Annotated in this window: 51 protein-coding genes and 1 pseudogene (2 of these 52 cut by a window edge); 19 read left to right on the top strand and 33 right to left on the bottom strand. The window is 58.6% G+C overall.

Features of this window, described 5'->3' with window-relative positions; translation table 11 throughout:
* On the top strand, positions 1-701 hold the 3' portion of the coding sequence (locus tag ACSQ87_RS06875; protein ID WP_223433030.1) for a LysR substrate-binding domain-containing protein. 196 nt of this gene lie to the left of the window's left edge; only the last 701 of its 897 coding nucleotides appear in the window; its start codon lies beyond the left edge, outside the window; the stop codon is at positions 699-701.
* On the opposite strand, the gene ispD is transcribed toward ACSQ87_RS06875, so the two are convergent.
* The 23 genes from ispD to rpsB form a co-directional block, all read right to left on the bottom strand.
* Positions 698-1,405, bottom strand: a complete 708-nt coding sequence (gene ispD, locus ACSQ87_RS06870; RefSeq protein WP_223433031.1) for a 2-C-methyl-D-erythritol 4-phosphate cytidylyltransferase — start codon at positions 1,403-1,405, stop codon at positions 698-700. The two genes, ACSQ87_RS06875 and ispD, sit on opposite strands and share 4 nt — an antisense overlap.
* Entirely contained in the window at positions 1,402-1,680 is a 279-nt protein-coding gene (gene ftsB, locus ACSQ87_RS06865; RefSeq protein WP_008028992.1) for a cell division protein FtsB, read from the bottom strand. Before ftsB ends, ispD begins: the two co-directional genes overlap by 4 nt.
* 172 nt (positions 1,681-1,852) lie before the next feature.
* On the bottom strand, positions 1,853-3,142 hold the full coding sequence (eno, locus tag ACSQ87_RS06860) for a phosphopyruvate hydratase (RefSeq protein ID WP_223433032.1): 1,290 nt from the start codon (positions 3,140-3,142) through the stop codon (positions 1,853-1,855).
* A 156-nt stretch (positions 3,143-3,298) separates the two neighbouring features.
* A complete protein-coding gene (gene kdsA, locus ACSQ87_RS06855; RefSeq protein WP_046054578.1) occupies positions 3,299-4,144 on the bottom strand; it encodes a 3-deoxy-8-phosphooctulonate synthase in 846 nt (281 codons plus the stop codon).
* 5 nt (positions 4,145-4,149) lie between these two features.
* Entirely contained in the window at positions 4,150-5,781 is a 1,632-nt protein-coding gene (locus ACSQ87_RS06850; RefSeq protein ID WP_150654832.1) for a CTP synthase, read from the bottom strand.
* 274 nt (positions 5,782-6,055) lie between these two features.
* Complete coding sequence (gene tilS, locus ACSQ87_RS06845; protein ID WP_436273570.1) at positions 6,056-7,384, bottom strand: tRNA lysidine(34) synthetase TilS; 1,329 nt, start codon at positions 7,382-7,384, stop codon at positions 6,056-6,058.
* Between the two features lie 131 nt (positions 7,385-7,515).
* Positions 7,516-8,463, bottom strand: coding sequence for an acetyl-CoA carboxylase carboxyltransferase subunit alpha (locus ACSQ87_RS06840; RefSeq protein ID WP_008154040.1), 948 nt, complete (start codon positions 8,461-8,463; stop codon positions 7,516-7,518).
* A gap of 152 nt (positions 8,464-8,615) precedes the next feature.
* A complete protein-coding gene (gene dnaE / locus ACSQ87_RS06835) occupies positions 8,616-12,137 on the bottom strand; it encodes a DNA polymerase III subunit alpha (protein ID WP_123365860.1) in 3,522 nt (1,173 codons plus the stop codon).
* 83 nt (positions 12,138-12,220) lie between these two features.
* A complete protein-coding gene (rnhB, locus tag ACSQ87_RS06830; RefSeq protein ID WP_046046295.1) occupies positions 12,221-12,847 on the bottom strand; it encodes a ribonuclease HII in 627 nt (208 codons plus the stop codon).
* Positions 12,848-12,858: 11 nt separating this feature from the next.
* Positions 12,859-13,989 (bottom strand): lipid-A-disaccharide synthase, encoded by a 1,131-nt coding sequence (gene lpxB, locus ACSQ87_RS06825; RefSeq protein ID WP_223433363.1) that lies wholly within the window; start codon positions 13,987-13,989, stop codon positions 12,859-12,861.
* Between the two features lie 2 nt (positions 13,990-13,991).
* A complete protein-coding gene (gene lpxA, locus ACSQ87_RS06820; RefSeq protein WP_223433362.1) occupies positions 13,992-14,768 on the bottom strand; it encodes an acyl-ACP--UDP-N-acetylglucosamine O-acyltransferase in 777 nt (258 codons plus the stop codon).
* Positions 14,765-15,205 carry a 3-hydroxyacyl-ACP dehydratase FabZ gene (fabZ, locus tag ACSQ87_RS06815; protein ID WP_007907157.1) on the bottom strand — a complete coding sequence of 147 codons (441 nt, stop codon included), beginning with the start codon at positions 15,203-15,205 and terminating at the stop codon, positions 14,765-14,767. The genes lpxA and fabZ overlap by 4 nt, the downstream gene beginning before the upstream one ends.
* Before the next feature lie 107 nt (positions 15,206-15,312).
* Entirely contained in the window at positions 15,313-16,368 is a 1,056-nt protein-coding gene (gene lpxD, locus ACSQ87_RS06810; RefSeq protein ID WP_223433361.1) for a UDP-3-O-(3-hydroxymyristoyl)glucosamine N-acyltransferase, read from the bottom strand.
* Positions 16,369-16,370: 2 nt separating this feature from the next.
* Positions 16,371-16,874, bottom strand: a complete 504-nt coding sequence (locus ACSQ87_RS06805; RefSeq protein ID WP_008028980.1) for an OmpH family outer membrane protein — start codon at positions 16,872-16,874, stop codon at positions 16,371-16,373.
* Positions 16,875-16,919: 45 nt separating this feature from the next.
* A complete protein-coding gene (bamA, locus tag ACSQ87_RS06800; protein WP_150654827.1) occupies positions 16,920-19,310 on the bottom strand; it encodes an outer membrane protein assembly factor BamA in 2,391 nt (796 codons plus the stop codon).
* Between the two features lie 74 nt (positions 19,311-19,384).
* The gene (gene rseP / locus ACSQ87_RS06795) at positions 19,385-20,737 is read right to left on the bottom strand and encodes a sigma E protease regulator RseP (protein WP_223433360.1); all 1,353 of its coding nucleotides are present in this window, start codon (positions 20,735-20,737) and stop codon (positions 19,385-19,387) included.
* 53 nt (positions 20,738-20,790) lie between these two features.
* On the bottom strand, positions 20,791-21,981 hold the full coding sequence (gene ispC, locus ACSQ87_RS06790) for a 1-deoxy-D-xylulose-5-phosphate reductoisomerase (protein WP_223433359.1): 1,191 nt from the start codon (positions 21,979-21,981) through the stop codon (positions 20,791-20,793).
* Complete coding sequence (locus tag ACSQ87_RS06785) at positions 21,978-22,784, bottom strand: phosphatidate cytidylyltransferase (protein WP_150654824.1); 807 nt, start codon at positions 22,782-22,784, stop codon at positions 21,978-21,980. The genes ispC and ACSQ87_RS06785 overlap by 4 nt, the downstream gene beginning before the upstream one ends.
* The gene (gene uppS, locus ACSQ87_RS06780; RefSeq protein WP_150654823.1) at positions 22,784-23,539 is read right to left on the bottom strand and encodes a polyprenyl diphosphate synthase; all 756 of its coding nucleotides are present in this window, start codon (positions 23,537-23,539) and stop codon (positions 22,784-22,786) included. The genes ACSQ87_RS06785 and uppS overlap by 1 nt, the downstream gene beginning before the upstream one ends.
* 13 nt (positions 23,540-23,552) lie before the next feature.
* On the bottom strand, positions 23,553-24,110 hold the full coding sequence (gene frr / locus ACSQ87_RS06775; RefSeq protein ID WP_008028968.1) for a ribosome recycling factor: 558 nt from the start codon (positions 24,108-24,110) through the stop codon (positions 23,553-23,555).
* Complete coding sequence (gene pyrH / locus ACSQ87_RS06770) at positions 24,107-24,850, bottom strand: UMP kinase (protein ID WP_003172271.1); 744 nt, start codon at positions 24,848-24,850, stop codon at positions 24,107-24,109. Before pyrH ends, frr begins: the two co-directional genes overlap by 4 nt.
* 209 nt (positions 24,851-25,059) lie before the next feature.
* Positions 25,060-25,923 carry a translation elongation factor Ts gene (gene tsf, locus ACSQ87_RS06765; RefSeq protein WP_033056302.1) on the bottom strand — a complete coding sequence of 288 codons (864 nt, stop codon included), beginning with the start codon at positions 25,921-25,923 and terminating at the stop codon, positions 25,060-25,062.
* A 192-nt stretch (positions 25,924-26,115) separates the two neighbouring features.
* Positions 26,116-26,853, bottom strand: coding sequence for a 30S ribosomal protein S2 (gene rpsB / locus ACSQ87_RS06760; RefSeq protein WP_003219330.1), 738 nt, complete (start codon positions 26,851-26,853; stop codon positions 26,116-26,118).
* Between the two features lie 374 nt (positions 26,854-27,227).
* On the opposite strand from rpsB, the gene map reads away from it, so the two are divergent.
* From map to ACSQ87_RS06720, 8 genes are all read left to right on the top strand, one after another.
* Positions 27,228-28,010 (top strand): type I methionyl aminopeptidase, encoded by a 783-nt coding sequence (gene map / locus ACSQ87_RS06755; protein WP_201185921.1) that lies wholly within the window; start codon positions 27,228-27,230, stop codon positions 28,008-28,010.
* A 45-nt stretch (positions 28,011-28,055) separates the two neighbouring features.
* Positions 28,056-30,758: a [protein-PII] uridylyltransferase gene (locus ACSQ87_RS06750; protein ID WP_223433358.1), complete on the top strand. Its 2,703-nt coding sequence runs from the start codon at positions 28,056-28,058 to the stop codon at positions 30,756-30,758.
* 43 nt (positions 30,759-30,801) lie between these two features.
* Positions 30,802-32,001 (top strand): succinyldiaminopimelate transaminase, encoded by a 1,200-nt coding sequence (dapC, locus tag ACSQ87_RS06745; RefSeq protein WP_223433357.1) that lies wholly within the window; start codon positions 30,802-30,804, stop codon positions 31,999-32,001.
* A gap of 161 nt (positions 32,002-32,162) precedes the next feature.
* Complete coding sequence (locus tag ACSQ87_RS06740; protein WP_223433356.1) at positions 32,163-32,897, top strand: M12 family metallopeptidase; 735 nt, start codon at positions 32,163-32,165, stop codon at positions 32,895-32,897.
* Between the two features lie 226 nt (positions 32,898-33,123).
* Positions 33,124-33,486: an ArsC family reductase gene (locus ACSQ87_RS06735; protein ID WP_223433355.1), complete on the top strand. Its 363-nt coding sequence runs from the start codon at positions 33,124-33,126 to the stop codon at positions 33,484-33,486.
* Between the two features lie 32 nt (positions 33,487-33,518).
* Positions 33,519-34,553 (top strand): 2,3,4,5-tetrahydropyridine-2,6-dicarboxylate N-succinyltransferase, encoded by a 1,035-nt coding sequence (gene dapD, locus ACSQ87_RS06730; RefSeq protein ID WP_123365799.1) that lies wholly within the window; start codon positions 33,519-33,521, stop codon positions 34,551-34,553.
* A 76-nt stretch (positions 34,554-34,629) separates the two neighbouring features.
* Positions 34,630-35,835, top strand: a complete 1,206-nt coding sequence (locus ACSQ87_RS06725; RefSeq protein ID WP_223433354.1) for an aminotransferase class V-fold PLP-dependent enzyme — start codon at positions 34,630-34,632, stop codon at positions 35,833-35,835.
* The gene (locus tag ACSQ87_RS06720; RefSeq protein WP_223433353.1) at positions 35,832-36,236 is read left to right on the top strand and encodes a SufE family protein; all 405 of its coding nucleotides are present in this window, start codon (positions 35,832-35,834) and stop codon (positions 36,234-36,236) included. The genes ACSQ87_RS06725 and ACSQ87_RS06720 overlap by 4 nt, the downstream gene beginning before the upstream one ends.
* A 144-nt stretch (positions 36,237-36,380) precedes the next feature.
* Here the strand turns inward: ACSQ87_RS06720 and tcdA are convergent, their stop codons facing one another.
* The gene (gene tcdA / locus ACSQ87_RS06715; protein WP_411741512.1) at positions 36,381-37,199 is read right to left on the bottom strand and encodes a tRNA cyclic N6-threonylcarbamoyladenosine(37) synthase TcdA; all 819 of its coding nucleotides are present in this window, start codon (positions 37,197-37,199) and stop codon (positions 36,381-36,383) included.
* 282 nt (positions 37,200-37,481) lie between these two features.
* Here tcdA and ACSQ87_RS06710 point away from each other — a divergent pair, with 282 nt between their 5' ends.
* The 4 genes from ACSQ87_RS06710 to ACSQ87_RS06695 all read left to right on the top strand — a co-directional run bounded on the left by ACSQ87_RS06710 (position 37,482) and on the right by ACSQ87_RS06695 (position 42,736).
* Positions 37,482-40,073, top strand: a complete 2,592-nt coding sequence (locus ACSQ87_RS06710; protein WP_223433351.1) for a glycosyltransferase — start codon at positions 37,482-37,484, stop codon at positions 40,071-40,073.
* Positions 40,074-40,313: 240 nt separating this feature from the next.
* Entirely contained in the window at positions 40,314-41,465 is a 1,152-nt protein-coding gene (gene dapE / locus ACSQ87_RS06705; RefSeq protein WP_008146697.1) for a succinyl-diaminopimelate desuccinylase, read from the top strand.
* Complete coding sequence (locus ACSQ87_RS06700) at positions 41,465-42,274, top strand: putative RNA methyltransferase (RefSeq protein WP_223433689.1); 810 nt, start codon at positions 41,465-41,467, stop codon at positions 42,272-42,274. Before dapE ends, ACSQ87_RS06700 begins: the two co-directional genes overlap by 1 nt.
* An 84-nt stretch (positions 42,275-42,358) precedes the next feature.
* Positions 42,359-42,736: a hypothetical protein gene (locus tag ACSQ87_RS06695; protein WP_223433690.1), complete on the top strand. Its 378-nt coding sequence runs from the start codon at positions 42,359-42,361 to the stop codon at positions 42,734-42,736.
* A 135-nt stretch (positions 42,737-42,871) separates the two neighbouring features.
* On the opposite strand, the gene ACSQ87_RS06690 is transcribed toward ACSQ87_RS06695, so the two are convergent.
* Positions 42,872-43,081 carry a cold-shock protein gene (locus tag ACSQ87_RS06690; protein ID WP_008146705.1) on the bottom strand — a complete coding sequence of 70 codons (210 nt, stop codon included), beginning with the start codon at positions 43,079-43,081 and terminating at the stop codon, positions 42,872-42,874.
* A gap of 165 nt (positions 43,082-43,246) precedes the next feature.
* On the opposite strand from ACSQ87_RS06690, the gene plsB reads away from it, so the two are divergent.
* The 4 genes from plsB (at position 43,247) to ACSQ87_RS06670 (ending at position 47,664) form a co-directional block, all read left to right on the top strand.
* The gene (gene plsB / locus ACSQ87_RS06685; RefSeq protein WP_223433573.1) at positions 43,247-45,730 is read left to right on the top strand and encodes a glycerol-3-phosphate 1-O-acyltransferase PlsB; all 2,484 of its coding nucleotides are present in this window, start codon (positions 43,247-43,249) and stop codon (positions 45,728-45,730) included.
* Positions 45,731-45,816: 86 nt separating this feature from the next.
* The gene (locus ACSQ87_RS06680) at positions 45,817-46,443 is read left to right on the top strand and encodes a hypothetical protein (protein WP_436273569.1); all 627 of its coding nucleotides are present in this window, start codon (positions 45,817-45,819) and stop codon (positions 46,441-46,443) included.
* A 105-nt stretch (positions 46,444-46,548) separates the two neighbouring features.
* Positions 46,549-46,947 carry a YbaY family lipoprotein gene (locus ACSQ87_RS06675; protein WP_223433571.1) on the top strand — a complete coding sequence of 133 codons (399 nt, stop codon included), beginning with the start codon at positions 46,549-46,551 and terminating at the stop codon, positions 46,945-46,947.
* Between the two features lie 27 nt (positions 46,948-46,974).
* On the top strand, positions 46,975-47,664 hold the full coding sequence (locus ACSQ87_RS06670; protein ID WP_223433570.1) for a DUF4197 domain-containing protein: 690 nt from the start codon (positions 46,975-46,977) through the stop codon (positions 47,662-47,664).
* Positions 47,665-47,927: 263 nt separating this feature from the next.
* Here the strand turns inward: ACSQ87_RS06670 and ACSQ87_RS06665 are convergent.
* The 3 genes and pseudogenes from ACSQ87_RS06665 to ACSQ87_RS06655 form a co-directional block, all read right to left on the bottom strand.
* Positions 47,928-48,767 (bottom strand): annotated as a pseudogene (locus tag ACSQ87_RS06665) (Fic family protein); the annotation flags it as partial.
* A gap of 96 nt (positions 48,768-48,863) precedes the next feature.
* A complete protein-coding gene (locus ACSQ87_RS06660; RefSeq protein ID WP_223433569.1) occupies positions 48,864-51,935 on the bottom strand; it encodes an efflux RND transporter permease subunit in 3,072 nt (1,023 codons plus the stop codon).
* A 6-nt stretch (positions 51,936-51,941) separates the two neighbouring features.
* Positions 51,942-53,042 carry an efflux RND transporter periplasmic adaptor subunit gene (locus ACSQ87_RS06655; protein ID WP_223433568.1) on the bottom strand — a complete coding sequence of 367 codons (1,101 nt, stop codon included), beginning with the start codon at positions 53,040-53,042 and terminating at the stop codon, positions 51,942-51,944.
* A gap of 93 nt (positions 53,043-53,135) precedes the next feature.
* Here ACSQ87_RS06655 and ACSQ87_RS06650 point away from each other — a divergent pair, with 93 nt between their 5' ends.
* Positions 53,136-53,780, top strand: coding sequence for a TetR/AcrR family transcriptional regulator (locus ACSQ87_RS06650; protein ID WP_223433567.1), 645 nt, complete (start codon positions 53,136-53,138; stop codon positions 53,778-53,780).
* Positions 53,781-53,825: 45 nt separating this feature from the next.
* Here ACSQ87_RS06650 and ACSQ87_RS06645 read toward each other — a convergent pair whose 3' ends face one another.
* The gene (locus tag ACSQ87_RS06645; RefSeq protein ID WP_033056325.1) at positions 53,826-54,608 is read right to left on the bottom strand and encodes a class I SAM-dependent methyltransferase; all 783 of its coding nucleotides are present in this window, start codon (positions 54,606-54,608) and stop codon (positions 53,826-53,828) included.
* A gap of 93 nt (positions 54,609-54,701) precedes the next feature.
* Between ACSQ87_RS06645 and ACSQ87_RS06640 the strand changes: the two genes are divergently transcribed.
* Positions 54,702-55,322, top strand: a complete 621-nt coding sequence (locus ACSQ87_RS06640) for an energy transducer TonB (RefSeq protein WP_223433566.1) — start codon at positions 54,702-54,704, stop codon at positions 55,320-55,322.
* A 33-nt stretch (positions 55,323-55,355) separates the two neighbouring features.
* Here ACSQ87_RS06640 and ACSQ87_RS06635 read toward each other — a convergent pair whose 3' ends face one another.
* The 4 genes from ACSQ87_RS06635 to tsaB form a co-directional block, all read right to left on the bottom strand.
* Positions 55,356-56,177 carry an isocitrate lyase/PEP mutase family protein gene (locus ACSQ87_RS06635; RefSeq protein ID WP_134101798.1) on the bottom strand — a complete coding sequence of 274 codons (822 nt, stop codon included), beginning with the start codon at positions 56,175-56,177 and terminating at the stop codon, positions 55,356-55,358.
* Between the two features lie 33 nt (positions 56,178-56,210).
* Positions 56,211-57,071, bottom strand: coding sequence for a DUF72 domain-containing protein (locus tag ACSQ87_RS06630; protein WP_223433565.1), 861 nt, complete (start codon positions 57,069-57,071; stop codon positions 56,211-56,213).
* Positions 57,071-57,376, bottom strand: coding sequence for a hypothetical protein (locus ACSQ87_RS06625; RefSeq protein ID WP_223433564.1), 306 nt, complete (start codon positions 57,374-57,376; stop codon positions 57,071-57,073). Before ACSQ87_RS06625 ends, ACSQ87_RS06630 begins: the two co-directional genes overlap by 1 nt.
* A gap of 276 nt (positions 57,377-57,652) precedes the next feature.
* On the bottom strand, positions 57,653-57,671 hold the 3' end of the coding sequence (gene tsaB / locus ACSQ87_RS06620) for a tRNA (adenosine(37)-N6)-threonylcarbamoyltransferase complex dimerization subunit type 1 TsaB (RefSeq protein ID WP_223433563.1). Its footprint extends 656 nt past the window's final position; only the last 19 of its 675 coding nucleotides appear in the window; its start codon lies off the right edge, out of view; it ends in the stop codon at positions 57,653-57,655.

Genomic DNA, 57,671 nt, shown 5'->3' with positions numbered 1-57,671 from the left:
CCTTTCTGCAACATTGCCAGCGCTTACAGGATGGTCGCGAGGAAGCACTGCGAGCGGTGGGTGACCTGACCAGCGAACCCAAAGGCATGCTGCGCATGACCTGCGCCGTGGCGTATGGCGAGCGCTTCATCGTGCCGCTGGTAACCCGTTTCATGGGTCTTTACCCACAACTTCGAATCGATATCGAACTGAGCAATCGTCAACTCGACCTCGTGCACGAAGGGCTGGATTTGGCGATCCGTCTCGGTCGCCTGCAGGACTCGCGGCTGGTAGCGACACGTCTGGCGCCACGACGCATGTACCTGTGCGCATCGCCGTCCTATCTGGAACGCTACGGCCGCCCACATAGCTTGTCGGAACTCAGCCGCCACAACTGCCTCATTGGTAGCTCGGACATCTGGCAACTGGAACAGAACGGGCGGGAATTTTCCCAGCGAGTGCAGGGAAACTGGCGCTGCAATAGTGGGCAAGCGGTGCTGGATGCGGCGTTACAAGGGGTTGGATTGTGCCAACTGCCGGATTACTACGTGCTGGAGCATCTGAAAAACGGTGAGTTGATTTCACTGCTGGAAGCCCACCAACCGCCGAACACTGCCGTATGGGCGCTTTATCCACAGCAGCGGCATTTATCGCCGAAGGTGCGCAAGCTGGTGGATTATTTGAAGGAAGGATTGGCGCAAAGGCCGGAGTACGCAACTTAGCGGCGGTTAGCCCAACGCTGGCGCAGCCATTCAAGGTCTTCGGGACGAGTGACCTTGAGATTATCCGCGCGTCCTTCAATCAGCCGTGGCGCCAGACCTGCCCATTCCATCGCAGAAGCTTCGTCTGTGATGACAGCATCGGCCACCAGACTGTCGGCCAACGCCCGATGCAATGCACCAAGGCGAAACATCTGCGGCGTATAGGCTTGCCAGATCACACTGCGATCCACGGTTTCGACCACGCGACCGTGTTTGTCGACCCGTTTGAGGGTATCGCGGGCCGGAACCGCCAGCAGTCCACCGACCGGGTCATCTGCGAGTTCACTCAGCAACTTGTCCAGATCATCACGGCTCAGATTTGGCCGCGCGGCATCGTGAACCAACACCCAATCCTCATCGTCAGCGCCTTGCGCATGTAAATGCAGCAACGCATTGAGTACCGACCCGGAACGCTCGGAGCCGCCTTCAACCCGCTGAATTCGCGGATCGCAAGCACACGCCAGGTTCGGCCAATAAGGATCATCAATAGCAAGACTGACCACCAATCCTTTCAGGGAAGGATGATCAAGGAAACAGCCGAGGCTGTGTTCAAGAATAGTGCGCCCGCCCAGTTGCAAGTATTGCTTGGGACGGTCCGCGGCCATACGGGCACCGACGCCCGCGGCAGGAATTACAGCCCAGAAGGCCGGTAACGAGGGGGTCATTGGGCCAACTGGTAAAGGGTTTCACCGTCCTTGACCATGCCCAACTCATGACGAGCCCGCTCTTCAACGGTCTCCATGCCCTTTTTCAATTCACTGACTTCAGCGTCCATCACTCGATTGCGCTCAAGCAGCCCCTCGTTCTCAGCGTGTTGATCTGCGATCTGCTGAGTCAGTTCGGCCACTTGCGCCAGACTGCCATTACCCACCCACAGGCGGTATTGCAGGCCAGCCAGCAGCAGGAGCAAGACGAGGAACAACCAATTGGGACTGCGCATCGAATATCAGGTATCCAGTGAAAAAAGACAGCCATGCCAAAACTTTGAAGCTTCTGATAGCACGAAGCCTGGAAGACCCAGGCTTGTGCTTATAAGGCATCAGATTAGTGGCAAATCCATCGCTGTAGCGATTTTTCCGACACAATCCGGTGTCTTTTTTACCCGTTAACGATTAACCGCGGAATTCGCTGCGACCGTTGTACTTGGCTTTGCCATTCAACTGCTCTTCGATACGCAGCAGTTGGTTGTACTTGGAAACACGGTCCGAACGGCACAGGGAGCCGGTCTTGATCTGGCCAGCCGCGGTGCCCACAGCCAGGTCGGCAATGGTCGAATCTTCGGTTTCGCCGGAGCGGTGCGAGATCACGGCGGTGTAACCAGCGGCCTTGGCCATCTGGATGGCTTCCAGGGTTTCGGTCAGGGTGCCGATCTGGTTGAACTTGATCAGGATCGAGTTGGCGATCTTTTTATCGATGCCTTCTTTCAGGATCTTGGTGTTGGTTACGAACAGGTCGTCGCCTACCAGCTGAGTCTTCTCGCCGATCTTGTCGGTGAGGATTTTCCAGCCAGCCCAGTCGGACTCGTCCAGACCGTCTTCGATCGAGATGATCGGATAACGCTCGGTCAGGCCTTTCAGGTAGTCAGCGAAACCTTCAGCGGTGAACACCTGGCCTTCGCCGGACAGGTTGTATTTACCGTCTTCGTAGAATTCGCTGGCTGCGCAGTCCAGTGCCAGGGTCACGTCGGTGCCCAGCTTGTAACCGGCGTTGGCCACGGCTTCGGAGATCACTTTCAAAGCGTCTTCGTTGGAGGCCAGGTTCGGTGCGAAACCACCCTCGTCACCAACAGCAGTACTCAGGCCACGGGCCTTCAGAACAGCTTTCAGGTGATGGAAAATCTCGGTGCCCATGCGCAGACCTTCCGAGAAAGACTTGGCGCCTACTGGCTGAACCATGAATTCCTGGATGTCGACGTTGTTATCGGCGTGCTCGCCACCGTTGATGATGTTCATCATCGGAACCGGCATCGAGTAAACACCCGGAGTGCCGTTCAGGTTGGCGATGTGCGCGTACAGCGGCAGGTCCTGGTCCTGTGCGGCCGCCTTGGCGGCTGCCAGGGAAACGGCGAGGATTGCGTTGGCGCCCAGGGAACCTTTGTTTTCGGTACCGTCGAGCTTGATCATCGCGTGATCCAGCGCTTTCTGGTCGCTTGGGTCTGCACCCAGCAACAGGTCGCGGATTGGACCGTTGATGTTGCCAACGGCTTTCAGAACGCCTTTGCCCAGGTAACGGCTCTTGTCGCCATCACGCAGCTCGAGCGCTTCACGCGAGCCAGTGGAAGCACCGGACGGCGCGCAAGCACTGCCGATGATGCCGTTATCGAGAAGCACATCCGCTTCCACGGTGGGGTTGCCACGGGAGTCGAGAACTTCACGACCTTTGATGTCGACGATTTTTGCCATTGTTGTAAACACTCCAAAGTTGACGAAAACGACGCAGCTGAAGGAAATCTTGTATCGCCGGCAAGTAATGTGCAGCGGGCAGACTTGCGGACGATAAGGCCCAGACCCGAGGGCCTGAGCATTAATTCGTGCGGTACTTTACCGGAGAAATGAGGATTACGCGGTTTCTACCGTCGGAAAACTCTTAACCAGTTCGTCCAAAGCTTTGAGCTGGGCCAGGAATGGCTCCAGTTTGTCCAGACGCAAGGCGCAAGGGCCGTCGCATTTGGCGTTGTCCGGGTCCGGGTGGGCCTCAAGGAACAGGCCGGCCAACGACTGGCTCATACCGGCTTTTGCCAAGTCGGTGACCTGAGCGCGACGACCACCGGCGGAATCAGAGCGACCGCCGGGCATTTGCAGCGCGTGGGTCACGTCGAAGAACACCGGGTATTCGAACTGCTTCATGATGCCGAAGCCGAGCATGTCGACGACCAAGTTGTTGTAGCCGAAGCTCGAACCGCGTTCGCAGAGGATCAACTGATCGTTACCCGCTTCCACGCATTTGCTCAGGATGTGTTTCATTTCCTGAGGTGCGAGGAACTGGGCTTTCTTGATGTTGATCACCGCACCGGTCTTGGCCATCGCGACCACAAGGTCGGTCTGGCGCGACAGGAAGGCCGGCAGCTGGATGATATCGCAGACTTCAGCGACGACCGCGGCCTGATCAGGCTCGTGGACGTCGGTGATGATCGGCACGCCGAACGCTTGCTTGATGTCCTGGAAAATCCGCATGCCCTCTTCCAGGCCAGGGCCACGGTAAGAGGTCACCGAGGAACGGTTGGCCTTGTCGAAGCTGGCCTTGAACACGTAAGGGATACCGAGTTTCTCGGTGACCTTTACGTACTCTTCGCAGACCTGCATCGCCATGTCGCGGCTTTCCAGCACGTTCATGCCACCGAAAAGCACCATTGGCTTGTCGTTGGCAATCTCGATATCGCCTACGCGGATGATCTTCTGGGCCATCGGATTTACGCCTTCTTCTGGTGTTGAACCAAAGCTGCTTTAACGAAACCGCTGAACAACGGGTGACCGTCGCGTGGTGTCGAGGTGAACTCAGGGTGGAACTGGCAAGCGACGAACCATGGATGATCCGGGGCTTCAACCACTTCAACCAGCGCACCATCACCGGAGCGACCGGAGATTTTCAGACCGGCTTCCATGATTTGCGGCAGCAGGTTGTTGTTCACTTCGTAGCGGTGACGGTGACGTTCGACGATCACGTCCTTGGCGTAGCAATCGTGCACCAGGGAACCCGGCTCCAGCAGGCAATCCTGAGCGCCAAGGCGCATGGTGCCGCCCAGATCGGACGTTTCGGTACGGGTTTCGACGGCGCCGGTGGCATCTTCCCACTCGGTGATCAGACCCACGACCGGGTGACCGCTGGCACGATCGAATTCGGTGGAGTTGGCGTCTTTCCAGCCCAGCACGTTACGAGCGAACTCGATCACGGCCACTTGCATGCCCAGGCAGATGCCCAGGTACGGAACCTTGTTTTCGCGAGCGTATTGAACGGCAGTGATCTTGCCTTCCACGCCACGCAGACCGAAGCCGCCTGGTACCAGAATCGCGTCGACACCCTCCAGCAGCGCAGTGCCCTGGTTTTCGATGTCTTCGGAGTCGATGTAGCGCAGGTTGACCTTGGTGCGGTTGCTGATGCCGGCGTGACTCATCGCTTCGATCAGCGACTTGTAGGCGTCCAGCAATTCCATGTACTTGCCGACCATGGCGATGGTGACTTCATGCTCAGGGTTGAGCTTGGCGTCGACCACGGCTTCCCACTCGGACAGATCGGCGCCGCCACATTGCAGGCCGAAACGCTCGACAACGAAATCATCCAGGCCCTGAGCGTGCAGAATGCCCGGGATCTTGTAGATGGTGTCGGCGTCTTCCAGCGCAATCACCGCACGTTCTTCAACGTTGGTGAACTGAGCAATCTTGCGACGCGAGGAGATGTCGATCGGGTGATCGGAGCGGCAGACCAGCACGTCAGGCTGCAGGCCGATGGAGCGCAGTTCCTTGACCGAGTGCTGAGTAGGCTTGGTTTTGGTTTCGCCGGCAGTGGCGATGTACGGCACCAGTGTCAGGTGCATCAGCATCGCCCGCTTGGCGCCGACTTCGAAACGCAATTGACGGATGGCTTCGAGGAACGGCTGGGACTCGATGTCACCCACGGTGCCACCGATCTCGACCATGGCCACGTCGGCATCGCCGGCGCCCTTGATGATCCGGCGCTTGATTTCGTCGGTGATGTGCGGGATCACCTGAATGGTTGCACCCAGGTAATCACCACGGCGCTCTTTGCGCAGGACGTGTTCGTAGACACGACCGGTGGTGAAGTTGTTGTTCTGGGTCATTGTCGTGCGGATGAACCGCTCGTAGTGACCCAGGTCCAGGTCGGTCTCGGCGCCGTCGTGGGTGACGAACACTTCACCGTGCTGGAACGGGCTCATGGTGCCCGGGTCAACGTTGATGTACGGGTCCAGCTTCAGCATGGTGACCTTAAGTCCCCGCGCCTCCAGGATGGCCGCCAATGAAGCCGATGCGATGCCTTTCCCCAATGAAGAAACAACACCGCCCGTGACGAATATGTAGCGCGTCATGAAAAACCCTAGAAGTCTGCGTTAAAGCGGTCCGAGCCGCCGGGGAAAGCGAAGGAAGGCCGAAGCCCCCGATCACCTGCATTAATCACAGTGCACCTTTCAAAAAAACCGCCGCGTTGGGACAGACCGGAAGATGAAACACCGGTACGTTGCTCGCTACACATTTTTTGGAATCGCCCAGCAAAGACTGCTTGGTAATCGGCAACTCCTGCAATTCAGGCGAATCCACAGAAGTTGTATCAAGAAGGGAGCGTAGTCTACCGGAAAGCCCCTTTCAGCTCAAACCTTGATCTTCGTGCGGCGGCTGCCAATGCAAATTCCAACGGTCCTTTGCGCTGCCGTCCAAGCCCCGCAGGTTGGCCACGGCCAGTAATTGCTCGCCTCGGTAGAGCAGCGGCAATCTGCCACGGACGAAACCCGGCAAGCCGCTTTCGTTGAGCAATCGCTTCAAATCGCGATGGCCGCGACCGGGTAGATTCATCACCTCACCTCCCTCACGATAGCGGATATGCAGCTGGCCATCGGGAATTTGGCCGGTGAGTGTGAGCACGCCGTTGTCCGGCAACACCAGCGATTGCGAGGGGTCTGGCCAGTTTCCGACGGTGGGCGGCGGGCGCAACCAACTACCGGACAACCACCAGATATGCCCACCCGCCCGATGCAGTTCGCCATCCGCCAGCCGCCAGATTGGGCAGGCATCGCCGCTGGCATCACGTAAATTCTCCCAACCCGACCAATGGTCACTGTCCGGCAGTCGCGTCAGCGGTTCGAGCCAATGACTTAACGCATTACGCTGACGAGCAGCGGACAGCATTTCCAATGCCCCCAGTTCCAGGGACGGCAATCCCAGCCAATCAAAATTATTGGCAGTGCTGGCGCCAGCCAGGTCGATTTGCGCAAGCTCATCGAGCAACCCCTGCGCTTCGCTCAGGTGCGCAGCGCTGCGAGCCATGGTCGTTACCGCTTGCGGCCAGCGCTTGGTCAATACCGGGAACACCTGATGGCGCAGGAAATTTCGCGAGAATTGCCGATCCTGGTTCGATGGGTCTTCGATCCAGCTCAGCCGATGCTCCGCCGCATAAGCTTCAAGTTCAGCCCGCGTGACATCGAGCAATGGCCGAAGCAGCTGCCCTTTACCGAGCGGGCGCTGGCGGGGCATCCCCGACAACCCCCTCACCCCTGCCCCACGCAACAGCCGAAACAACAACGTTTCCGCCTGATCGTCACGGTGCTGGGCGGTCATCAACACTTCATTGGCCTGAGTCGCCTCGATGAACGCGGCATATCGCGCCTCCCGGGCTGCACGCTCAAGGCTGGCGCCGGGCTGAACCTGCACGCGAACAACCTGCAGCGGCACACCCAGCGCATCACAGACCGACTGACAATGATCCGGCCACGCATCAGCCACAGCCTGAAGGCCGTGATGAACATGGATGGCGCTTAGCGCCGGCAGGGATTCGGTTTTTGCGAGGTGTACGAGAAGGTGCAGCAGAACGGTGGAGTCGAGACCACCGGAGAAAGCGATGCGCCAGGTTGCGGCGTTGCGCCATGGAGCAAGGTTGCGTAGAAGCCTGACAGGTAGATCAATCATGGTCTGACTCATATCGATCACTTCGCACAAAACAAATGTGGGAGCGGGCTTGCTCGCGAAGGCGGCTCAACATTCAACACATCAGTTGACTGTTATACCGCTTTCGCGAGCAAGCCCGCTCCCACATTGAAGCCGAGGTCAGATCAGAGACCGTAGCTCATCAGACGCTCGTAACGGCGAGCCAACAGCGCTTCGTTATCGAACTTCTTCAACATCGCCAGCTGCGAGCTCAGCTCGGCACGGATCGATGCAGCTGCAGCGGCCGGATTGCGGTGCGCGCCGCCCAAAGGTTCGCTGATCACTTTATCCACAATACCCAGGCCTTTCAGGCGCTCGGCAGTGATGCCCATGGCTTCGGCAGCGTCCGGCGCTTTCTCGGCGGTCTTCCACAGAATCGAAGCGCAACCTTCCGGCGAAATCACCGCGTAAGTCGAGTACTGCAGCATGTTCAGTTGATCGCAAACGCCGATCGCCAGCGCACCACCGGAACCACCTTCACCGATCACGGTGGCGATGATTGGGGTTTTCAGGCGAGCCATGACGCGCAGGTTCCAGGCAATCGCTTCGCTCTGGTTGCGCTCTTCAGCGTCGATGCCAGGGTAAGCGCCCGGCGTGTCGATAAAGGTCAGGATCGGCATTTTGAAACGTTCGGCCATTTCCATCAGGCGGCACGCCTTGCGGTAGCCTTCCGGACGAGGCATGCCGAAGTTGCGGCGAACTTTCTCGCGCACTTCACGGCCTTTCTGGTGACCGATGATCATCACCGGCTGGTCGTCCAGACGGGCAATGCCGCCGACGATCGCAGCGTCGTCGGAGAAGTGACGGTCGCCGTGCAGTTCGTCGAACTCGGTGAAGATGTGTTCGATGTAGTCCAGGGTATATGGACGTTTCGGGTGACGCGCCAGACGCGCGATCTGCCAGCTGGTCAGCTTGCCGAAGATGTCTTCGGTCAGCGTGCTGCTTTTGTCCTGCAGGCGGGAGATCTCATCGCCGATATTCAGCGAATTGTCATTACCGACCAAGCGCAACTCTTCGATCTTGGCTTGCAGGTCGGCGATCGGCTGTTCGAAATCTAGAAAATTCGGGTTCATAGGCGTCCGTCTTGGGTCGACCTCCAAGAGAGCTTGGGCCGGCCGGTTGTCTATTCGCGCCCTACCTTAAGGGAGAGGCGCGTTCAGGTCGAGATTAAAAATTCAGGTCGAGTCAGGCACGCATTTATATAGAGAGAAATGGCACCTGACCGTCAACGGTATTGGAGGAAGACGTTGTCTCGCCCGAACTGGTCACGCAGGGCTTGAATCAAGGCATCCGCCGGGTCGATCCGCCAGGTCTCGCCAAACTGCAGCAAGGCCTTCGCATCGGGACTGGTGTATTCCATGGTGATCGGGCACGCGCCACGGTGACGCTTGAACAACTCTCCGAGCCAGCGTAGCTGATCGCCTTTCAAATCCTGGGTCTGCAGCTTCAAACGCAGGCTTTCGGCCAGATTGGTGCGCGCATCTTCCATGCTCATCACCCGTTTGACCCGCAGCCGCAGGCCACCGGAGAAGTCGTCGTTGCTGACTTCGCCTTCAACCACCACCATCGCGTCAGTCTGCAACAGCGACTGCGCCGAATGGAATGCTTCGGCGAACAGCGAGGCCTCGATCCGTCCAGAGCGGTCGTCGAGGGTGATGAAACCCATCTTGTCGCCCTTTTTGTTCTTCATGACTCGCAGGGCGATGATCATGCCCGCGACGGTCTGGGTATCGCGGGCCGGTTTCAGGTCGATGATGCGCTGACGGGCAAAACGGCGGATCTCGCCTTCGTATTCGTCGATCGGGTGACCGGTCAGGTACAGGCCCAGGGTGTCTTTCTCCCCTTTCAGGCGTTCCTTGAGGGTCAGCTCCTTGGCTTTACGGTGATTGGCGTAGACATCGGCGTCTTCTTCTACGAACAGACCGCCAAACAGGTCGACATGACCGCTGTCGTGGGTGCGCGCGGTTTGTTCGGCCGCCTTGATCGCACCTTCCATGGCGTTCAGCAGGACCGCCCGGTTGCGGTCGATATTGGCCTGATAGGCTTTCTGCTCGTCATGGAAGTAAGGGCCCAGACGATCCAGCGCACCGCTGCGGATCAATCCATCCAGGGTGCGCTTGTTGATACGTTTGAGATCGACACGGGCGCAGAAATCGAACAGATCCTTGAACGGACCTTCCTGACGCGCCTCGGTGATGGCTTCCACCGGACCTTCGCCCACACCTTTGATCGCGCCGAGGCCGTAAATAATCCGGCCTTCGTCATTCACCGTGAACTTGAACTCCGAAGTATTCACATCCGGCGCGTCGAGACGCAGCTTCATGGTGCGAATTTCTTCGATCAAGGTCACGACCTTGTCGGTGTTGTGCATATCCGCCGACAGTACTGCGGCCATGAACGGCGCCGGGTAGTGCGTTTTCAGCCAGGCGGTCTGGTAAGACACCAGGCCATAAGCGGCGGAGTGGGATTTGTTGAAGCCGTAACCGGCAAATTTCTCTACCAGGTCGAAAATGTTACCGGCCAGGTCGGCGTCGATATTGTTGGTCTTGCAACCGTCAATGAAACCGCCGCGCTGCTTGGCCATTTCTTCGGGTTTTTTCTTACCCATGGCTCGACGCAGCATGTCCGCGCCGCCGAGGGTGTAACCGGCCATGACCTGGGCAATCTGCATCACCTGTTCCTGATACAGGATGATGCCGTAAGTCGGTGCCAGAACCGGCTTGAGGCCTTCGTACTGGTAGTCCGAGTGCGGGTACGCGAGTTCGGCGCGACCGTGCTTACGGTTGATAAAGTCGTCCACCATGCCCGATTGCAATGGACCCGGACGGAACAGGGCCACCAGTGCGATCAAATCTTCCAGGCAGTCGGGCTTGAGCTTTTTGATCAGCTCTTTCATGCCGCGCGACTCAAGCTGGAACACCGCGGTGGTTTCGGCTTTTTGCAGCAACTGGTAAGTCGGCTTGTCATCCAGCGGGATGAACGCGATGTCCAGCGGCGGCTCATCGACCTTGGCGCGATCGCGGTTGATGGTTTTCAGCGCCCAGTCGATGACCGTCAGGGTCCGCAGACCGAGGAAGTCGAACTTCACCAGGCCAGCGGCTTCAACGTCATCCTTGTCGAACTGGGTGACCAGACCATCACCGGCCTCATCGCAATAAATCGGCGAGAAGTCGGTCAGTTTGGTCGGGGCAATAACCACACCACCGGCGTGCTTGCCGACGTTACGCACAACGCCTTCAAGCTTGCGGGCCATTTCCCAGATTTCAGCGGCTTCTTCATCGACCTTGATGAAGTCACGGAGGATTTCTTCCTGTTCGTAGGCCTTTTCCAGGGTCATGCCGACTTCAAACGGAATCATCTTCGACAGACGATCCGCCAAACCGTAGGACTTGCCCTGCACTCGCGCCACGTCGCGGACCACAGCCTTGGCCGCCATGGAACCGAAAGTGATGATCTGGCTTACCGCGTTGCGGCCGTATTTCTCGGCCACGTAGTCGATCACGCGGTCGCGACCGTCCATGCAGAAGTCGACGTCGAAGTCGGGCATGGATACCCGTTCCGGGTTAAGGAAACGTTCGAACAGCAGGTCATATTCCAGCGGATCGAGGTCGGTGATTTTCTGCACATAGGCCACCAGCGATCCGGCACCCGATCCACGGCCTGGACCTACCGGCACGCCGTTGCTCTTGGCCCACTGGATAAAGTCCATAACGATCAGGAAGTAACCGGGGAAGCCCATCTGGATGATGATATCCAGCTCGAAATTCAGCCGGTCGACGTAGACCTGACGCTTGGTTTCGTAGTCTTCGGTGGTGTCCTTGGGCAGCAGAACGCTGAGGCGATCTTCCAGACCATCGAAGGAAACCTTGCGAAAATACTCGTCGATGGTCATGCCATCGGGGATCGGGAAGTTGGGCAGAAAGTGAGTGCCCAGCTTCACTTCGATGTTGCAGCGCTTGGCAATCTCGACGGTGTTTTCCAGCGCTTCGGGAATGTCGCTGAACAGCTCGGCCATTTCCTCGGCGCTTTTGAGGTATTGCTGATCGCTGTAATTCTTCGAACGCCGCGGATCGTCGAGGGCGCGGCCCTCACCGATGCAAACGCGGGTTTCGTGAGCGGCGAAGTCTTCCTGTTTGATGAAGCGCACGTCGTTGGTCGCGACCAGCGGCGCTCCGATTTTTTCAGCCAGGGCCACGGCGCCGTGCAACTGTTCTTCGTCGTTGGGGCGGTTGGTGCGCTGGATCTCCAGATAGAAACGATCCGGGAACACGGCCATCCATTCGCGCGCCAGGTTTTCCGCTTCGGCCGGGTTGCCACTGAGCATCGCCAGACCGATCTCGCCTTCTTTCGCCGCCGACAGCATGATCAAGCCTTCGCTGGCTTCGGCCACCCACTCACGCTCGATGATGACCGAGCCATTGCGCTGGCCGTCGATGAAGCCGCGGGAGATCAGTTCGGTGAGGTTGCGATAACCCACGGCGTTCATCGCCAACAGGCTGATCCGGCTCAGTGCGTTATCCGGATCCTTGTTCGACAGCCACAGGTCGGCGCCACAGATCGGCTTGATCCCGGCGCCCATGGCGGCTTTGTAGAATTTGACCAGGGAACACATGTTGTTCTGGTCGGTGACCGCTACGGCAGGCATGTTCATGCCGACCAGGGTCTTGACCAGCGGTTTGATCCGCACCAGACCGTCGACCAGGGAATACTCAGTGTGCAGGCGTAGATGAACGAATGAAGCCGGCATAGTGATCCTGTCTAGAAACTAGAAACGTGAAGACAACAAGGCCCGGATTGTACCGGGCCTTGGCAAAAACATCAGCCTGCCGACTAGTTCTCGATCAGGTTTTCCCGCGCCTCGTAAGCCAGGCGTACCGGGGCGAACGAGCGACGGTGAATCGGCGTTGGCCCCAAGCGGGCCAGCGCCTCCAGGTGAACGGGAGTCGGGTAGCCTTTGTGGCCACCGATGCCGTAACCCGGATAAATCAGTTCGAATGCCGCCATTTCACGGTCGCGGCTGACCTTGGCCAGAATCGATGCCGCGGCGATGGCTGGCACCTTGCCGTCGCCTTGCACCACCGCTTCGGCACGCATCGACAGCTTCGGGCAACGATTGCCATCGATCATCGCCAGTTTCGGCGTGATGTGCAGACCTTCGACGGCGCGCTGCATGGCCAACATGGTGGCGTGGAGAATGTTCAGCTCGTCGATTTCTTCGACTTCAGCCCGGGCGATGCACCAGCTCAGGGCCTTTTCGCAGATCTCGTCGTAGAGTTTTTCGCGGCGGGCTTCGGTGAGCTTCTTCGAGTCGTTCAGGCCCAGGATCGGACGGCTCGGATCAAGGATCACGGCAGCCGTTACCACTGCACCACAAAGCGGGCCGCGACCGACTTCGTCAACACCGGCTACCAACTCTTCGACTTCAGCGACCAAGGTGAAATCCAGCCCCATTTGCATGCTTGTTTTACTCATTGTACTTGGCCGATCAGGTTCAGTACCGCGTCCGCCGCCTGATTGGAGGCGTCCAGACGTAAGGTACGGTGAATTTCATCGAAGCCGCGGGTCTGTTCTTCACCGCCTTCGATCAGTGGCGACAGCGTCTGGGCCAAGGCTTCAACCGTCGCATCGTCCTGCAGCAACTCGGGCACCAACAGGCGCTGGGCCAGCAGGTTCGGCAAGGAGATGTAGGGACTTTTCACCATGCGCTTGAGAATCCAGAACGTCAGCGGTGCCAAGCGGTACGCGACCACCATCGGCCGTTTGTACAACAACGCTTCAAGCGTCGCGGTTCCGGAGGCGATCAGTACCGCGTCGCAGGCCGCCAGGGCCAGATGGGATTTGCCATCGAGCAATGTCAGCGGCAGATCTCGGCCCGCCAGCAGCTCTTCAAGTTGCTTGCGGCGCTCGGGGCCGGCGCAAGGCATGACGAACCGTACACCAGGGCGCAGGGCTCGCAGACGCTGGGCCGTATCAAGGAACAACGCGCCGAGACGGCCAACTTCGCCACCGCGACTGCCGGGCATCAGTGCGACCAATGGCCCTTCTGGCAAGCCGAGTTCAGCCCGCGCGGCGGCACGATCGGCCTCCAGCGGGATGGCGTCAGCCAGGGAATGCCCGACAAACCGCACCGGCACGCCCTTCTCTTCATAGAATTTCGCTTCGAACGGGAACAGCGTCAGCATCAGATCGCAGCCTTCGCGAATCTTCAGCACCCGTTTCTGCCGCCACGCCCAAACCGACGGGCTAACGTAATGCACGGTCTTGATCCCGGCCTGACGCAGCTTGAGCTCGATATTGAGGTTGAAGTCCGGAGCATCGATACCGATGAACACGTCCGGTTTTTCGGCGATCAGGTCGGCAACCAGCTTCTTGCGGCGGGCCAGCAACTCGCGCAAGCGGCCCAGCACTTCCACCAGGCCCATGACCGAAAGACGCTCCATCGGGAAATACGAGGTCAGGCCTTCGGCCTGCATCAGCGGACCGCCGACACCGATGAACTCGACTGCCGGGTGCTGAGCCTTGAGTGCGCGCATGAGACCCGCGCCAAGAATGTCGCCGGAAGCCTCACCCGCTACCAGCGCAATACGCAGATTAGCCATGATTAACGAGTGATGCCGCGGGTCGAAGACTGGATGGAATCACGAAACACCGCGACTTCCGGGAAATGATCCGACGGCTCGGCCAGTTCGGCGAGTGCCTGCTCGACCGTCAGCCCCTGGCGGTAAACCACCTTGTAGGCACGACGCAGGGCGTGGATCGCATCTTCGCTGAAACCGCGACGACGCATGCCTTCGAAGTTCATGCTGCGAGCTTCGGCCGGGTTGCCGAACACCGTAACGTACGCCGGGACGTCCTTGCCGATGGCGGTGCCCATACCGGAAAAGCTGTGGGCGCCAATGTGGCAATACTGGTGAACCAGGGTAAAACCGGACAGGATCGCCCAGTCTTCAACGTGCACATGGCCCGCCAACGCGGTGTTGTTGACCAGGATGCAGTGGTTGCCGATGACGCTGTCGTGACCGATGTGGGCATAGGCCATGATCAGATTGTGATCGCCCAGGGTTGTTTCAGAACGGTCCTGAACAGTCCCACGGTGAATCGTCACGCCTTCACGGATGACGTTGTGGTCACCGATGACCAGCCGGGTTTCTTCACCCTTGTATTTCAGATCGGGCGTGTCCTCGCCTACCGAAGAAAACTGGTAGATGCGATTGTGCTTTCCGATTCGGGTCGGGCCTTTGAGAATCACATGCGGCCCGATCACTGTCCCCTCGCCGATTTCCACACCTGCACCGATGATCGACCAAGGGCCGACCTCGACGCCGTCGGCCAGGATAGCCGTCGGATCGATGATTGCGCGAGGGTCAATCAAACTCATAGTTTGCGTTCCGCGCAGATGATTTCAGCAGAGCAGACTGGCTTGCCATCGACCGAAGCCTGGCACTCGAACTTCCAGATCTGACGCTTGCAGCTCAGGAACTTGGCTTCCAGGATCAGTTGATCGCCTGGCAACACCGGCTGGCGGAAGCGCAGCTTGTCGGAGCCAACAAAGTAATAAAGGGTGCCGTCGGCCGGTTTCACGTCGAGCATTTTGAAACCAAGGATCCCGGCAGCCTGAGCCATCGCTTCAATGATCAATACGCCCGGCATGATTGGATGCGCAGGGAAGTGACCATTGAAGAAGGGTTCGTTGATGCTGACATTCTTGTAGGCGCGAATGCGCTTGCCTTCCACATCCAGATCCACGACCCGGTCCACCAGCAGGAACGGGTAACGGTGAGGCAGGTATTCGCGAATCTCGTTGATGTCCATCATTTCGGGGGGAAGCCTATGTAAAGATTGGGAGGCGCGACTGACGCGCACCCCTCTAGCAAATCAAGGAGGCAGTCTAGCGGCTGTGCACACTTGATATGGAAATGGTATCAGCCATCTGATGAAGCATTACCGTCAGGGGTCACTTCCCCTACACGCTTTTCCAGCTGTCGCAGACGCCGCGCGATGTCATCGAGCTGACGGATGCGGGCCGCACTTTTGCGCCATTCGGCTGCCGGTTGCATGGCTGTACCGGAAGAATAGGAACCCTTTTCGGTAATCGAGTGGGTCACCATGGTCATCCCGGTGATGAAAACGTTGTCGCAAATTTCAATATGCCCCACCAGCCCTACGCCACCGGCGAGCATGCAATGCTTGCCGATTTTGGTGCTGCCGGAGATTCCCACACACGCGGCCATGGCGGTGTGATCACCGACCTGGACGTTGTGGGCGATCTGAATCTGGTTGTCGAGCTTCACACCGTTACCCAGAACGGTATCGGCCAGTGCACCGCGATCAATAGCGGTATTCACGCCAATCTCCACGTCGTCACCGACCAGCACACCACCGATCTGAGCGATCTTCTGCCAGACACCTTTCTCGTTGGCAAAACCGAAACCTTCGCCACCGAGCACGGCACCCGATTGAATCACCACCCGTTTACCGATGCGAACATCGTGGTACAGCGTGACTCGCGGAGCCAGCCAGCCGCCCTCGCCAATCTCGCAGCGGGCACCGATGAAGCAGTGCGCGCCAACGGTCACACCCGCAGCAATACGCGCGCAGCTTTCGATCACCGCAAAGGCGCCAATGCTCGCCGCCGGATCGACCACTGCATCCGCTGCCACAACCGCTGTCGGATGAATACCGGCAGCCGCCTTTGGCTTGGGATCGAACAGATGGGAAATCCGCGCGTAGGCCAGATAAGGATCAGGCACCACCAGCGCATTACCTGCAAAACCTTCAGCGTCAGCGGCCTTCAGCAACAGGGCTGCGGCCCGGCTGTCCGCCAGGTATTTACGGTATTGGGGGTTTGCGAGAAAGCTCAACTGAGCTGGGCCAGCCTCTTGCAAAGTGGCTAGCCCAGTAATTTCTTTCTCCGGGTCGCCACGCAGTGTGGCGCCGAGGAACTCGGCCAATTGGCCGAGCTTTATAGTCGCTGTCATGGTTACTTCAGCTGATTCATGCGCTCGATAACCTGGCGAGTGATGTCGTACTGAGGTTTGACATCAATCACTGCGCCACGCTCGAAGACCAGGTCAAAAGCACCTTTCTTGATGACTTCTTCCACAGCGCTGTCCAGTTTCGGCTTGAGCTGCTTCAGCATTTCACGGTCGGCAACGGCTTTGGCTTCGTTCAATTCCTTGGACTGGAACTGGAAGTCACGGGCCTTCTGCTTGAACTCGAGTTCCAGACGTTCACGCTCGCCTTGCTGCATCTTGTCGCCGCCGGCCATCAGACGGTCCTGGATACCTTTGGCACTGCTTTCCAGAGTCTTGAGCTTGGTCAGCTGTGGGCCGAACTTCTTCTCGGCATCCACGGCGTACTTCTTGGCCGCATCGGATTCCAGCAGCGCCATCTGATAGTTCAGAACGGCGATTTTCATGTCGGCAAAAGCCGGGCCTGCTACCAGTACGGTCGCCAGGAGAACCAATTGAGTCAACTTACGCACGATGCACTCCTACAAAATCCATTGTCGTTATCTTGGGTCAGACGCTTAGAACGTCTGGCCGAGGGAGAATTGGAACACTTGAGTCTCAGCGTCATTCGGTTTCTTGACCGGCATGGCCAACGCGAAGCTCAGAGGACCCAATGCGGTAACCCAGGTCACGCCTACACCGACGGAGCTGGCCAAGTTGCTCAGGCTGATGTCGTTACATTCTGTTTGAGCGGTTGAACCGACATTTGCGTTCGTCGTTTTATCGCACGTGGAGTCGAATACGTTACCTACGTCCCAGAATACCGAAGTGCGCAGGGAACGCTGATCCTTGACGAATGGCAGTGGGAACAGCACCTCGACACCACCCTGGATCAAAACGTTACCACCGAACGGCAGCGGATCCTGGTCCGGGTCGGCCAGCGTGCCGGTGTTACCCGTCACAGCCGCACCGCGACTTGGGGTACTGCGAGGACCGAGGGTACTGTCCTTGAAGCCACGAACCGAGTTGAAACCACCAGCATAGTAGTTTTCATAGAACGGCAAGCCATCGGTAGAACCATAACCATCGCCATAGCCCAGTTCGGTGTGCAGGCGCATGGTGTAGTTTTCAGACAATGGCTGGAACAACTGACCACGGTAATCAAGTTTGAAGAACGACAGGTCGCTGCCAGGCGTGGTGGTTTCCAGTGTCAGGCTTTGGGAATGACCACGGGTCGCCAATACGCCTTTGTTCAGTGTGGATTCGGACCAGCCGGCCGAGGCCTTGAAGTTCAGGTAGCTGTCGCCTTCCCTGTTAACGAAGTCGAAGATCTCGTCAACGGTGTATTGACCGGTCTTGATCTTGTCTTGTTGTGCAGTCAAGCCGAAGGTCAGACGCGAAGTCTCGCTGATCGGGTAACCGACGCTCACGCCTGCACCCAGGCTGTCTACGGCATAGCTGGCTACGTCGACGTCGAGGTCTTTGTAGTCAGTGGTGCGATAGAACGCGTTGTAACCCAGGCTAACGCCATCAGCAGTCCAGTACGGGTCGACGTAACCGAAGTTATAGCGGCTCTGGTATTCACTGCGCGTCAAGCCGATGCTGACCTTGTTACCTGTACCCAGGAAGTTGTTCTGGGTGATCGAACCACCGAGGATCAGACCGGCGCTCTGGGCGAAACCGACGCTGGCGGTAATCGAACCGGAAGCCTGCTCTTCAACGCTGTAGTTCACGTCCACCTGGTCGTCGACACCCGGCACGGCCGGCGTTTCGACGTTGACTTCCTTGAAGAAGCCCAGACGCTCAAGACGAGTCTTGGATTGGTCGATCAGGTAAGTCGAAGCCCAGCCGCCTTCCATTTGACGCATTTCACGGCGCAGCACTTCATCTTCGGACTTGGTGTTGCCACGGAAGTTGATGCGGTTCACGTAAGCACGCTTGCCCGGATCGACGGCGAACGTGATGTCGACGGTGTGGTCTTCATCATGAGGCTGAGGCACGCCATTGACGTTGGCGAAGGTGTAACCCTCGTTACCCAGACGACGGGTGATCAGTTCGGACGTGGTGGTCATCAGCTTGCGCGAGAACACCTGGCCTTTCTGGACCAGCAGCAGGGACTTGACCTGGTCTTCAGGGACTTTCAGGTCGCCGCTCAGCTTGACGTCACGGACGGTGTACTTCTCGCCTTCATTGACGTTGACGGTGATATAGACGTGCTTCTTGTCCGGGGTGATGGACACCTGGGTCGAAGCGATATCCATGTTGATATAGCCACGGTCCAGGTAGTAAGAGCGCAGACGCTCCAGGTCACCGGACAGTTTTTCACGAGCGTACTTGTCATCGTTCTTGAAGAACGACAGCCAGTTGGTGGTCTTGAGTTCAAACAGGTCGATCAGGTCTTCTTCAGGAAAGACGGTGTTACCCACCACGTTGATGTGCTGGATAGCAGCAACGGTGCCTTCGTTGATATTGACCTTCAACGCAACGCGGTTACGCGGCTGCGGCACCACTTCAGTGTCGACGGTAGCCGAGTAGCGACCCTGAGCGACGTATTGGCGCTGCAGCTCGTTACGCACACCTTCGAGGGTGGCACGCTGGAAGATCTCGCCTTCAGCCAGACCGGATTGTTTCAGGCCTTTCATCAGGTCTTCAGTGGAGATCGCCTTGTTACCCTCGATCTCGATACTGGCGACCGACGGGCGCTCGACTACAGTGATGACCAGGACGTTGCCATCGCGGCCCAGCTGGATATCTTGAAAGAAACCGGTTTTGAACAACGCACGAGTGGATTCCACCAGGCGACGATCATCCGCCTGTTCACCGACGTTCAACGGCAAAGCACCAAAGACGCTACCCGCGGAGACCCGCTGGAGGCCATTGACGCGAATATCAGAGATAGTGAAGGACTCGGCGTGAACTTCGGCGATCATCAATACGGTGAGAACCGCAGTTAGCAGCAGACGTTTCATGAAGTCCTTTCTTATTCCAACTGGCAATAAACAAACTGCCGCAAAATGCGGCAGATTCGCAATTCAGCGAAGCGTTACAGTCGACCCAGATCATTGACAAGAGCAAGCAACATCACCCCGATCACCAAACTGATACCGATCTGTATCCCCCAACCCTGCACCCGATCCGACAAGGGGCGACCACGCGCCCACTCGATCAGATAAAACAACAAATGCCCCCCATCCAGTACAGGAATGGGCAACAAATTCAGAACCCCCAAGCTAATACTCAGATAAGCAAGGAAATTCAGGAAATCAGCGACACCCGACTGGGCAGAAGCGCCCGCCACTTTAGCAATGGTTATCGGTCCACTCAAGTTTTTTACCGAGAGCTCACCGAACAACATTTTCTTGAGCGAATCGAGGGTCAGTACGCTCATGGTCCAGGTGCGTCGAGCCCCCTCCCCAATCGCTGCCACAGGACCATAACTCACTTCGCGAATCATCTCTGGCGGCCAATCAACCGCCTTCACTCCAGCCCCCAGATAACCACTGGGCGCCTTCTTCTCGCCGCGAGCGGCCAGCGTCACAGGGACGTCGATTTGAGCACCATCACGCTCGACGCGCAGCATGATTTTGGTATCAGGGTGCATACGGACCGTATCCACCACCTGCTGCCAGTCATCAAGCGACTTACCGTCCAGAGCCAACAGTCGGTCACCGGTCTTCAGGCCAGCAGCCTGTGCCGGGCCTTTCGGGTCAAGTTCGGCCAGGACCGGTGGCAGCGCCGGACGCCAAGGGCGTAAACCCAGCGAACGAATCGGATCCGGCTCATCGGCACCCTTGAGCCATTTATCCAGCATCAGTTCACGGGGCGAATCCACTGTGGAACCCTGATCACGGACCAGCAACTGCAGGGAACCGCTCTCCCCAAGACGACGGACCAACTGCAGGTTCACCGCGGCCCAGCCAGAAGTTGGCTCGCCATCGATGGCAATGATTTCCTGGCCTGCGCTCAAACCAGCCTTGGCGGCGATACTGCCGGATTCGACTGCACCAATGACCGGGCGCACTTGCTCGCTGCCGAGCATGGCGAGCACCCAGAAAAAAATCATCGCCAGTAAAAAGTTGGCAATCGGACCCGCCGATACGATAGCGATGCGCTGGCGGACGGATTTGCGATTGAAGGATTGATCAAGCTGATCGGCAGGCACTTCGCCTTCGCGCTCGTCGAGCATTTTTACGTAACCGCCCAGCGGGATCGCGGCGACGACGAACTCAGTGCCTTTCTTGTCGTGCCAGCGCAGCAACGGCATACCGAAGCCCACGGAGAAACGCAGCACTTTGACCCCACAGCGACGCGCGACCCAAAAATGGCCGAATTCGTGGAAGGTGACCAGCACACCCAAAGCCACCAGGGTGCCGACAATCATATAGAGCGCGCTCATCTACTTTCTCCGCAATCCTGTCCAGTGCCGCATGGGTCAACGTATTGCAGCACTTACCGCCCGTGACGACTCAACCATTGTTCGGCCAGTACTCGCGCTTTTGCGTCGGCCGTGAACACTGCCTCGAGATCATCAACCGCAACCACGGGCTCGAGATTCAATACTTCTTCGATGATACTCGCGATTTCCGGGTAGCGAACCCGCCCGTCGAGAAAGGCCGCGACCGCCACTTCATTCGCCGCATTCAGCATGGCCGGCGCGCTATTGCCGGATTCAGCCGCCTGACGCGCAAGGCGCAGACACGGGAATCGCTCTTCATCAGGCGCCTGGAAGTCCAGCCGCGCAATTGCAAACAGGTCCAGCGGCGCAACACCCGAGTCGATTCGCTCCGGCCAGGCCAGCGCGTTGGCGATCGGCGTGCGCATGTCAGGGTTACCTAACTGAGCCAATACCGAACCGTCGATGTAATCGACCAGCGAATGAATCACGCTTTGAGGATGAATCACCACTTCGACCTGAGACGGCTTGGCATCAAACAGCCAGCAGGCTTCGATCAACTCCAGCCCCTTGTTCATCATGCTGGCCGAATCCACCGAAATCTTGCGCCCCATGGACCAGTTCGGGTGGGCACACGCTTGCTCAGGGGAAACATGCACCAGTTCAGCCATAGGTGTCTGTCGGAACGGACCGCCAGAGGCTGTGAGTAAAATCCGACGCACCCCGACGGCACCCAGCCCACGCGCGAAATCCTGTGGCATGCACTGGAAAATCGCGTTGTGCTCGCTGTCGATCGGCAGCAACACCGAACCACTCTTGCGCACCGCCTGCATGAACAGCGCACCGGACATCACCAGTGCTTCTTTGTTGGCCAGGAGGATTTTCTTGCCGGCTTCTACCGCCGCCAGAGTCGGTCGCAAGCCCGCAGCGCCAACGATGGCCGCCATGACCGCATCGACCTCAGGATCGGAAGCAATCTGACACAGGCCCTTCTCCCCGACCAGCACGCGGGTCGACAGACCTGCGGCGCACAAGTCGTCCTGCAAACCTCGGGCGGCACCCGCCTCAGGCACCACGGCGAACCGCGGCGTATGACGAACACACAGTGCCAACAGCTCGCTCAGACGGGTGAAACCGCTCAAGGCGAAAACCTGATAACGCTCGGGATGGCGAGCGATGACGTCTAGCGTGCTCAGACCAATCGAACCGGTCGCCCCCAGGACGGTAATCTGCTGCGGGCGGCTCACGGTGCCGCCATCCATAGCAGCACGGCAAACACTGGAATCGCTGCAGTCAGACTGTCGATTCGGTCCAGCACGCCGCCGTGACCCGGCAGCAGATTACTGCTGTCCTTGATCCCGGACTGACGCTTGAACATGCTTTCGGTGAGATCACCTACCACCGAGATAAACACGATGATGGCTGCACCCATCAGACCTTTGAACAGTTGCGCCACCGTCCAGTCTCGAACCAGACTTACAATGACAGTAATGACCAGACTCACCGCGAGGCCGCCGTAGACACCCTCCCAGCTTTTGCCGGGACTGACCTGTGGCGCCAGCTTGCGCTTGCCAAAGGCCCGGCCAGAGAAATAAGCACCGATATCAGCGCCCCAGACCAGCACCATCACCGCCATGATCAGCCAGTTGCCCAAAGGCTCCTGCTTGATCTGAACCAGACCTTGCCAGGCAGGCAGCAGGATCAGCAGACCGATCACCAGCTTGCAGGCAACGCTGGACCAAAGTTCGCTGGAGCGCGGATAAGTCAGCACCAGATAGGTTGCAACGCCCCACCAAAGCACCGAAGCGCCCAACACCCAAGGCGCGAGCCCAGGCACGATATGCATGACAAACAGCATCAACGCGACCACAGCTGCATAGGCAATGCGGATCGGTTGCTCAGTGAAGCCCGCCAGGCGTGCCCACTCCCATGCACCGAGGGTCACGACCAGCCCGATGAACAGCGCAAAACCGGTGCCTTCGAGCAGGAAAAACCCGCACAGGGCAATCGGCAACAGGATCAGTGCGGTGATGATTCGTTGTTTAAGCATTAAAACCGGGCTCCAGCCTCGACCTGCTCGCTCGTTTTACCGAAGCGGCGCTGCCGAGAAGCAAAATCGGCCAGCGCGGTACGCATGGCATCGTGTTTGAAGTCCGGCCAGAACAGGTCGGAGAAGTACAACTCGGCGTAAGCCAGTTGCCACAGCAGGAAGTTGCTGATGCGGTGCTCGCCACCGGTACGGATGCACAAGTCCGGCAACGGCAAATCGCCGGTAGCCAGGCAGGTTTGCAACAGTTCCGGGGTAATGTCTTCCGGACGCAGGTGCCCGGCCTGAACTTCCCGAGCCAGACGCTGTGCGGCCTGCGCGATATCCCACTGTCCGCCATAGTTGGCAGCGATCTGCAGAATGAAGCGATTGGCGCCCGCTGTCATTGCCTCAGCTTCACGCATGGCAGCCTGAAGCTCTGGATGAAAGCGCGAACGGTCGCCAATGATGCGCAAACTGATGTTGTTTTCGTTCAGGCGCTTGGCCTCGCGACGCAATGCCTTGAAGAACAGATCCATCAAGGCGCTGACCTCGTCGGCCGGGCGCTGCCAGTTCTCACTGGAGAAGGCAAACAGGGTCAATACTTCGACCCCGGCCTCGGCGCACACCTCGATCACCGCACGAACCGCATCCACACCCGCTTTATGACCGGCGACACCCGGCATAAAGCGCTTTTTCGCCCAGCGATTATTACCATCCATGATGATCGCGACATGGCGCGGCACCGCGGACGGCGCAGTCTGCTTGGTCTTTTCCATGAAAACGCGACCCTTATACGGCCATCAGGTCTTTTTCTTTCTGCGCCAAATTCGCGTCGATTTCAGCCACGTACTTTTTGGTCAGATCATCAATTTCGCCAGTGGCGCGACGCTCTTCGTCTTCGCTGATTTCTTTTTCCTTGACCAGATCCTTGAGCTGGCTGTTCGCGTCACGACGGATGTTGCGCACCGCAACACGGGCATCTTCAGCGACATCACGAGCCTGCTTGGTGAAGCCCTTGCGGGTTTCTTCGGTCAGGGCCGGCATGGAGATCAGCAACAATTCGCCCAGGTTGGTCGGGTTGAGGTTCAGACCCGCGCTACCGATGGCTTTGTCCACGGCACCCAGCATGTTGCGCTCAAAGGCAACGACTTGCAGGGTACGGGCGTCTTTGACGGTGATGTTCGCCACCTGTTTGATCGGGGTGTCAGAACCGTAATACGGCACCATCACGCCTTCCAGAATGCTTGGGTGCGCCTGGCCAGTACGAATACGGCCGAAGTTGTGCATCAGCGACTCGACGGATTTCTGCATACGCTCTTTAGCGTCTTTCTTGATTTCGTTGATCATTGCTGGCCTTCCTCGATCAGGGTCCCTTCAGCGCCGCCATGCACGATATTCAGCAGGGCGCCGGGCTTGTTCATGTTAAATACGCGCAACGGCATCTTGTGGTCGCGGCACAGGCAAATGGCGGTCAGATCCATCACGCCCAGCTTGCGATCCAGTACTTCATCGTAAGTCAGATGATCGAACTTCTCGGCATGCGGGTCTTTGAATGGGTCAGCGGTGTAGACGCCATCGACCTTGGTCGCCTTGAGCACGACATCGGCATCGATTTCGATTGCACGCAAGCACGCTGCCGAATCCGTGGTGAAGAACGGATTGCCGGTACCGGCCGCGAAAATCACGACTTCCTTGGCGTTCAAGTGGCGCATGGCTTTGCGGCGATCATAGTGATCGGTCACGCCAACCATGGAAATGGCCGACATCACGATGGCCGAGATATTGGCACGTTCCAGCGCATCGCGCATGGCCAAGGCGTTCATCACAGTGGCCAGCATACCCATGTGGTCACCGGTGACCCTATCCATGCCGGCCGCGCTCAGCGCTGCACCGCGGAACAGGTTACCGCCGCCGATCACCAGACCGACCTGAACACCGATGCCGACCAGTTGGCCGACTTCCAGCGCCATGCGATCCAGAACTTTCGGATCGATCCCGAACTCTTCCGAGCCCATCAGGGCCTCGCCGCTAAGCTTGAGTAGAATGCGTTTATAGCGAGCCTGATAACCACTGCCCTGCTGAGCCATTGCGAATCTCTCCTGCGGCGTATTTTAAAAATTCTTTGCGAGCTGTTTACAGCTGGCGTTCACTCTAACTTGGCGCTGTTTCAGCACCATCGGAACATGGCTTTGTAAGCCAGTTCCAAAAGGAAACCAATTAAAAATTGGTGCCCCATCTGAAAAGAGGCTGCGCGCGTGAGCGGGCAGCCTCTTCAGGGCGACAGTTAAAAACCGTCTTATTGCTTGGCGGCAGCCAGCTGGGCAGCAACTTCTTCAGCGAAGTTGTCGACCGGCTTCTCGATGCCATCGCCTACTTTGAAGTAGGTGAAGGAAACGATTTCAGCACCGGCTTTCTTGGCCAGTTCGCCAACCTTGATTTCAGGGTTCTTGACGAACGCCTGCTCAACCAGGCTCGCTTCAGCCAGGAACTTGCTGATACGGCCTTTGACCATGTTTTCAACGATGTTTTCTGGCTTGCCAGCGATCTTGTCAGCGTTGAGGGTCAGGAACACGCCTTTCTCACGCTCGACCGCTTCAGCGGAAACTTCCGATGGCAGCAGGAATTCAGGGTTGGTCGCCGCTACGTGCATGGCGATGTCTTTGGCCAGCTCAACGCTGCCGCCTTTAAGGGCAACCACAACACCGATCTTGTTGCCGTGCAGGTAACCACCAACAACGTCACCTTCAACGCGCGCCAGACGACGGATGTTGACGTTTTCGCCAACCTTGCCGACCAGAACCAGGCGATCGGCTTCTTGAGCGGCGATCAGCGGAGCAACGTCAGTCAGTTTGTCAGCGAACGCTTTTTCAACGCTGGAAGCGACAAATGCCTTGAAGTCATCCTGCAAAGCCAGGAAGTCGGTCTGCGAGTTCACTTCCAGCAGAACGGCGGATTTACCGTCTTCCTTCAGAGCGATTGCGCCTTCAGCAGCCACGTTGCCAGCTTTCTTGGCAGCCTTGATGGCGCCCGAAGCACGCATGTCATCAATGGCTTTTTCGATGTCGCCGCCAGCCTTGGTCAAGGCCTTTTTGCAGTCCATCATGCCTTCGCCAGTACGCTCGCGCAGTTCTTTGACCAACGCTGCAGTAATCTCTGCCATTTCTAAATTCCTCTTGGATAGGTTTTCAACCATTCCACCCGATCGAACGGGCGATCAATTCTTCCCGAACCACCGCTGTGGGTCGCTGCACGCTACAGACAATGCAACTGCGCTACCGACAAACGGTTTTCGAGGTGGCAAAAAGGGGGCCAAGCCCCCTTTTTGCTTACTGAGTCAACGCCAAGGCGTCAATTACTCAGCTGCTGCTACCGGAGCTTCTTCAACGAACTGCTCGGTGCCGCCAGCAACGTGGTTGCGACCACGGATTACAGCGTCAGCCATCGAACCCATGTACAGCTGGATAGCGCGGATTGCGTCATCGTTGCCTGGGATGATGTAGTCAACGCCTTCCGGGCTGCTGTTGGTATCGACTACGCCGATAACCGGGATGCCCAGCTTGTTGGCTTCGGTGATCGCGATGCGCTCGTGATCAACGTCGATAACGAACAGAGCGTCTGGCAGACCGCCCATGTCCTTGATACCACCCAGGGAACGATCGAGCTTCTCAAGATCGCGAGTGCGCATCAGCGCTTCTTTCTTGGTCAGCTTGGCGAAAGTACCGTCTTCGGCTTGCACTTCAAGGTCACGCAGACGCTTGATGGAAGCACGGATGGTTTTGAAGTTGGTCAGCATGCCGCCCAACCAGCGGTGATCGACGTACGGCGAACCGCAACGTGCTGCTTCTTCAGCAACGATCTTGCCAGCGGAACGCTTGGTGCCGACGAACAGAATCTTGTTTTTGCCCTGGGCCAGACGCTCTACGAAAGTCAGAGCTTCGTTGAACATTGGCAGGGTTTTTTCAAGGTTGATGATGTGGATCTTGTTACGCGCGCCGAAAATGTATTTACCCATTTTCGGGTTCCAGTAACGGGTCTGGTGACCGAAGTGCACACCGGCCTTCAGCATATCGCGCATGTTGACTTGGGACATGATAGTTCCTTAAGTAAGTCGGGTTTGGCCTCCACGTATCCCAATGACCAACCAGCAGCATCAGCTGAAGGCACCCAGGTCATCGTGTCGACACGTGTGTGGATTTAGGCTTTTCAGGGGATCCCCGGAAAGCGGCGCATTTTATATCACAAGGCTGAAAAAAACGGAACCCGGATTGTTAAATCCTGGCGCGTGCGTTGGTTCCGTCCCTTGGAATCCTCCAAGAATGCGCCATTCTATAAGGAGAAGCGATGCACAGAGGCTCAGATTTGCGCTGCTCGTCTGTTAGAATCGCGTTTTTCAGGGCCGCGAAGATCGACCGCGCAACGCCCATTCCGTTTTAGAAGGCGCCATCGAGCGCAGAGAGAGCCTGTATGACCGTCACCCTCAAAACCCCAGAGGACATCGCAAAAATGCGCATCGCCGGCAAACTGGCCGCCGATGTGCTGGAAATGATTGCCGAACATGTCAAGCCGGGCATTACCACAGAAGAACTGGACCGCATCTGCCACGACTACATCGTCAACGAGCAGAAAGCTATCCCTGCCCCGCTCAACTACAAGGGCTTCCCGAAGTCGATCTGCACCTCGATCAATCACGTGGTCTGCCACGGCATTCCGAACGAGAAGGCCTTGAAGGATGGCGATACGCTGAACATCGACGTCACCGTCATCAAGGACGGCTACCACGGCGACACCAGCCGCATGTTCCACGTCGGCACCGTGCCGGTCTGGGCCGAGCGCTTGTCGCAAGTGACTCAGGAATGCATGTACAAGGCCATCGAAATCGTCAAACCCGGCTGCCGCCTGGGCGACATCGGTGAAGTGATCCAGAAGCACGCTGAAAAGAACGGTTTTTCCGTGGTTCGCGAGTTCTGCGGTCACGGCATCGGCAAGGTGTTCCATGAAGAGCCGCAGATCCTGCACTACGGCCGCGCCGGCACCGGCATGGAGCTGAAAGCCGGCATGACGTTCACCATCGAGCCGATGATCAACCAGGGCAAGGCCGACACCAAGGTATTGGGCGACGGCTGGACCGCGATCACCAAGGACCGCAAGCTGTCGGCCCAGTGGGAACACACCCTGCTGGTAACCGAAACCGGTTACGAGATCTTCACCCTGCGCGCCGACGACACCATTCCGCGCGTTTCGGCCTGATCCGGGCGCGCAGCTCCTCAGCCTTATAGACAGGAAAGCCAATCGATGCCGCAGGTGGATCCCGAACTCTTCGACCGTGGCCAGTTCCAGGCTGAACTGGCCCTGAAGGCAAGCCCGATCGCGGCCTTCAAGAAGGCGATTCGCCAGGCCCGCGAGGTACTCGACGAGCGCTTTCGCAGCGGCCGCGACATTCGCCGGTTGATCGAGGATCGTGCCTGGTTCGTCGATAACATCCTGCAAAAGGCCTGGGAGCAGTTCAGCTTGAGTTCCGAAGCCGACATCGCACTGGTCGCGGTCGGCGGCTACGGTCGCGGCGAGTTGCACCCTTATTCCGACATCGATTTGCTGATCCTGCTGGACAGCGCCGATCACGAAGTTTTCCGAGATTCCATCGAGCGTTTTCTGACGCTGTTGTGGGACATCGGCCTTGAAGTGGGCCAGAGCGTTCGCTCGGTGGACGAATGCGTCCAGGAGGCCCGCGCCGACCTGACGGTCGTCACCAACCTGATGGAAAGCCGCACCATCTGCGGCCCCGAGCGCTTGCGCCAGCGCATGCTGGATGTCACCAGCACCGCGCACATGTGGCCGAGCAAGGACTTCTTCCTGGCCAAACGCGCCGAGCAGAAGGCCCGTCACCACAAATACAACGACACCGAATACAACCTGGAACCCAACGTCAAAGGCTCTCCCGGCGGCCTACGGGATATTCAGACGATTCTGTGGGTGGCCCGTCGCGAGTACGGCACCCTGAACCTGCGGGCCCTGGCCGGCGAAGGTTTCCTGGTCGAGAGCGAAAACGCGCTGTTGGCCTCCTCCCAGGAATTCCTTTGGAAGGTTCGTTACGCCCTGCACATGCTCGCCGGCCGCTCCGAAGACCGCTTGCTGTTTGATCACCAGCGCACCATCGCCGGGCTGCTGGGCTTCAAAGGCGATGACGCCAAGCAAGCCATCGAAAACTTCATGCAGCAGTATTACCGCGTGGTCATGAGCATTGCCCAGCTCAGCGACCTGATCATCCAGCACTTCGAGGAAGTCATCCTCGCGCCGGAAGACCAAGCGCCGCCGCAGCCGATCAACTCGCGATTCCAGCTGCACGACGGTTACATCGAGGCGCGCAACGACAACGTGTTCCGCCGAACTCCGTTCGCCATGCTGGAAATCTTCGTACTGATGGCCCAGCAGCCGGAAATCAAAGGCGTGCGCGCCGACACCATTCGTCTGCTGCGAGAAAACCGTCACCTGATCGACGACGATTTCCGCAACGACATCCGCAATACCAGCCTGTTTATCGAGCTGTTCAAGTGCAAGATCGGCATCCACCGCAACCTGCGACGGATGAACCGTTACGGCATCCTCGGGCGCTACTTGCCGGAGTTCGGCTTCATTGTCGGGCAGATGCAGCACGACCTGTTTCACATCTATACGGTCGATGCTCACACCCTGAACCTGATCAAACATCTGCGTAAGTTGCAGTACACCCAGGTGTCGGAAAAATTCCCGCTGGCCAGCAAGCTCATGGGCAAACTGCCCAAACCCGAGCTGATCTACCTGGCCGGCCTGTACCACGACATCGGCAAGGGCCGGCATGGCGATCACTCGGAAATCGGCGCAGTGGATGCCGAAGCTTTTTGCCAGCGCCACCAGTTGCCGGTGTGGGACAGCCGCCTGATCGTCTGGCTGGTGCAGAACCATTTGGTGATGTCGACCACCGCCCAGCGCAAGGACTTGTCCGACCCGCAGGTGATCCACGATTTCGCGCAGATCGTCGGCGACGAAACCCACCTCGATTATCTGTACGTACTGACCGTCGCCGACATCAACGCCACCAACCCGACGCTGTGGAATTCCTGGCGCGCCAGCCTGTTGCGCCAGCTCTACACCGAGACCAAGCGGGCCTTGCGCCGCGGCCTGGAAAACCCGGTGGACCGCGAAGAGCAGATTCGCCAGACACAGAGCGCGGCACTGGACATTCTGGTACGCGGCGGCACCGATCCGGACGACGTCGAGCAGCTGTGGGCGCAATTGGGCGATGACTACTTCCTGCGCCACACCGCCGGCGACGTGGCCTGGCACAGTGACGCGATCCTCCAGCAGCCGGCCGACGGCGGGCCGCTGGTGCTGATCAAGGAAACCACCCAGCGCGAGTTCGAAGGCGGCACGCAGATCTTTATCTATGCGCCGGATCAACACGACTTCTTCGCCGTGACCGTGGCTGCAATGGACCAGCTCAACCTGAACATTCACGACGCCCGGGTCATCACCTCCAGCAGCCAGTTCACCCTCGACACCTACATCGTGCTCGACACCGACGGCGACTCGATCGGCGATAACCCGGCGCGGGTCAAACAGATTCGCGAAGGCCTGACCGAAGCCCTGCGCAACCCGGACGACTACCCGACCATCATTCAGCGTCGGGTACCGCGCCAGCTCAAGCATTTCGCGTTTGCGCCACAGGTGACGATCCACAACGACGCCCAGCGTCCGGTGACCGTGCTGGAACTCAGCGCCCCCGACCGCCCAGGCCTGCTGGCACGTATCGGCACGATCTTCCTCGAATTTGATCTGTCGCTACAGAACGCCAAGATTGCGACCCTCGGCGAGCGCGTGGAAGACGTGTTCTTCATCACCGATGCGAACAACCAACCGTTGTCCGACCCATTGCTGTGCAGCCGCTTGCAGGATGCAATCGTCGAACAGCTGACCGTCAGTAACGAACCCGATATCAAACTGTCGCGCATCAGCATCTGATTGCGCGTCAGGATTCAGCCGCTTTGAACGAGACCCCGTACCGATGAACAACGCTCTGAACCAGTTGCAGCCCTACCCGTTCGAGAAGCTCCGCGCCCTGCTCGGCAGCGTCACGCCAAACCCGGACAAGCGTGCCATTGCACTGTCCATTGGCGAGCCGAAACACCGTTCGCCGAGCTTTGTCGCCGAAGCCCTGGCAAGCAATCTGGATAAGATGGCCGTGTACCCGACCACCCTCGGAATTCCGGCCCTGCGTGAAGCCATCGCCGCGTGGTGCGAACGTCGTTTCAGCGTTCCGAACGGCTGGCTCGACCCCGCGCGCAATGTGCTGCCGGTCAACGGCACTCGTGAAGCGCTGTTCGCCTTCACCCAGACCGTAGTCAACCGTGGCGACGATGCACTGGTGGTCAGCCCGAACCCGTTCTATCAGATCTACGAAGGCGCAGCGTTCCTTGCCGGTGCCAAGCCGCATTACCTGCCGTGCCTGGACGAAAACGGCTTCAACCCGGATTTCGACGCCGTCTCACCGGACATCTGGAAACGCTGCCAGATCCTGTTCCTGTGCTCGCCAGGCAACCCGACCGGCGCACTGATCCCGGTCGAAACCCTGAAGAAGCTGATCGCCCTGGCCGACGAATACGACTTCGTGATCGCCGCGGACGAGTGCTACAGCGAACTTTATTTCGACGAACAAACTCCACCGGCCGGCCTGCTCAGCGCCTGCGTGGAACTGGGCCGCAAGGACTTCAAGCGTTGCGTGGTGTTCCACAGCTTGTCCAAGCGCTCCAACCTGCCGGGACTGCGCTCGGGTTTCGTGGCCGGTGATGCGGACATTCTCAAAGGCTTCCTGCTTTATCGCACCTATCACGGCTGCGCGATGCCGGTTCAGACTCAACTGGCCAGCGTTGCTGCGTGGAATGACGAAGTACACGTACGCGCCAACCGTGCGCTGTATCGTGAGAAATACGATGCGGTGCTGGAGATCCTCAGCCCGGTGATGGATGTGCAGCGTCCGGATGGCGGTTTCTATTTGTGGCCGAATGTTGAAGGCGATGATGAGGCGTTCTGCCGTGATCTGTTTGTGGAAGAACATGTCACGGTAGTGCCGGGTTCTTATCTGTCCCGTGAAGTTGACGGCGCTAATCCGGGAGCCGGTCGCGTGCGCATGGCGCTGGTCGCGCCGCTGGCCGAATGTGTGGAAGCGGCCAAGAGAATTCGCGAGTTTATTACCCGCAACAAGTAAATATCCCAGCCCGCACTGTGCAACGCAGTGCGGGCACTCTTATATAGCCAGTTACACTTCATCCGAAATTAAAGTTCACCGAACTGCAGAGTCCCCCTTACTCTCATGCAGCGCATTAGCGTGCGCATTCACACGACCTTACTTCAAGGAAGAAGTAGCCAATGAACAGTATTGAAGACTGCACCCTTATCCAATGGCCCGACGATCAACAATCCTATGAGACCGCCATCAACGAGAACCCTGAGAATGCCGGCACCGGCACCGGCGGCACTCGTCGCAAGCGCTCTCTGATCAATTACTCAAAGCTGTGGGCAAACGGACGCACACTCAAGATCGCGTTTATCGACGGCCCCGACGATGAACACAAACAGAAAATCATCAATGCGGCCAGCCAGTGGCTGCCCTATATCAATCTGAGCTTCGATTTTGTCGATGGACTTGAAGGTGATATCCGGATTGCGACAAAAAACAACGTCAACAGCTCAATGCTGGGCACCGATGCGCTGTTGATTCATCCGGACTGGCAGACCATGGATCTGGGTGTCAAACCTGAAGATGCAGACTTCGATGTGATCGTGACTCATGAGTTTGGACATGCCTTAGGCGCCATGCATGAACACCAACACCCTGAGGCCAATATTCCCTGGGACAAACCGAAAGTGTATGCGTTCTACCAGAATCGAGAAATGAATCCGCTGACCAAAGAACAAGTCGATAGGAACCTGTTTCAACCCTTCGATACAATCGAAGCGATTTATACGCCGTACGACAGAAAGTCGATCATGCACCATCCAGTGGCGAGCACCCTGACAGTGGGTGATTGGGAAATTCCAATCAACCGCAAGATCAGCAAAAAAGACAAGCGCTTGATGAAACTGCTCTATCCCAAACGCTAAAACTTTATTCATTTGTAATGATCGAGACAAATTCCGGGGTAATGGCCGGACGTTAAGAATCGCGTTCGAACGACGCTGACTGAGTCCAGCGAACGCACAGGCTGAGCATTTGCACCGCAATCCCTGTGGGAGCAAGCTCGCTCCCACAGGGTTTTGCGTTTTAACTGAACGGTCATGGCATAATCCGTCACCATTAATTTCCAGCACCTGCAAAGGGGGCAATTCCTTGACCGTTTCAAGTAAAACGTTGCACCTTTTCGGCATCAAAGCCTGCGACACCATGAAAAAGGCGCGCACCTGGCTCGATGAACACGCTGTCAGCTACGACTTTCATGATTACAAAACGGTCGGAATCGACCGTGAACGCCTGACCCAATGGTGCGACGAGCACGGCTGGCAAGTGGTGTTGAACCGTGCAGGCACGACCTTTCGCAAGCTCGACGACGAACGCAAAGCCGATCTCGACCAGCCGAAAGCCATCGACCTGATGCTCGCACAACCCTCGATGATCAAGCGCCCGGTGCTTGATCTCGGTGACCGAACCCTGATTGGCTTCAAGCCAGATATCTACGCGGCAGCGCTCAAGTAAGGCAGCCCGTTCCATTTTTTAGAGGTATCAACATGTCCACTACCCTGTTCAGCCTGGCCTTTGGTGTCGGCACTCAAAACCGTCAAGGCGCATGGCTGGAAGTGTTTTACGCTCAGCCGCTGCTTAACCCGTCGGCCGAACTGGTCGCTGCCATCGCGCCAGTTCTGGGCTACACCGAAGGCAATCAGGCCATCGCCTTCACCACCGCTCAGGCCTCGCAACTGGCTGAAGCGCTGAAAAGCGTCGACGCTGCCCAGGCTGCCTTGCTGACCCGTCTGGCCGAGAGTCACAAGCCGCTGGTCGCGACTATTCTGGCCGAAGACGCTCAACTGACCTCCACGCCTGAGGCTTACCTCAAGCTGCACCTGCTGTCCCACCGTCTGGTCAAGCCGCACGGCCTGAACCTGGCCGGTGTGTTCCCGCTGCTGCCGAACGTGGCATGGACCAGCCAGGGCGCAATCGACCTGGCCGAACTGGCCGAACATCAACTGGAAGCCCGTCTGCGTGGCGAGCTGCTGGAAGTGTTCTCGGTGGACAAATTCCCGAAAATGACCGACTACGTGGTTCCGGCCGGCGTGCGTATCGCTGACGCGGCACGTATTCGTCTGGGCGCTTACGTCGGCGAAGGCACCACCGTGATGCACGAAGGTTTCGTCAACTTCAACGCCGGCACCGAAGGCCCGGGTATGATCGAAGGCCGCGTTTCCGCTGGCGTATTCGTCGGCAAGGGTTCGGACTTGGGCGGCGGCTGCTCGACCATGGGCACCCTGTCGGGCGGCGGCAACATCGTGATCAAGGTCGGCGAAGGCTGCCTGATCGGCGCGAACGCCGGTATCGGCATTCCGTTGGGCGATCGCAACACCGTTGAATCGGGCCTGTACGTGACCGCTGGTACCAAAGTGGCGCTGCTGGACGAAAACAACAAACTGGTCAAAGTCGTGAAGGCCCGTGAACTGGCCGGTCAACCTGACCTGCTGTTCCGTCGCAATTCGGAGACCGGTGCCGTGGAATGCAAAACCCACAAATCGGCCATCGAACTGAACGAAGCGCTGCACGCTCACAACTAAGCAGCGACTCGATGTTAGTCGAGCGGCCGGGCGCGTATCATCAGCGCCCGGCCTGCTCAAACGAGTCTTGACCACCATGCTTGTGCCCTCTCCCTGGCGCGCCGATTTTCCGGCCATCGCCGCATTGCAACGGCAAGACCAGACGTATCTGGACAACGCCGCCACCACGCAAAAACCTCAAGCCCTGTTGGATGCCCTGGCGCATTACTACGCCAACGGCGCGGCCAACGTGCATCGGGCGCAACACCTGCCCGGCGCCCACGCCACCCAGGCGTTCGAGGACAGCCGCAGCAAAGTCGCCCACTGGCTCAATGCCGGCGATTGCGGGCAGATCATCTTTACCCACGGCGCAACGTCTGCGCTGAACCTCCTGGCTTACGGCCTGGAACATCTTTTCAATCCGGGCGATGAAGTTGTCATCAGCGCCCTGGAGCATCACGCCAATCTGTTGCCGTGGCAGCAACTGGCCCACCGCCGCGACCTGAAGCTGGTGATCCTGCCACTGGACGCCGACGGTTTGATTGACCTTGATGCTGCCGCGCAGCTCATCGGTCCTCGAACCCGCTTGCTGGCGGTCAGTCAGCTGTCCAACGTACTCGGCGCCTGGCAGCCGTTGCCCACCCTCTTGACGATGGCCAAGGCGCATAACGCGTTGACCGTGGTCGATGGCGCCCAAGGCGTGGTTCATGGCCGGCACGACGTGCAGGCGCTGGGCTGCGACTTCTATGTGTTTTCCAGCCACAAGCTCTACGGCCCCGACGGTCTGGGCGTGCTGTTCGGTCGCAACGAAGCGCTTGAGCAACTGCGCCACTGGCAATTCGGCGGCGAAATGGTGCTGGATGCGGATTACCACAGCGCACGGTTCCGCCCGGCGCCACTGGGTTTCGAGGCGGGTACGCCGCCGATTGCCGGGGTGATTGGTTTGGGGGCGACGCTGGATTATCTGGCGGGGCTCGATCAGGACGCGGTTTGCGCCCATGAAGCAGCGCTGCATGACTATTTGCTCAAAGGCCTTGAAGCACGCAACGGCATTCGGTTGCTGGGCAAACCGCAACTGGCGCTGGCCAGTTTTGTCGTCGAGGGTGTGCATAACTCTGATCTGGCGCATTTGCTGACCGAACAGGGGATCGCTGTGCGCGCCGGTCATCACTGCGCCATGCCGTTGCTCAAGCGTTTTGAGCTGGCTGGGGCCATCCGGGTATCGTTGGCGCTGTACAACGATTCCGAAGATTTGGAACGGTTCTTTGAAGCGCTGGATCAGGCGCTGGAGTTGTTGCGATGAACTTGCCTGCCGATGCGGCTACAGCGCTGGAGACTTTTCAGAAGGCTGCCGGTTGGGAACAACGGGCGCGGCTGTTGATGCAATGGGGCGACCGTCTGCCGGCGTTGAGCGATGTGGAAAAGGTCGATGCCAACCGGGTGCACGGCTGTGAAAGTCAGGTGTGGCTGGTGGGCGCGCTGGATGACGGGCACTGGCAGTTTGCCGCGAGCAGCGATGCACGGTTGATTCGCGGGTTGGTGGCGTTGCTGCTGGCGCGGGTTAACGGGTTGTCAGCGGTTGAGTTGCAGCAGGTGGATTTGCCGGATTGGTTTGATCAGCTTGGACTGAGTCGTCAGCTCTCCCCATCGCGCAGTAATGGCCTCAATGCCGTGTTACAGCGGATGCGTGAGCTGGCTCAGTAATTCTGTGGCGAGGGAGCTTGCTCCCGCCCGACTGCGAAGCAGTCGTAAAACATTATACGCATCGCAACTGACACACCCCGATGGCATGCTTTGGGGCCGCTCCGCGACCCAGCGGGAGCAAGCTCCCTCGCCACAAAACCCCGCTTAAGGCGTTGGAATTAACTTGTCGGCGGGGCGCCGCACTCCAGCCACAATCTTATCCACAGCCTTGGTCGCCGCGACCATGCCAAAAGTCGCCGTCACCATCATCACCGCACCAAACCCTCCGGCGCAGTCGAGCTTCACACCATCACCGACAAAACTCTTCTGCAAGCAAATGCTGCCATCCGGTTTCGGGTAGCGCAGTTGCTCGGTGGAAAACACGCACGGCACGCTGTAATGGCGGGTCACGGTGCGTGAGAAGTTGTAATCGCGGCGCAAGGTCGAGCGCACTTTCGAAGCCAACGGATCATTGAAGGTCCGATTCAAATCGCACACCTGAATCAACGTCGGATCAATCTGCCCGCCCGCACCGCCGGTGGTGATGATCTGAATCTTGCGGCGCTTGCACCAGGCAATCAGCGCCGCCTTGGCATTCACGCTGTCGATGCAATCAATGACGCAGTCGATGTTCGGCGTGATGTATTCGGCCATGGTCTCGCGGGTGACGAAGTCCGCCACCGCGTGCACGGTGCAGTCCGGGTTGATCCCGCGCAGGCGCTCGGCCATCACCTCAACCTTGGGTTTGCCGACGGTGCTGTCCAGCGCGTGCAACTGACGGTTGGCGTTGCTGACGCAGACGTCGTCCAGGTCGAACAGCGAAATCTCGCCCACGCCACAACGGGCGACGGCTTCCGCCGCCCAGGAACCGACGCCACCGACGCCAACGATCGCCACGTGGGCCGCGCGCAAACGCTCCAGGCCGTCAATGCCATACAAACGGGCGATGCCTGCAAACCGCGGATCTTCTGTACTCATGACCATTACCCCAAAAACCGGCGCGCATTATAGGGCCGTCAGCGGCCAAGAGCATCTTTGGGCTATGAACGGGCGTCTTGACCGTTTTAAACAGGCTACACAGAACAAAGATTTAACCTACAAGGTCCAACGAAAGAACTTAAACCGAGTTGGATTGCCCAACGTCCGGCATTTCCCTGTCCGCTGTACGGTCAGTGAACGCCCGGTGTAGGATGCGCGCCCCCAGCCTCTTGGCAATCGGCCGCCGACCGTTCCTTCGTTCAGCAGCCCCTGGAACCTGAAAAAGCTATGTCATCGCGTAAATTTGGACTCAACCTGGTCGTGGTGCTCGCCATCGCAGCCTTGTTTACCGGCTTCTGGGCGCTGATCAATCGCCCGGTCACCGCCCCCAACTGGCCTGAACAGATCTCCGGCTTTTCGTACTCGCCGTTCCAGCAAGGGCAGTACCCACAAAAAGAGCAATACCCGACCGACGATGAAATGCGTCGCGATCTGGAGATCATGAGCAAGTTGACGGACAACATCCGTACTTACTCGGTCGATGGCAGCCTGGGTGATATTCCCAAGCTCGCCGAAGAATTCGGTTTGCGCGTGACGCTGGGTATCTGGATCAGCCCGGATCTTGCGCGCAACGAGCGTGAAATCCTGCGCGCCATTGACCTGGCCAATACCTCCCGCAGCGTGGTTCGCGTCGTAGTCGGTAACGAGGCGATCTTCCGTAAGGAAATTACCGCCGCCGAACTGAGCGTGATCCTTGATCGCGTCCGCGCGGCAGTGAAAGTACCGGTGACGACTTCCGAGCAATGGCACGTCTGGGAAGAAAACCCGAGCCTGGCCAAGCACGTCGACCTGATCGCCGCCCACGTCCTGCCGTACTGGGAACATGTTCCGATGGAGCAGTCCGGGCAGTTCGTTCTCGACCGCGCCCGGGATCTGAAAAAGATGTTCCCGAAAAAACCGCTGCTGCTGTCGGAAGTCGGCTGGCCGAGCAACGGCCGTATGCGCGGTGGCGCCGACGCGTCGCCGGCAGACCAGGCGATTTATCTGCGGACGTTGGTCAACAAGCTCAATCGCCAGGGCTTCAACTACTTCGTGATCGAAGCCTTCGACCAACCGTGGAAGGCCAGTGACGAAGGTTCCGTGGGCGCTTACTGGGGCGTGTTCAACGCCGCACGCCAGCAGAAATTCAACTTCGAAGGCCCGGTCGTCGCGATCCCGCAATGGCGCGTGCTGGCTATCGGCTCCGTAGTGCTAGCACTGCTGTCCCTGACCCTGCTGATGATCGACGGCTCGGCCCTGCGTCAACGTGGTCGCACCTTCCTGACCTTCATCGCGTTCCTCTGTGGTTCGGTGCTGGTGTGGATCGGTTACGACTACAGTCAGCAATACAGCACCTGGTTCAGCCTGACGGTGGGCTTCCTGCTCGCCCTCGGTGCACTCGGGGTGTTTATCGTTCTGCTGACCGAGGCCCATGAGCTGGCCGAAGCGGCCTGGACCCACAAACGCCGGCGTGAATTCCTGCCAGTAGTGGGCGATTCGGACTACCGACCGAAAGTCTCGATTCACGTACCTTGCTACAACGAGCCACCGGAGATGGTCAAACAGACCCTCAACGCCCTGGCGAACCTCGACTATCCGGACTTCGAAGTCCTGATCATCGACAACAACACCAAGGACCCGGCGGTCTGGGAACCGGTGCGCGACTATTGCGAAACCCTCGGTCCGCGCTTCAAGTTTTTCCACGTCGCGCCATTGGCCGGCTTCAAGGGTGGCGCGCTGAACTACCTGATTCCGCACACCGCCAAGGATGCCGAAGTGATTGCGGTGATTGACTCGGACTACTGCGTCGACCCGAACTGGCTCAAGCACATGGTGCCGCACTTCGCCGATCCGAAAATCGCGGTGGTGCAGTCGCCGCAGGATTACCGCGACCAGAACGAAAGCACCTTCAAGAAGCTCTGCTACGCGGAATACAAAGGTTTCTTCCACATCGGCATGGTCACCCGTAACGACCGTGATGCGATCATCCAGCACGGCACCATGACCATGACCCGTCGCTCGGTACTCGAGGAACTGGGCTGGGCTGACTGGTGCATCTGTGAAGACGCCGAGTTGGGTCTGCGCGTATTCGAAAAAGGCTTGTCAGCGGCGTATTACCACACCAGCTACGGCAAAGGCCTGATGCCCGATACCTTTATCGACTTCAAGAAGCAGCGTTTCCGCTGGGCTTATGGTGCGATTCAGATCATCAAGCGTCACACCGCCAGTTTGTTGCGCGGCAAGGACACCGAGCTGACCCGTGGCCAGCGTTACCACTTCCTCGCGGGCTGGTTGCCGTGGGTGGCGGATGGCATGAACATCTTCTTCACCGTCGGCGCCCTGTTGTGGTCGTCCGCGATGATCATCGTGCCGCAGCGGGTCGATCCACCGTTGCTGATTTTCGCAATCCCGCCATTGGCGCTGTTCGTGTTCAAGGTGGGCAAGATCATCTTCCTCTACCGCCGTGCGGTCGGGGTCAACCTGAAGGATGCGTTCTGCGCGGCATTGGCAGGGCTGGCGTTGTCGCACACCATCGCCAAAGCGGTGCTGTACGGCTTCTTCACCAGCAGCATTCCGTTCTTCCGCACCCCGAAAAACGCCGATAACCACGGCTTCTGGGTGGCGATTTCGGAAGCTCGCGAAGAAATGTTCATCATGCTGCTGTTGTGGAGCGCGGCGCTGGGGATTTTCCTGGTGAACGGCCTGCCGAGCAACGACATGCGCTTCTGGGTGACGATGTTGCTCGTGCAGTCGCTGCCGTACCTGGCGGCGCTGATCATGGCGTTCTTGTCTTCGCTGCCGAAACCTTCGGTCGAGGGCGAGACGGCACCGGCGGTCTAAATCGTTCCAGATGCACTAAACGGCGGCCAATGGCCGCCGTTTTGCTTTAAGATAACCGCCATTTTGCAGGGCTTGGCGTGATATACGGTCTTTCTGACCGTACTCAAAACCTGTGGGAGCGGGCTTGCTCGCGAATGCGGTGTAACAATCAACTTTTATGCTGACTGACACACCGCATTCGCGAGCAAGCCCGCTCCCACATTTAGCCCGCGCCCATATTTCATGTTTTCGGAGTTTTCCATGACGGCCCACGCCGACCTTTCGCCGACCCTTCAACTCGCCATCGACCTGATCCGCCGTCCGTCCGTGACGCCGGTCGACGCCGATTGCCAGAAGCAGATGATGCAGCGCCTGGGCGATGCCGGTTTTGCGCTTGAACCAATGCGCATCGAAGATGTGGATAACTTCTGGGCGACCCACGGTAAACACGACGGTCCGGTACTGTGCTTCGCCGGCCACACCGACGTGGTGCCGACCGGCCCGGTGACCGCCTGGCAGATCGACCCGTTCAACGCGGTGATCGACGAACACGGCATGCTCTGCGGCCGTGGCGCGGCGGACATGAAAGGCAGCCTCGCTTCCATGACCGTGGCGGCTGAGCGTTTCGTCACCGACTACCCGGATCACAAGGGCAAGGTTGCTTTCCTGATCACCAGCGACGAAGAAGGCCCGGCGCACCACGGCACCAAAGCCGTGATCGAACGCCTTGCCGCCCGTAAGGAGCGTCTGGACTGGTGCATCGTCGGCGAACCGTCGAGTACCACCCTGGTGGGCGATGTGGTCAAGAACGGCCGTCGCGGCTCCCTCGGTGCCAAGCTGACCGTGCGCGGCGTGCAAGGTCACGTGGCTTATCCGCACCTGGCGAAGAACCCGATCCACCTCGCCGCCCCGGCGCTGGCCGAACTGGCCGCCGAGCACTGGGACCACGGCAACGATTTCTTCCCGCCGACCAGTTTCCAGATCTCCAACGTGAACTCCGGCACCGGCGCGACCAATGTAATCCCGGGTGACCTGGTGGCGGTGTTCAACTTCCGCTTCTCCACCGAATCCACCGTTGAAGGCCTGCAAAAGCGCGTCGCTGACATCCTCGACAAGCATGGCCTGGACTGGCACATCGACTGGGCGCTGTCCGGTCTGCCGTTCCTCACCGAACCGGGCGCGTTGCTCGATGCTGTCGCGTCGAGCATCAAGGACATTACCGGTCGTGAAACCAAGGCGTCCACCAGTGGCGGCACCTCCGACGGGCGCTTCATTGCGACCATGGGTACTCAGGTTGTTGAACTGGGCCCGGTCAACGCGACGATCCACCAGGTCAACGAGCGTGTACTGGCTGCCGACCTCGACGTGCTGACCGAAATCTACTACCAGACCCTGATCAAGTTGCTCGCCTGATGCTCGCCTGCCCGATCTGCAGCGAACCGCTGAACGCGGTGGACAACGGCGTGGCCTGCCCCGCCGGGCATCGTTTCGACCGTGCGCGTCAGGGTTACCTGAACCTGTTGCCGGTGCAGCACAAGAACAGCCGCGACCCTGGGGATAACCTGGCGATGGTCGAAGCCCGACGCGACTTTTTGAACGCCGGCCATTACGCGCCGGTGGCCAAGCGTCTGGCGGAACTGGCCGCTCGGTACGCACCGCAGCGCTGGCTGGACATCGGTTGTGGCGAGGGTTACTACACCGCGCAAATCGCCGAGGCCTTGCCGAACGCCGACGGTTACGCACTGGATATTTCCCGGGAAGCGGTCAAACGCGCCTGCAAACGTAACCCGCAGCTGACCTGGTTGATCGCCAGCATGGCCCGGGTTCCGCTGGCCTCTGGCAGCTGCCAGTTTCTCGCCAGCGTCTTCAGCCCGCTGGATTGGGAGGAAGCCAAACGCCTGCTCAGCCCCGGCGGCGGTTTGATGAAAGTCGGGCCGACCAGCGGCCATCTGATGGAATTACGCGAGCGTCTGTACGACGAAGTGCGTGAATACACCGATGACAAGCATCTGGCTTTGGTGCCGGAAGGCATGGCGCTGCAGCACAGCGAAACCCTGGAATTCAAACTGACGCTGGAAAAGGGTCAGGACCGGGCGAACCTGTTGGCCATGACGCCCCACGGCTGGCGCGCCAGTGCTGAGCGCCGGGCGGCGGTCATCGAACAGGTCGAGCCGTTCGAGGTCACCGTTTCGATGCGCTACGATTACTTCGTACTTCAATAACACCTTAATTTTTTGGTCTTCGGCATTTGTCGTAGGCCGGCTAAATCCGCGAATGGATTTTTCAGACCCGCAGTGAGGACATCCATGCGCCAACCCGATATCGAGATTTACCTGAAAGACGCCGACGTCGACTACAAGGCCGTCGCGGCCTGGCTCGGCACTGCTTTGGGCCCATGCACCGACTGGGTCCAGAAAGGCCAGACCTACAAGTGCAAGGCCGGCAACATGTCGGTCACCTGGTTGCCAAAAGCCGTGGGCAAATGGAACAGCCTGTTCCTGGACAGCGACCAGACCCCGTGGGAAGACGACATCGCCTGCGCCCGCGCAGCCTTTGCCGCGCTGAACGTCGAAGTGCGTTGCGCACCGGGTAGCTGGGTCGAGGAAGAAGGTGAAGAGACGGCCGATCGCTGGATGCGCATTAGCGCGGACGGTGAAGAAGAGATCACCTGGAAAACCGTCTAAGAGCAACGCCGATCAAATGTGGGAGCGGGCTTGCTCGCGAATGCGGTGTATCAGTCGACATCAACGTTGACTGATACACCGCATTCGCGAGCAAGCCCGCTCCCACAGTGGTTTTGGGTGATCTGGAGAATGGGTTTACAGCCCCACCACATCCTCAGCCTGCAAGCCCTTCTCGCCGGTCACCACGCCGTATTCAACCTGCTGACCCTCAGCCAACGAGCGATGCCCTTCGCCGCGAATCGCGCGGTAATGCACGAACACGTCCACCCCGTCCTCGCGCTGAATGAAGCCGTAGCCCTTGGCGTCGTTGAACCACTTCACATTGCCGGTTTCACGCGTAGCCATGAATCAGTACCCCCTTATTTTTATTTTGAACGGCCGAGTATATGTCAGCCTTCAAAACTCTCAACTCACTTTACTTAGCCGCTTTTTTGCCGATTTTCAGCGAATACGGCACACTATCGGCCACCCGAGCAAACGCTCGGTTTTATTCACTCATGCAGATGCCGTATGACCCGTTCCCCGTTCCGCCGTCTTGTGTTTGGCACCCTGCGCCGACTGCTCTACCTCTGGGTTCGCTCGGAGACGATCAATCAGTCGTCGTTCACCCTCAACCTCGACCGCAGCCGTCCGGTGTTCTACGTCCTGCAAAACCCTTCGCTGACCGACCTGGCCGTGGTCGATACCGAGTGCAGCAAGGCGGGTTTGCCCCGCCCGGTGTTGCCGGTCTCGGTAGGTACGCTGGAGGAGCCCGCCGCGTTCTTTTACCTGACGCCAGAGCCCGATTGGCTCGGCCGACAGGATAAACGTGGTGCACCGCCGACCTTGACTCGCCTGGTCAGCGCCCTGAGCCAGAACGCCGCCGAAGACGCGCAGATCATTCCAGTCAGCGTGTTCTGGGGTCAGTCGCCAGACAGCGAATCGAGCCCATGGAAGTTGCTGTTCGCCGACAGCTGGGCAGTCACCGGGCGCCTGCGCCGGTTGCTGAGCATCATTGTGCTGGGGCGCAAAACCCGCGTGCAGTTCTCCGCGCCGATCCATTTGCGCGAGCTGATCGACCACAACAAGGGCCACGAGCGCACCGTGCGCATGGCCCAACGAATTCTGCGGGTGCACTTCCGCAACCTGAAAGCGGCGGTGATCGGTCCGGACATTTCCCACCGTCGCAACCTGGTCAAGGGCCTGCTGAATCAGCCGCTGGTCAAGCAAGCGATCCTCGACGAAGCCGAGCGCGAGAACATCTCTCCGGAGAAAGCCAAGGCCCTGGCCCTGCGTTATGGCAACGAGATCGCCTCCGACTACACCTACACCGCGATCCGCTTCATGGAAGTGGTGCTGAGCTGGTTCTGGAACAAAATCTACGACGGCATCAAGGTCAACAACATCGAAGGCGTGCAAAAGGTCGCCCCGGGTTACGAAGTGATCTACGTGCCCTGCCACCGCAGCCACATCGACTACCTGCTGCTGTCCTATTTGCTGTTTCGCAACGGCCTGACCCCGCCGCACATTGCCGCCGGGATCAACCTCAACATGCCGGGGATCGGCGGCCTGCTGCGTCGCGGCGGTGCGTTCTTCATGCGCCGTACCTTCAAGGGCAACCCGCTCTACACCTCGGTGTTCAACGAATACCTGCACACCCTGTTCACCAAAGGCTTCCCGGTGGAGTACTTCGTCGAGGGTGGCCGTTCGCGTACCGGGCGCATGCTGCAGCCGAAAACCGGGATGCTCGCAATCACTCTACGCAGCTTCCTGCGCTCGTCGCGTATGCCGATCGTGTTCATCCCGGTCTACATCGGTTATGAACGCGTGCTGGAAGGCCGGACCTACCTTGGCGAACTGCGTGGCGCGACCAAGAAGAAAGAATCGATCTTCGACATTTTCAAAGTCATCGGCGCGCTCAAGCAGCGTTTCGGTCAGGTGGCGGTGAACTTCGGCGAGCCGATCAAACTGGCGGAATTCCTCGACAGCGAGCAGCCGGACTGGCGTAAACAGGAACTCGGTCCGCAGTTCAAACCGGCGTGGCTCAACGAAACTACCAACCGGTTGGGCGAGAAAGTCGCGCAGCACCTGAACGAAGCGGCGGCGATCAACCCGGTCAACCTCGTGGCCCTGGCGCTGCTGTCCACCAGCCGTCTGGCGCTGGATGATCGCGCTATGGCGCGCGTGCTCGATCTGTATCTGGCGCTGTTGCGCAAGGTCCCGTATTCGCCGCACACCACCCTGCCGGAAGGTGACGGCCGCGCGCTGATCGAGCATGTGAAGGACATGGATCTGCTGTCCGAGCAGAGCGATGCCCTGGGCAAGATTCTGTATCTTGACGAGCAGAACGCCGTCCTGATGACCTACTACCGCAACAACGTTTTGCACATCTTCGCCTTGCCGGCGTTGCTGGCGAGCTTCTTCCAGAGCGCCTCGCGCATGAGCCGCGAACAGATCCTGCGCTACAGTCGCGCGCTGTATCCGTACCTGCAATCGGAGCTGTTTATTCGCTGGTCGCTGGAGGAGTTGGATGAAGTGATCGATCAATGGCTCGAAGCCTTCGTCGAACAAGGTCTGCTGCGTTTTGAGAATGACGTTTACCTGCGTCCAGCACCGAGCTCACGGCATTTCGTACTGCTGACCCTGCTGTCGAAAAGCATCGCCCAGACCTTGCAGCGCTTCTACATGACGGTCTCGCTGCTGCTCAACAGCGGTCAGAACAGCATAAGCGCCGAAGAGCTGGAAGACCTCTGCACGGTCATGGCCCAGCGCCTGTCGATTCTGCATGGCCTGAACGCCCCGGAGTTCTTCGACAAGAGCCTGTTCCGCCACTTCATCCAGACCATGCTGGATCTGGACGTACTCAAGCGAGACGAGGCCGGCAAGCTGAGCTATCACGAACTGCTCGGCGAACTGGCCGAAGGCGCTGCCAAGCGGGTGTTGCCGGCGGAGATTCGTTTGTCGATCCGGCAGGTCGCGTTACATCGCAGTGAAGATGCGGCGGATCAGGCTTAGTTGGAGTCGGCGGTAACTTTCTGACAATAACTATAAGAACAAGGATGTTCTTATAACCTGTCAATTATGGATTAATAGAGGCCCACTTGAATCCCGATACGGATATCGCGATGAACCCATTAGAAAACACCAACAACTACGTCACTCTAACTTTCAGTTTGCCTGAAGACTTTCTACCCCCCGATGATGGCGAAGGCGAAACCTGTATAAGCGTGCAAACTGCCAACTCAACCACTTTCATAAAAGTTGCGCAATCCCGCAAACCGGAACTGTATAGCGGGCGTTGGAATTTTTCATTCATGCACAACTATTCCGATGTCAGCGTCAAATACCTTGTAACGATCAGCATGACCCACAACGGCGTTCCACTGCTGATTGACCTGGACTACTTCGTGATTGTCCATCGTGCGCCGCACCGACAAACCCTGCATCTTAGCCCTGTCGGCCGCCTTTACCTCCAGGCACAGGAGCCTAAAGCGGTTCAACCTGAACACGCAGTAACTGTTGTCGCCCACGAGCACGACGATACCGCTGCACAACTGACTCAAATACATATCAGCGAAAAAATGGCGGAGGCTTTTTACCTGGAATACGATCCGGACACTGTCGTACCTGGTAAACGCTATACCCTGACCGCGACTGAAAATGAATACCGCAATTCAATTGAGGTATATCCCCGATCCGTTGTATTGAAACCCTTTAGTAGAATTTGAAAAATTCGCATATCAAAAGATCCATAGGGCGAAATCACCGGAAAAAACCGTTAAATTGTCGTTGGTGCTCGTCTACTTCGGGCGCCAACGACAGGGATTTAACTTATGAAAAAACTCTTGCTTCTGGGGCTTACTGCCTTGCTCGGAGCCTGCCAAACCCTACAACCTGCCGCCAAAACCAACCTTGAAGGCGAAGTCTTCTACCTGCAACGCATTGCCCTGCCGCCCAGCGCCATCTTAAGCGTCAGCTTGCAGGACGTTTCCCTGGCCGATGCGCCCGCCGTGGTCCTCGACGAACAGAAAGGCCCGGTCAAAGGCCAGGTGCCGCTGCCGTTTCATCTGAGTTACGATCCTACGCAGGTCAAACCGGGTCATCGCTATTCGGTCAGCGCACGGATCGAAGTCAACGGCGAGCTGATGTTCATCACCACCGAACATCACGCAGTGCAGTTGGATGCCAGCGACCCGCAGCCACTGAAAATCCGCGTCGACGCCGCCCGCTAATTCTCTATTTTGAACAAGGAAGCTGCCATGTTCCGCCCTACCCTTCGCTTTGCCGGCCTGTGCGCAGGCTTGATGATCTCCGCCAGCGCCCTGGCGCTGTCGCTCAGCGACCTGTCGCAAAGCGACGCCACCGGCGGCCTCAAGGATGCCCTGACTCAAGGTGCGCAACTGGCCGTGAAACAACTCGGCACGCCAGGCGGCTTCAGCAACAACCCGGACGTGAAAATCGAACTGCCGGGCAAACTGGGCAAAGTCGCCAGCAAGATGAAGCAGTTCGGCATGGGCGACCAGGTTGATCAGCTGGAAGCCAGCATGAACAAAGCGGCTGAAACCGCCGTGACCCAGGCCCAGCCAATCCTGGTGGATGCGGTGAAAAAGATGAGTGTGGAAGATGCCAAGGGCATCCTCAGCGGCGGCAATGACTCGGCCACGCAGTACCTGAGCAAAACCAGCCGCGAACAGATCCGCGTCAAGTTCCTGCCAATCGTCAAGCAAGCCACCGATCAGGTAGGCCTGGCCAAGCAGTACAACTCGTTCGCCGGGCAAGCCGCGACGATGGGTATGGTGGATGCGAAGAGCGCCAATATCGAAAGCTACGTGACCGAGCAGGCATTGAACGGTCTGTTCGAGATGATTGGTAAACAGGAAGAAGCCATCCGCCAGAATCCTGCGGCGGCAGCGACCAGTTTGGCGAAGAAGGTGTTTGGCACCCTCTAATACTCTCTCCCGCTGATCAGTTAAGGCGCAGAACCTGTGGGAGCGAGCTTGCTCCGGGCGGCGTTCCGACGATGGCGGTCTTACATTCAACACATACGTTGCCTGCCAGTCCGCTATCGTCGGAACGCCGCCCGGAGCAAGCTCGCTCCCACAAGGATAGCGGTGCTCAAATCCTTAACTGATCGGCATTACCCACTCACGCCCCATCTTCCGCTTCTCTAACACTCGGCATACGCCAGACTTTTCCGACAAGCCTCGGTGAAATGCTCATAGCCCAGTGCAGAATGCAGTGCCATGCCTTTGATCAGTGGATGAAGGTAATCCACTTGATCGGGATCGTTGTGGGGCTGGTTGATCCACGTCGACAACACCCGCAATCGTGACACCAGCCCTGCTGCGGGCGGCGGTGTATGCACGGTGTTGCCCTCGCCGTCCTGTACCACCACATCATCGTTGCCCCTGAACGCCCCCGGCGAATATTGCGTGTCATCAATGCCCTCGACACCCACCCGGTGCATGGCTGAAATCAGTTCGACACTCAGGGCGTCATACCGCTTTTCCCAGGCGAAATTCATCATCTTGAAGTTGCCGATCACCATTCGCTCATCCGGCGTGCGCGGCAGGCGATTACGCTTGAGCATGTCCTTGGCCACGCGCGTGGTGGTCGCCGCGCCTTCGAGCTGGCTGCTGCTGATGGCTTCGTCTTCGATCAAATCGTTAAGCAGATAGCTGAAGTGCGCATGCTCGCCAATCTGACTGGTCATGTACTCCAGCGAGGCCGTTGTGGCTTGTCGATCGACGGCGGAAATAGCTTTCTGCGCCAACGGCGTGAGCATGAATTTGCCCCATTGAAGCGGCTCGCCCAGCGGCAAAAGACTTGAGTACTGCGCAGTCCGGGCTTTCTTCACCAGCGCCCAGCATAGATTCGAATCCAGCCCCGGCGCCCAGCGGTAGCGCAACTCATCGAAAGGCAGATAACGCCCCTGATCGTCCAGCGGCTTGAGCAAGACCAGGTAGTCCGAGAGGCGTTCCTTGTGGGGCGACTTCCCCAGCAGGTCGAATACCGGGTCGGTCCTTCCCCTCAAAATGGGTGGCTTTTTCATTATTGCTGTCTCAAAAACTCGTAAAACTGAGTCTTGAGTACAGCATCCCGATCCCTCTGACTCAATATCAGAGGGATCTGAAATACACGTAGGACGTCAGGCCGGGTCCTTCTTGATCCGGAACCACGCCGCATACAGCGCCGGCAAAAACAGCAACGTCAACGCCGTCGCCACAATCAACCCGCCCATGATCGCCACCGCCATCGGACCGAAAAACACGCTACGCGATAGCGGAATCATCGCCAGCACCGCCGCGAGTGCAGTCAATACAATCGGCCGGAAACGCCGCACCGTGGCTTCAATAATCGCCTGCCAAGGCTTGAGCCCGGCGGCGATGTCCTGCTCGATCTGGTCCACCAGAATCACCGAGTTACGCATGATCATCCCGGACAGCGCGATCGTCCCGAGCATGGCGACGAAACCGAACGGCTGGCGGAACACCATCAGGAACAAGGTCACACCGATCAAACCCAAAGGCGCCGTCAGAAATACCATTACCGTGCGTGAGAAACTGCGCAGTTGCAGCATCAGTAACGTCAGCACCACCACGATGAAAAGCGGCACACCGGCCTTCACCGAGTTCTGCCCGCGAGCCGAGTCTTCCACCGTGCCACCGACCTCCAGCAAATACCCGTCTGGCAGTTCGGCGCGAATCGGATCGAGGGTCGGCATGATCTGCGTCACCAGCGTCGCCGGTTGCTCCTTGCCATAGATGTCGGCGCGGACTGTCACGTTCGGCAAGCGATTGCGGTGCCAGATGACGCCTTCTTCGAAGCCGTATTCCAGGGTCGCAATTTGCGACAACGCTACGCTGCGACCGTTGTCAGTCGGCACCGCCAGGCTTGGCAGCAGCGACAGTTCGGTGCGTTCGTGCAACGTGCCGCGCAACAGAATCTCGATCAACTCGTTGTCTTCACGGTACTGGCTGACGCTGGAACCGGTCAGAGAGCTTTGCAGGAACTTCGACAGGTTCGCGGTACTCACGCCAAGCGCCCGGGCGCGGTCCTGATCGACGTTCAGATAAACAACTTTGCTCGGTTCCTCCCAATCCAGATGGACGTTGACCACATGCGGGTTCTCGCGAACCTTGGCGGCCACTTTACGGGCCAGCGCGCGAACTTCCTCGATGTGCTCACCGGTCACCCGGAACTGCATCGGATAACCAACTGGCGGCCCGTTCTCCAGACGTGTCACTCGCGCGCGCAGTGCCGGGAATTGTTCCTTGAGGGCTTCGATCAGCCAGGTGCGCAGGACTTCGCGCTCCTCAATGGTTTTGGCCAGGACTACAAACTGCGCGAAGCTTGCTGCAGGAAGTTGTTGATCCAGCGGCAGGTAAAAACGTGGCGAACCGGTGCCGACGTAAGCGACATAGTTGTCGATACCGGCGTGATCCTTGAGCAGTGTTTCGAGGCGTTTGACCTCATCGCGGGTGTTGCTCAACGAGGCGCCTTCCGCCAGTTTCAGATCGACCATCAACTCCAGACGACCCGATGCCGGAAAGAACTGTTGCGGCACAAAGCGAAACAGGATGACAGAACCGATAAACAACACGGCCGTCAGGACAATGACCGTCTTGCGCCGCCGTACACACCACTCCACCAGGCGTCTGACGCGCTGATAAAACGGCGTGCCATAAGGGTCAGGCTGGCCGTCGCCGGTGCCATGTTTGGCTGCATGAATCTTCGCCAGATCCGGCAGAAGTTTTTCCCCCAGATAAGGCACAAACACAACGGCGGCAACCCACGAGGCCAGCAACGCGATGGTCACCACCTGGAAGATCGAGCGCGTGTATTCACCCGTGCCAGATTGCGCAGTGGCAATCGGCAGGAAGCCGGCAGCGGTGATCAGCGTGCCGGTGAGCATCGGGAATGCGGTGCTGGTCCAGGCGTAACTGGCCGCCGTGATCCGGTCGAAGCCTTGCTCCATTTTGATCGCCATCATTTCCACGGCGATGATCGCGTCATCCACCAACAAACCCAGCGCCAGTACCAATGCCCCGAGGGAAATCTTGTGCAGGCCGATTCCCAGGTAATACATGCAGGCGAATGTCATCGCCAATACCAAAGGAATCGCCAGCGCGACCACCATGCCGGTGCGCACACCGAGGGAGAAGAAGCTCACCAGCAGGACGATTGCCAGCGCTTCCACCAGCACCTGAACAAATTCACCGACACTGCTTTTCACGGCGGCGGGCTGGTCGGAGACCTTGCGCAGCTGCATACCGGCAGGGAGATTTTTCTGGATCCTGTCGAACTCGATTTCCAACGCCTTGCCCAGCACCAGAATGTCGCCACCGTCCTTCATGGCCACGGCCAGACCGATGGCGTTTTCCGCCATGAAGCGCATGCTCGGCGCCGGCGGATCGTTGAAACCCCGACGCACATCCGCCACATCGGCGATGCGGAACGTACGATCTCCGACGCGGATCGGGAAGCTCTTGATCTCTTCGACCGTCTGAAAATTCCCCGTGACGCGTAGCTGCAATCGCTCGCTGGAGGTCTCGAAGAACCCGGCGGTGGACACCGCGTTCTGCTCTTCAAGGGCCTGCTGCACCGCCGACAAAGGTAGACCGAGAGTGGCGAGTTTGACGTTGGAGAGTTCGATCCAGATCTTCTCGTCCTGTAACCCGAGCAGATCGACCTTGCCCACATCCTTGACCCGTTGCAGCTGAATCTGCACGCGGTCGGCGTAGTCCTTGAGTACCGCGTAATCAAAACCTTCGCCGGTCAGCGCGTAGATGTTGCCAAACGTTGTGCCGAACTCATCATTGAAGAATGGCCCCTGGATGCCCGGTGGCAGGGTCTGACGAATGTCGCCGATCTTCTTGCGAACCTGATACCAGAGGTCCGGGATTTCCACCGAGTGCATGGAATCGCGGGCGACGAACGTCACTTGTGATTCACCCGGACGGGAGAACGAAACGATGCGTTCGTACTCGCCGGTTTCCATCAGCTTCTTTTCAATGCGCTCGGTGACCTGGCGCGACACCTCCTGCGCCGTGGCCCCCGGCCAGTTGGTCCGAATCACCATGGCCTTGAAGGTGAACGGCGGGTCTTCACTTTGGCCGAGTTTGGTGTAGGACAGTGCGCCGACAACGGCCAGCAAGAGCATCAGGAACAGTACGATCTGGCGATTACGCAGTGCCCATTCGGAAAGATTGAAACCCATCGGGGATTACTCCTTGTCCGCCAGATTGACCACGCGGTTGGAGCGATCCACCGGACGCACCTGCTGCCCTTCAAGCAGCACATGGACGCCAGCGGCCACCACCCAGTCGCTGGCGTTCAGGCCTTCGAGCACCGGAACGGTTTTCTCGCCGAAGGCTCCGACCCGCACCGGGGTTTTCTTCAGGGTGTTGTTGGCATTGACGACCCAGACGTAGGTCGCGCCGTTTTCTGCGGTCAGTGCGGAAAGCGGCACCGACAGCGGCACCACATCGGAGGTCTGAACGAACACCCGGGCACTCTGGCCGAGTTCAGCGGGAACCTTGCCGGCGGTGAAGGCGATGCGGGCGGCAAAGGTGCGCGATTTTGGATCGGCAGCGGGCGACAGCTCACGGATGCGCCCGGCGAAACGTTGGTCGGGTTGGGTCCAGAGTTCGACTGACACTGGCTGACCGACCTTGAAGCGGCCAAAGCTCTGCTCCGGCAAGCTGATCAACACTTCGCGCTCGCCATCGGTGGCAAGGGTAAATACAGTTTGCCCAGCCGCCACCACTTGCCCGACTTCAACCGCGCGTTTAGCCACAACCCCATCCTGAGGCGCACGCAGCACGGCGTAACTGGCCTGATTGGTCGATACGTTGAATTCGGCTTTGATTTGCTTGAGGCGGGCTTCACCGGATCGGTAAAGGTTTTCGGAATTGTCGTACTGCGAACGGCTGACCATCTGACGGTCCATCAGGGTCTTGTAGCGATCACGCTCGGCGCGCACCAGGCTCAGATTGGCCTCGGCAGCGGCGACCTGGGCACGGGTGGCTTCCAGTTGCAGGCGTACGTCTTGAGGATCGAGTTCCGCCAGAGGTTGATCGGCCTTGACCCGCTGCCCCTCTTCGACCAGTCGTCGACTGACTTTACCGCCAATGCGAAACGCCAGGTCCGGCTCAAACCGCGCACGGACTTCACCGGGAAAACTTTCCATCGCCTGGGCCGAAGGCTCTGGCTGCACGACCATGGCCGGGCGAACGGTGACTTGAGGCGCCTCTTCGTGACCACACGCAGACAATAAAAACGCCAGACTGACTGGCAACGCGAGGGGCAAGGCATAGCGGAACATGGTGAAGGACCTTTCGCTAATGGTGCTTGGAATAATTATACTGAGCAGTATGTTATTAATAGCAAACTCACCAGTCCAGTAATAAAAGCGCATATGCCTAACAATCTTTCAGTACCCAACGGCCCGGGCCGTCCCAAGGATCTGGCCAAGCGCCAGGCGATCCTCGATGCGGCAAAAATTCTGTTTCTGAGCAAGGGTTATGCGAATACCAGCATGGACGCCGTCGCGGCCGAGGCCGGTGTGTCGAAGTTGACGGTCTACAGCCATTTCAACGACAAGGAGACGCTGTTCTCCGCCGCCGTGATGGCCAAGTGCGAAGAGCAATTGCCGACGCTGTTTTTCGAATTGCCGGACGGCACTGCCGTAGAAACGGTGCTGTTGAACATCGCGCGCGGCTTTCATCAGCTGATCAACAGCGACGAATCGGTCAACCTGCATCGGCTGATGATGACGCTGGGCAGCCAGGACCCGAAACTCTCGCTGATCTTCTTCGAGGCAGGGCCTGAGCGCATGCTGCAGGGTATGGAGCGGTTGCTGACCAAGGTTGATCAGAGCGGCGCGTTGAGCATCGACAAACCGCGCAATGCGGCCGAGCACTTCTTCTGCCTGCTCAAGGGGGCGGGAAATTTCAGGCTGCTTTATGGCTGTGGCGAGCCGCTGACCGGGGATGCGGCCGAGAGCCATGTGCAGGAAGTGGTGGCGTTGTTTATGCGGGCGTATCGACCAGAGTCAGCCTGATAGGTTTCGGTTGTCTGGTCTGGCCCCTTCGCGAGCAAGTCGGTATCAGGGCTTGAGCGCTTTCTTCGGATAAATGTCATACCGGCTCGATTTCCCGTCCAGCGCATGACTCGGCTTCGGCCCTTCGATGCACGGCGCCTTGCGCGGGCGCTTGACCACCACTCGATGGCTGGCCAACGCCAACGCCGCTTCAAGCAGAGCAGGTGCATCCGGGTCATCGCCTACCAGCGGCCGGAACAGGCGCATTTCCTTCTTCACCAAGGCCGTTTTTTCACGATGGGGAAACATCGGGTCGAGGTAGATCACCTGCGGCGGCTCGCCTTCCCAATTGCGCATCACCTCGATCGAATTGCCCTTGAGCAAACGCATCCGCGCCACGATTGGCGCCACGTCAAAGTCTTCCGCGCCGCGCGCCAGGCCATCTTCAAGCAAAGCGCCAATCAGCGGCTGACGCTCGATCAGGCTCATCTCGCAGCCCAGGCTCGCCAGCACGAACGCATCTTTGCCCAGCCCCGCTGTGGCATCCAGCACGCGCGGACGCACGCCTTGGGCAACCCCGACAGCCTTGGCGATCATCTGGCCGCTACCGCCGCCGTACAAGCGGCGATGGGCGGCACCGCCCTCGACAAAGTCCACCCGCACCGGCCCCGGCGCGTCCGGGCCCAGTTGCTGCAGCTGCAAACCCTGGTCGCCGACCTGCAAGGCGAACTCACCGTCATCCACCTGCATCGGCAAACCCAGGCGCTCGGCCCATTGTTCGGCCTGTGGCTGAAAAGTCGCGGCCAGAGCCTCGACATGGATGCGGCAGGCCGCAGGTTGCTCAATCATGAGAAAACACGCTCAAAAAATTAATGATCGGCAAAAACGGCCGATAACAAAACTATCGAGCATTTTGCCAGAGCTGAGCGTCGACCGAGAGAAATGTCAGACATTCAACGCACATCGATAGGCTACATCTCGCCCCACGGCGATTTTGGTCTACGAAACTCCCAAGCACTGAGCGGCGTCAGTCACCTGTGGCAGGATTTCTTTGCCCAGTCCCTGGCCGATCAGTCGGGCGATGTCGTACCGGCTTCTCTCAACTTTCCACCAGTCGATCTCGACAGCCCGGTCGAACCCACCGTTGGCAGCGAACTGCTGGCGCACATCATTTCCCAGCGCGAATGCGATGTGAAAGAAACCGAGGTCCGCCCGCCCGAGCCACTGTTCCTGCCGATTGCCGAGTTCGAAATGGACCTGGCCGACAAACCTTTCCCACCGTTCCCGGCACAAGAAATCGTCGCTCAACAGAAGCAACAGGACTTCGAAAGCCGCTGGGTTCGCCCGATCGTGCTCACCGCAGGTCAGCCTGTGCCGGAAGCAGGCCCGGCGCCGCAACCGCGTCCGCTGCACCTGCCGATCGCCGAATTCGAACTCGATCTGCTGGACAAGCCATTTCCGCCGTTCTCGCCCGAAGAGCTGGTGGAGCAACAGAAACAACTCGATTTCGATAACGGCTGGGCTCGCCCGATCGTCCTGCAGAACCTGCGCATCGCCGCGTAGCCCTCAGCTACACACACCATCGAAACCGCATCGTCAGCCTTTGAACAATTGATTGGCCTGGGCGTACGGCATGGATCGCGATGTGAAGCCGAACGTGCCCGACGTTTTGATCTCTTCGGCAGCGCGGAAAAACTCGCCATAGGCTGCCAGGGCCAGTGCCGAACCGACGCTGATGCGTTTAACGCCCATTTCGCTCAACTGCTCGACCGTCAGTTTCAGTCCGCCAGACATCAACACATTGACCGGTTTCGGCGCCACAGCGCGGACCACCGCCAGCACATCTTCAGCACTGCGCAGACCCGGCGCATAAAGCACGTCGGCACCCGCCTCGGCAAACGCCTGCAAGCGGCGAATGGTGTCGGCGAGATCAGGATTACCGTGCAGAAAGTTCTCCGCGCGAGCGGTCAACATAAAGGGAAACGGCAAGCTGCGAGCCGCTGCCACGGCAGCCTCAATGCGCGCGACAGCATGCTCGAAGCAGTAGATCGGCGCTTCTTCACGGCCCGTGGCATCTTCGATCGAGCCGCCGACCGCACCGGCCTCTGCCGCACGCAAAATACTCTGTGCGCATTCGGCTGGATCGTCAGCGAAGCCGTTTTCCAGGTCGACGGCGACGGGCAGATCCGTTGCCGCGACAATCGCCCGAACGTTTGCCAGGGTGTCGTCCAGCGTCAGCGCGCCATCGGGGCGAGCGTTGGAAAAGGCGTATCCGGCACTGGTGGTCGCCAGCGCCTCGAAACCAAGGCTGGCGAGCATTTTCGCCGAGCCGGCGTCCCACGGGTTGGGAATGACAAAAGCCCCCGCGCGTTCGTGCAGTGCTTTAAACGCTTGGGCTCGAAGGGTTTGCGCATCCATTGGCAGGCTCCTGAAAAAGATAAGGAATCCGCTTCAGAGCAGGCCAAGTTGCTCGGCAGCGGGCTCTCTGTATAGCTCAGGCAGCGGCGGCAGGCCAGGCAAACGCAGCATCAGTTTTGCGTGAAAACGTTGCGCCAGTCTGGCGGCCAGCAGGTTGTCGGCGGTGTGCAGGAAGATATAGGGCGTGCGGCCCTCTTCGATCCACACGGCGATTTTCTCGACCCACGGCACCAGAAACGGGTCGTTGGCCTCAAGCTGCGGATGGCCGATGAAACGTACCTGCGGACATTGCGTGAAGGCGGCCGGACGCGGCGGCACCCTGGGCTTTTTCGATTGGGCGTGAAGCACAGAAAGATCGGTCGATGTGCAACTGAACAGCGCGCGGGGATCGAGGCAGATACGCTCGACACCGCGATCCAGTAGCAGACGATTAAGCATTCGCTCGGCATCGCCCTTGGCGAAGAACTCGTCATGCCGCACTTCAACCGCCAGAGGTCGGTCCACTGCATCAATAAAACCTGCAAGCTCCGACAGTCGCTGCGGCGTAAAGCTTTTCGACAGTTGCAGCCACAGCGGTGAAACCCGTTCACCCAGGGGGCTGAGCAATTGCAGGAAGGTTTCGGCCGCGGTCAATTGTTCGCGCAGGTCACCGCTGTGGCTGATGTCTCCGGGGAACTTGGCTGTGAAGCGAAAGTGTTCGGGCATGGTCTCGGCCCAACGCTGCACGGTGGTCGCAGCCGGGCTCGCATAGAAGGTCGTATTGCCTTCCACGGCGTTGAACACTTGGGAGTAGAGACTCAGAAATTCGGCGGGTTTTGCGTCTTGCGGATAAAGATAATCGCGCCAGGCGTTTTCACTCCAGGATGGACAGCCCAGGTAGTAAGGCAGCTGCATCAGATGTACAGGTCGAGGCCCAGCACATCCGAATCCCAATCGACAAAACCGGCGGTGCTCAGGTAGCTGGCCAGGGCCTTCGCGACACTGCTGCTCATGGCACGGTGATAAAGCATGTCTTGTTGACGGGCGGGGAGATTGCTCAAGCGTTGCGCAGAGGCCTTGGCAGCGCGGGCAGCCATTTGCTCTTCGGTTGGAATTTCCAGCTCGCCGTCGATATCAACGTAGTCGTCATCCGCCACAGGCCCTTTGCGAGGCTTGCGTTTGATGGGGTAGGACTGAGAGGGAACGCCGTCTATACGCATGAGTACATGTCCGGTATCAATGATGGCAGTTTAGTGGCGCATAGTGCGCTTCGCAAACCGCCGAGTGATAACTAGAACACAGAAAATGGAAAAGGTTTAAAAGCGGAGAGCATAAAACGACGATTGGCTGCGTTGGTGCACATTGTGGCGAGGGAGCTTGCTCCCGCTGGGCTGCGAAGCGGCCCCAAACTTCATCTGGCACACCGCGCTGGTAGGTTTACGACTGCTTCGCAGCCGAACGGGAGCAAGCTCCCTCGCCACAAAAAAACGCGTGAATTATCGCGCCTTGGGTGTC

Source organism: Pseudomonas sp. LjRoot277 (genome assembly GCF_964253845.1).
Lineage (GTDB): Bacteria > Pseudomonadota > Gammaproteobacteria > Pseudomonadales > Pseudomonadaceae > Aquipseudomonas.
The sequence above is the reverse complement of the archived record's forward strand: the minus strand, read 5'-3'. Positions and strand labels throughout refer to the sequence as shown.

Excerpts from the sequence above, each read along its gene's own strand:
- ispD (WP_223433031.1), bottom strand. The coding sequence starts at position 1,405 with ATGACCCCCTCGTTACCGGCCTTCTGGGCTGTAATTCCTGCCGCGGGC.
- ftsB (WP_008028992.1), bottom strand. The coding sequence starts at position 1,680 with ATGCGCAGTCCCAATTGGTTGTTCCTCGTCTTGCTCCTGCTGCTGGCT.
- eno (WP_223433032.1), bottom strand. The coding sequence starts at position 3,142 with ATGGCAAAAATCGTCGACATCAAAGGTCGTGAAGTTCTCGACTCCCGT.
- kdsA (WP_046054578.1), bottom strand. The coding sequence starts at position 4,144 with ATGGCCCAGAAGATCATCCGCGTAGGCGATATCGAGATTGCCAACGAC.
- ACSQ87_RS06850 (WP_150654832.1), bottom strand. The coding sequence starts at position 5,781 with ATGACGCGCTACATATTCGTCACGGGCGGTGTTGTTTCTTCATTGGGG.
- tilS (WP_436273570.1), bottom strand. The coding sequence starts at position 7,384 with ATGAGTCAGACCATGATTGATCTACCTGTCAGGCTTCTACGCAACCTT.
- ACSQ87_RS06840 (WP_008154040.1), bottom strand. The coding sequence starts at position 8,463 with ATGAACCCGAATTTTCTAGATTTCGAACAGCCGATCGCCGACCTGCAA.
- dnaE (WP_123365860.1), bottom strand. The coding sequence starts at position 12,137 with ATGCCGGCTTCATTCGTTCATCTACGCCTGCACACTGAGTATTCCCTG.
- rnhB (WP_046046295.1), bottom strand. The coding sequence starts at position 12,847 with ATGCAAATGGGGCTGGATTTCACCTTGGTCGCTGAAGTCGAAGAGTTG.
- lpxB (WP_223433363.1), bottom strand. The coding sequence starts at position 13,989 with ATGGCTAATCTGCGTATTGCGCTGGTAGCGGGTGAGGCTTCCGGCGAC.
- lpxA (WP_223433362.1), bottom strand. The coding sequence starts at position 14,768 with ATGAGTTTGATTGACCCTCGCGCAATCATCGATCCGACGGCTATCCTG.
- fabZ (WP_007907157.1), bottom strand. The coding sequence starts at position 15,205 with ATGATGGACATCAACGAGATTCGCGAATACCTGCCTCACCGTTACCCG.
- lpxD (WP_223433361.1), bottom strand. The coding sequence starts at position 16,368 with ATGACAGCGACTATAAAGCTCGGCCAATTGGCCGAGTTCCTCGGCGCC.
- bamA (WP_150654827.1), bottom strand. The coding sequence starts at position 19,310 with ATGAAACGTCTGCTGCTAACTGCGGTTCTCACCGTATTGATGATCGCC.
- rseP (WP_223433360.1), bottom strand. The coding sequence starts at position 20,737 with ATGAGCGCGCTCTATATGATTGTCGGCACCCTGGTGGCTTTGGGTGTG.
- ACSQ87_RS06785 (WP_150654824.1), bottom strand. The coding sequence starts at position 22,784 with ATGCTTAAACAACGAATCATCACCGCACTGATCCTGTTGCCGATTGCC.
- uppS (WP_150654823.1), bottom strand. The coding sequence starts at position 23,539 with ATGGAAAAGACCAAGCAGACTGCGCCGTCCGCGGTGCCGCGCCATGTC.
- frr (WP_008028968.1), bottom strand. The coding sequence starts at position 24,110 with ATGATCAACGAAATCAAGAAAGACGCTAAAGAGCGTATGCAGAAATCC.
- pyrH (WP_003172271.1), bottom strand. The coding sequence starts at position 24,850 with ATGGCTCAGCAGGGCAGTGGTTATCAGGCTCGCTATAAACGCATTCTA.
- tsf (WP_033056302.1), bottom strand. The coding sequence starts at position 25,923 with ATGGCAGAGATTACTGCAGCGTTGGTCAAAGAACTGCGCGAGCGTACT.
- rpsB (WP_003219330.1), bottom strand. The coding sequence starts at position 26,853 with ATGTCCCAAGTCAACATGCGCGATATGCTGAAGGCCGGTGTGCACTTC.
- map (WP_201185921.1), top strand. The coding sequence starts at position 27,228 with ATGACCGTCACCCTCAAAACCCCAGAGGACATCGCAAAAATGCGCATC.
- ACSQ87_RS06750 (WP_223433358.1), top strand. The coding sequence starts at position 28,056 with ATGCCGCAGGTGGATCCCGAACTCTTCGACCGTGGCCAGTTCCAGGCT.
- dapC (WP_223433357.1), top strand. The coding sequence starts at position 30,802 with ATGAACAACGCTCTGAACCAGTTGCAGCCCTACCCGTTCGAGAAGCTC.
- ACSQ87_RS06740 (WP_223433356.1), top strand. The coding sequence starts at position 32,163 with ATGAACAGTATTGAAGACTGCACCCTTATCCAATGGCCCGACGATCAA.
- dapD (WP_123365799.1), top strand. The coding sequence starts at position 33,519 with ATGTCCACTACCCTGTTCAGCCTGGCCTTTGGTGTCGGCACTCAAAAC.
- ACSQ87_RS06725 (WP_223433354.1), top strand. The coding sequence starts at position 34,630 with ATGCTTGTGCCCTCTCCCTGGCGCGCCGATTTTCCGGCCATCGCCGCA.
- ACSQ87_RS06720 (WP_223433353.1), top strand. The coding sequence starts at position 35,832 with ATGAACTTGCCTGCCGATGCGGCTACAGCGCTGGAGACTTTTCAGAAG.
- tcdA (WP_411741512.1), bottom strand. The coding sequence starts at position 37,199 with ATGGTCATGAGTACAGAAGATCCGCGGTTTGCAGGCATCGCCCGTTTG.
- ACSQ87_RS06710 (WP_223433351.1), top strand. The coding sequence starts at position 37,482 with ATGTCATCGCGTAAATTTGGACTCAACCTGGTCGTGGTGCTCGCCATC.
- dapE (WP_008146697.1), top strand. The coding sequence starts at position 40,314 with ATGACGGCCCACGCCGACCTTTCGCCGACCCTTCAACTCGCCATCGAC.
- ACSQ87_RS06700 (WP_223433689.1), top strand. The coding sequence starts at position 41,465 with ATGCTCGCCTGCCCGATCTGCAGCGAACCGCTGAACGCGGTGGACAAC.
- ACSQ87_RS06695 (WP_223433690.1), top strand. The coding sequence starts at position 42,359 with ATGCGCCAACCCGATATCGAGATTTACCTGAAAGACGCCGACGTCGAC.
- ACSQ87_RS06690 (WP_008146705.1), bottom strand. The coding sequence starts at position 43,081 with ATGGCTACGCGTGAAACCGGCAATGTGAAGTGGTTCAACGACGCCAAG.
- plsB (WP_223433573.1), top strand. The coding sequence starts at position 43,247 with ATGACCCGTTCCCCGTTCCGCCGTCTTGTGTTTGGCACCCTGCGCCGA.
- ACSQ87_RS06675 (WP_223433571.1), top strand. The coding sequence starts at position 46,549 with ATGAAAAAACTCTTGCTTCTGGGGCTTACTGCCTTGCTCGGAGCCTGC.
- ACSQ87_RS06670 (WP_223433570.1), top strand. The coding sequence starts at position 46,975 with ATGTTCCGCCCTACCCTTCGCTTTGCCGGCCTGTGCGCAGGCTTGATG.
- ACSQ87_RS06660 (WP_223433569.1), bottom strand. The coding sequence starts at position 51,935 with ATGGGTTTCAATCTTTCCGAATGGGCACTGCGTAATCGCCAGATCGTA.
- ACSQ87_RS06655 (WP_223433568.1), bottom strand. The coding sequence starts at position 53,042 with ATGTTCCGCTATGCCTTGCCCCTCGCGTTGCCAGTCAGTCTGGCGTTT.
- ACSQ87_RS06650 (WP_223433567.1), top strand. The coding sequence starts at position 53,136 with ATGCCTAACAATCTTTCAGTACCCAACGGCCCGGGCCGTCCCAAGGAT.
- ACSQ87_RS06645 (WP_033056325.1), bottom strand. The coding sequence starts at position 54,608 with ATGATTGAGCAACCTGCGGCCTGCCGCATCCATGTCGAGGCTCTGGCC.
- ACSQ87_RS06640 (WP_223433566.1), top strand. The coding sequence starts at position 54,702 with ATGTCAGACATTCAACGCACATCGATAGGCTACATCTCGCCCCACGGC.
- ACSQ87_RS06635 (WP_134101798.1), bottom strand. The coding sequence starts at position 56,177 with ATGGATGCGCAAACCCTTCGAGCCCAAGCGTTTAAAGCACTGCACGAA.
- ACSQ87_RS06630 (WP_223433565.1), bottom strand. The coding sequence starts at position 57,071 with ATGCAGCTGCCTTACTACCTGGGCTGTCCATCCTGGAGTGAAAACGCC.
- ACSQ87_RS06625 (WP_223433564.1), bottom strand. The coding sequence starts at position 57,376 with ATGCGTATAGACGGCGTTCCCTCTCAGTCCTACCCCATCAAACGCAAG.